The organism is Pleomorphochaeta sp. DL1XJH-081 (assembly GCF_049310885.1).
Taxonomy (GTDB): domain Bacteria; phylum Spirochaetota; class Spirochaetia; order Sphaerochaetales; family Sphaerochaetaceae; genus CAYZJV01.
Genome location: NZ_JBMDYO010000001.1, coordinates 1 through 57,671, shown reverse-complemented (window position 1 = coordinate 57,671; position 57,671 = coordinate 1). Strand labels below are relative to the sequence as shown.

The following is a 57,671-nucleotide window of genomic DNA, read 5'->3' as shown; positions in this document are numbered from 1 at the left end:
CGGCGGCAATAACGGAACCTTTGGCTGTCGCTATGCACGCCGTATCGCTGACACCTATATCCCAAGGCGATACTGTTGCTGTTATAGGCGCTGGTGTAATCGGTCTCATGGTTGTTGCTTCGTTAGTAAAATCGGGTTGTGCGAATATCGTGGTTTCCGACATTTCTGACAAAAGGCTTGAATTAGCCCGCGCTTGTGGTGCAACGCATACAGTCAATCCTACCGAATCGTCGCTCGTCGATGTTTGTTCAGGCCTTACAGATGGCCGAGGAGCTGATGCTATTCTGGAGGCGGTAGGACATGAAAAGACCATTCAGGATGCTATAGCGGCAGTTAGACGCGGTGGTACGGTTACCGTAATCGGAAACCTCTCAAAGCAAGTAAATATTCCGCTTCAAAGAATAGTCGCAGGGCAGATTCGTATCCAGGGTAGCTGTGCCATAAGGGAAGAATTCCCTGCAGCATTGGCATTGTTGGATTCGGGTAAGATTCCTTTGGACCTTATTATTTCCGAAACAGGAACTCTTGAAGAGGCTCCCCAGCTGTTTGCACGACTAATGAAGGGTGATCCGCAACTCATAAAAGTTGTCCTTCACCCATAATGCCCTGAAATAACTCGATTAATGAGGAGTCTTTTATGTCGAACACATATTTTGATCTTAGTGGACAGACCGCAATAGTCACCGGAAGTAGCCGTGGTCTTGGGCAATTCATGGCTTTGGCTTTGGCCAAAGCAGGTGCCGAGTTGATCCTTACGGCGAGAAAGAAAGAAGATTGTGCTGAAACTATTGGTAAGATTGTGGAGGCTGGGGGAGTCCAGCCTACCGCTGTCGATTTGGATGTACGTAGTGAGGCAAGTATAGATAAATTCTCCAAGTTCTTAGCAGATCGAGGTCGTCCGGTGGAAATCCTGGTGAACAATGCTGGATGTAATATCAGAAAGTCGGTCTTGGATGTCTCTTGGGACGATTGGAATACTATAATCGAAACCAATCTGAGAGGACCCTTCTTTGTAACTAAGGCAGTCGTCCCACGGATGATACAGCAGGGATATGGAAGGATCGTCAATATTGGTTCGGTTACCTCTGTTTTCGGATATGCTGGAATTGTTCCGTATACTGCTAGCCGTGGTGGTGTACTTCAGATGACAAAGGCGATGGCAGATGAATTTGGTAAGGATGGTATAACAGTCAACTGTTTGGCTCCAGGATGGTTCAAGACTGCACAGACACAGAAATTATATGATAATCCAGAATGGTTGGCGTATATCGTCGACAGGATTCCTGTCGGACGTCCGGGACAACCGCATGATCTAGATGGCAGTATCGTATTCTTGTCATCCAAGGAGTCGGAGTACATCACCGGTCAGATCCTGTTGGTAGATGGTGGTATCACCACCGGTGCGACGAAAGCGACCGTCTGAAATTTTATAAGCTGACATGAGAAAGCAGCTTAATAGGAAATTAAATACTCGTAGAATGACGAATCTGTAAAAATTTTGGTTGATTTTGTAGGTTCTATCTCCAATACTGGAAAAAAGACAAAAAACTATTATGCATGGTATGACAGTTGCAGTCTTAGCCAGGAAGGGGGATGCGAACTATGAGAAAGAGAGTCGTTGTTTTGTTCCTGGTCCTTGCATTGGGCTTCTCGCTCTTTGCAGGACCATCTGCGAATCTATACGATTTGGTGGTACCCGAAGAGTATACGTACTTGTATTTGGGGTCATTGGGGACAACAAGATTTCCTGACGACATTATCCAGTTGAATATCAATTTTACTCCAACAACATCGTTTGGAATGGCGTTGGGCATGGATGGTGAGTACCGCTGGTACCGTCAGACACTTGATACCGACATGGATCTTCCTGCTGATGCCTATATCCAGATTACAGATACCAGTTTTACTTTTGATCTCGATACAAGCCCCAGCTATCGTAGCTATACCCTTGAATTCAGTGGAATACCTAGTTTTTGGGGTTCAGGAATAGATTTCGATGTAAATGCTAATCTCCCATTCTCCGGAACCTCTACAGCAAGTTTAGACTTATCTGTTTATGGTGAAGTTGGTATTGGGCGTATCTATAGTATTTCAATGTTAAAAACAATCGAAACTATAATGGAGCATTTGAATATTACGCCAACTGAACAGATGGTCCGGGAAGTTGCTGAGATTATGTATAATAAGCAACAGATAACAAATGGGTTTAGCGACGATTATAGCCAGAATTGGCTTTCCTATTACCGATCTATTGCCCAAGCAATGGGTATTCCTGAAAAGACAGATGAGTTGATTCTGATTGATCATAGTCAGAAATATCAATTTGATGTGGCTAGGTATGCTGGTTTGAGGAAAGGTTGGATGGCTGCTCTTCGTTTTGTTCCTGGGTTGATTTACACGAAAGGTTTCATCACGAGTTCAACTGATTTTAATGGTTCCCTTTACCTTTATGGTGAATACGCGGAATTCTTGATTGATGAAACCCTCCATTTGAACGCCGATGCCGGAATACGTGTTGGTTTAGACACTAGTTTGAGTCCTAGTTTCAATGCCACTGTGGGAACTACCGGAACAGTTACCTATTTACCTGAAGATTACCGTTGGTGGGCTAATGGGACTATTAGCGTAAATTTTATCACTACACGAACAGAGAAATTATCATTTGAATTGGACTCAAGATTGAATTACCTCATTAATCCTAATTTCACGGTATACGGTGGTTTAGGTGTGAGCACGATTACAGACAAATTGAGCGTCTTCGCTGGAGGACAGATCAGGATCTGGTGATCACATCTACGGTTATTCCATGATTTTTGTTCTCGATTGTATGGCATGTCCCATGGCGTGAAGCGGGTGGGGCATGTTACCATATACCTCTAGGAGCGTACCAAAATGGCGAAGAACATGGGAAAACAAGGTAACAAACAGACAACTAAGAATGCACCTACACCAAAGAAACCCAAGCGTAAGACTATCAAGGGCAACTTGTCTGTCCATGCTAAGGGATTTGGTTTTGTCGCCGTAAAAAAAGGAGCAGACATTTTCATCCCGGTTGAGAATATGCAGAATGCCATGGATGGAGATATGGTCCAGGTTGAGATAGTCCAACGTTTGCCGAAAAAGAATCCTAAGGGTAGAGTACTCAAGATACTTACCTTGCACCGACGAGAGATTATTGGTGTATATAGAAGTGGTTCTGAAGGAGCGACGGTAATTCCCAGCGATGAACGCTATAACAGCCCGATTATAATCGGAAAAGATTCTTTCTCTACATTGAAGAATGGACGAAGACCTAAGAATGATGATCTTGTGGTAGTGGTCAGGACCCAATGGAATGAATCTGACCATCTCTTCAGGGGCGATGTTATCGACATCTTGGGAAAACCGGATAACAAGGGAATGGATCTCCTTATGGTTGCTCGCAACAACGATCTGACCATCCCTTTCCCCAAGCAGGTAATAAGAGACGTTTCTGGATTGAAAAAGTTTGATCTGCAGACTGAATTAAAGAGACGGGAAGATTTTCGATCAATTCCGTGTTTCACCATCGATCCTGAATCTGCAAAAGATTTTGATGATGCCATTTCCCTCGTCCAATTGGACACTGGGCGGTTTGAGTTGGGAGTTCATATCGCGGATGTCTCCCACTACGTTATCGAAGGATCCTCAATCGATAGAGAAGCTTTTGGGAGAGGGACGTCTGTCTACTTCGTGAATAACGTGATTCCCATGCTTCCCGAAAGATTATCCAACGACCTTTGCAGTATAAAGCCAAAAACCAATCGCCTAGCATTCTCAGTAATCATGGAGATCGACAGTCGAGGTATTGTGCATAATTATAGGATCAGGGAGACGGTAATCAGAAGTGCTTCCCGCTTTTCCTACGAGGAGGTTGAGGAAATTATCGAAGGAAAAGAGCATAAGTATGCGAAAACCATACATCTCATGGTTATGCTCTCCCTTATTCTTCGTAAGGCAAGAGAGGAGATGGGTTCCATAGATTTCGACATATCCGAACCCGCAATCTCTTTAGATGATCAGGGAGTTCCATATGCAATCCGTCCGAGGGAGAGGATAGAGGCGAATCGACTCATTGAAGAGTTCATGCTTATAGCAAATCGCATTGTCGCCAATCATATCGAGTCACAGGTAACAAAGAAGAATGACAAGCCCTTCGTTTATAGAGTACATGAAAAACCAGAGGATCAAGCTATAAAGAGCTTCCTGCAACTTCTGGAAAGGCTAGGTTTGAAGTATCAACTGGGAAAAGAAGTCGAATCGGATGACTATAGGAAGATTCTCGATATTATTGAAAACCTCGACTATAAATATTATGTGGAGAAAGTAGCACTGAGATCGATGACTAAGGCATTCTATACTACGAAGAACAATGGGCACTTTGGGTTGGCGTTCGATGCTTATACCCACTTCACTTCTCCAATCAGAAGGTATCCTGATCTTGTCGTTCATCGTCTACTCAAATATTACGCTCTACAGGAGAAGGATAAGTCGTCCCTGAAGAAAACTGAAACCGATGCATTGGAAAAGAGACTCCAGAAGATATGTGATCAATGTTCAAAACGGGAGATTCGTGCAACCCAAGCTGAACGGGAGTTTATCAAACTCAAGTCCATGGAGTTCCTTTCAACAAAAGTTGGAGAGACGTATGATGGCATTATTTCAGGTATGGCGAGTTTTGGTATGTTCGTAGAGCTATCCCATTATGTCATAGAGGGATTGGTTCATGTCTCCGAGCTCAAAGGAGACCGTTATGAATTTGATAAGGATGAGTTTACCCTTACTGGTAAGAATACCGGCAAGGTCTATCGTGTAGGTGATGCGGTTAAAGTGCAAATCAAAAGTGTTTCCAAAGAGGAGAAGAGGGCTGATTTTACACTCGTGAAGGAATCTTGATTTCCCAAGCGAGTATACCGAGTCTTTTATACAAGGAAGAGCCTTCAAGGAAATGCATGAAATTCACCAATCTTAATGGTGTCACACCTCAGCGTGAGGGATCTCAAGCAAAAAAGAACCCTCACCATGTTATTTCATGATAAGGGTTTAAGTCGTTGCGGCAGACTGGACTTGAACCAGCACAAGCTCTCGCCCACTAGCACCTCAAGCAGTAAGCAAGTAATTATTTAACATTCCTTACTGTTCTCTAATACTACTAAATCCTTATCATGTATATTTAAGACTATATCATAATATTCCTTATTGTTCCATTATATTCCATATTTATTGGTGTCACAAGTGGTGTCATAACTGGTGTCACTCGGTGTGACACCAATTGAAAGTCGGAAAGTTAGTTTTTGATATGTCTGTGAATCTAGAATGATGACTATTTCACAAATAATTACATTAACAGTACTACTTTGATGAATAATAAAGAATTAGAAGTTTTACTATATTGAGAACTTACCTGAGTTATCTGGTATAAGAAGGAGAAATGATGAAGTCAAAGTGCAATGTTGTGGGTCAATAAAGAACAGGTGCTGTTCGTATCAAGTAATCCAGTAAAATATATAATTACGATTCCAATAATTAGAATTAATAAGGGCAACCAAATTGAAAACAAACAGAAAGTAAGAAACCTTGAATGAGAATCTATGTTTTCTTTTAGGAGTTTAACATCTTCTGATATCATTTTAGTTTTTTCACTTTCAAATCTCTCTTCTACCAAAATTTCATTCAATCTCTCATTTTCAGCATCTACAATTTTTCCCAGATTTAGCAAAGATTTCTTGTCAAAATGTATAAGGAATGAATAAATAACTGAAGCGAGAAGTAGTGAAGCAAAGATGATTATGTTTTTCACAATGCTTCCACTCCACTCAAGGTCGAACTGTGATAATGCAAACGCCATTGATACAATCAATATTAGCTCGCCTTTCACATTTTCTACAGAATTTTTAATCTTATCATTGAGTGATATGAAAGATTCGTCTAAATTCTTTTTTAATTGGTTTAGATTATATTTATCATAGTGAATGCTACAACTGACTTTGAATTCTTGAATAATGATATCGAATCGTGAGAAGAATTTTTCAAGTCTATCCTTCTTATCAACTTTAGATAAGTTATCATATAACACTGATTTGAAAATATTCCCTTCGGGAGTTGAGTTGTCATAGTTGGTATTAAGAAACTCACTTGCATTGTCCAATTTATAAACACACTTTTCGTTGAATTTGCTAGGCACTTCTAAAATGGTCTTGCTACACAGGAATGCCATTGTTCCTGAAAACTTATGGTCTGCCAATTTGGATAACTTTTTATAAACAGAGAAACATTCTTGTGCATCAATAAAAACCTGTGGCATTTCATTAATATATTCTTGTCCGATTAGAAATTTCCAGCCGGATAGATTAGCTCGTTCCGAATCAGTTGCCAACCATTTCACGTATTTTCTTGTGGATGTAGCAAAATCATTTGCACTGAATATCTGCGCTTTATTTAAGATTGCCGATGAAGTAAGGATAGTAACTCTATCGCCGTCTGTAGGAAGTTCATTAAAGACTGGCTCATATTCTCTACCATCAATGTTAATGTTATTGTTTTTATCAAAAAGTGTTTCACACTTTGGGAGAGCGTTTCTAATGTCCAAAAAGCTGAACGTTATTAATAGATTATTATCATCGTAATCAATATTAATCACATGTCTGAAGAGAATGGAGAATTGTTCTTGCATCATTTCCATTTCTGTAGGCATTCTTATTCTCCCGGTTCGGCCTCGTAAATGAATCTTTTATACTCTCTAAGTAAGTCTCCTGAGGGGTCACTAATAACTAGCTGGCTTTCCTCTACATCATAGGTTACGGTCTCATCATCTACTTTGCTTGCATCTATATCAATTATTATACCTGATTTTTTATAATAAAATTTCTTCCATGGCTTATACGAAATTTTATTTGGTTTGAAACTCGAAGAGAGTTCTAGCTGTTCCCGAGCAACAAACTCATCAAATTTATCTTGATCATCAGGGTTTGGAAGAACGATATTTTTCATTTCTTGTATAGTTACTTCGAATGGATTACTATCGAAATATTCAACTATACTCCTTCTTGCAACATTCATTTCAGTATCGCTATATCCTCTTTCATGCTTAAGGTAGTTTTCGACTGCATCCAGAGCTGACCGTGTGGCTTTAGCACTGAGCTGGATATTATCACATCCGATGAAATTTGTCTTGTACAAACTGGAGATATTCCTTAATCCAGTCATAAAAGTCAGATGGTTTATGGCATCCTCATTTTGTAATAATCTATCTATCATGACTGTAGTTGCAACATGCATGTGTTGCAAATCCAGAGTCATGCTCTGCGTGAATTTTAATGTTTCCGCATCAATACCACTGTTTGCCTTGTCAGTCATTAAAGCAATTGCAACTACGTGACCTCGTACTTCATCTGAGTAGTCGAATATTATAAGATAACCGCCTGCAGATCGTTTATCGTCTTTCAAGCATTTTTTTAGATGCTTGCCAATTTTTTTCGAAAAAGCAAGAAATGATTCAGAGTTCATACTATTGCAATAATCACGCACAAATTTTTGGACAGGATAAACATTCTGGTCAGCAATGAACACTCCATACTGAACTCCCTGTCGGACGTTATGTGCTTTTTTAAAGCTGTCCACAAAAAGTTCTGAGACAGTATTTATCTCGATGAGTTCTTCTGCAAACTGGTCGTCTATTAGTTCCGAATTCTGTTCTTTAAAAATCTTGTGAGCTATTATGAAATTGATATTCCCTCTTTCCGTATCTGGCATTTTTTACTCCTTTACGGTTGTAGATTACTGCGAACTGCAATTATTACATTGACCACTCTACCTGTAACGTTTTCCCGGTTCCGTGAGGACAGAAGCGGATTGTAATTTAACTAAAGAATTATCTCCAAATCTTTCGGAGGAAAAATAAGATTAGGTTGATAGTATTTAGGCTCTACGAACAAGAACCCAAACCGCCGCATGCCCAATTCCAGTACCACCTTTGCATGGAGGGAATGTTTCACCTCTTGAAAGTGGGATGGTCTGACTTGGATGAATATTACATTTGTATACTCCACTCTGTTGACATTTCTCACCAGTTTTTCCCTGCATAGCTATCTCCTTTATTTATGAAAGGTTACTAGAGGTAGTATGACAAATCATACTTTACAAATAAAGAAAAATTCTCAGAAGTATTGTTTCTATAACCATGAAATTGCTAGTAGTGATACCTATACAGGTTGTGAATGTTTAATTATCAAATTTTCAGCAATAAATTTCAGCAATGGAATTTCCATTATGAGTGCCTTTTCGTGTTTTAATGGATGGTAAACTCCTCTTGGTGTTTGCAAAAAGTCGTTGGATTTGCTATGTACAAGAGCATTTCTTGTTTTATAAATTCTAGATGAAATATTTCTTATAATTTTATCATCTGGGTCATTCATAATTGCAAACTTAGTACCAGATGAAAAGGATACATCATTATTTTGATAGTATTCATCTAAATTATTATTTGATGAAAGAAAAGTTTTTAGATTATCGAGTTCTAAATATTTTGAAAGAGTCAATTTTAATGCTTCTTCTTCAGTTCCCTGAAAATCATTTAGATTAGATTTTACCCTTTTCTTTATTAGGTCGATGATTTTCTGCATATCGCTGTTTCTCTTTGTCGAAAATTTTGGATGTGTTATTTCGTTACGCAGTTGTGTAATAAGATCTTCCTTGAACACTGACTCAAAAAAGAACTCTATAACATGGTAAAATCCCAGATACATAACAAAGGGATTGTCGGATGAAACGGCCATATTATACTTCGCTAATAGTTCTGCGTTATATATTCTCTTTGGAGGATCGAGTTCATCAGTCGAAGAATTATTTTTAAATAATTTGGAAATAAGGTGGTCTTTATCATGATTTTCTGATCGTCTGAATTGTATGGTCGCATTAAAATTATAGGAGAAGTTAAATGAGAATGCGTTCGCAAGATTTTCAAATTTCTCAATACTTATAAGTTGTTCTCGACTCTCGATTTTTAACGTTCTACGAACGGTTATTCTTAGCATTAAATGAAATAATCTTTCAATTGTACTAACCTTAACCTCTTCAGATTCGTCCAAGGAATCATAGGAAATTGGTCTATTATCATAGAGTCTGTGACGTAGATGATAGTGTAGTTCGCTGGGGGGTGCTCTAAATACGTAATTTAGAACGAAGGTTAACGAAGGTTTAGATAAGGAATATGTAAACCCATTTTCGGTATCTTCAAATTGTGCATATCTGTTATGATTCCTTAAATATGAAAGGTGAGGTGTTCTTCCTAAACTTGTTGTAGTTATCGGAACCTCATAAGTATGTTCATCATAGAACAAGTCATGTGGATGCTGGTCATCTAACAGAGGTATCGCTTCAATTTCAGATCTCAATATCTCATAATTATTATTATCGTCGGTATATTGAATCGTCTCATCCTTGATCTGGATTGCTAATTTTGAATGATAATATTCTGGAATAGAGTCTATCCAATTTAAAAATCTTGTAAATTCCATGGTCATTCCTTATAGTTTTTTCGACTTTTTACACACCTCACCTCACCTCACCTCACCCAACCCCTCCACTCGGGAACTTGTAAATTACGCAAGAATCGCTCCCGGACTCATGCCTTCCCCCGGCATCCGATCAATCCTCCAGGTGTCCAGCAAGGAGTTTACGCAATGGAGTTGTTGGGTGTCGCATTTGGTGAGGCGGAAGGCGATATGTTTGATGGTGGGGTTTGATTGGAGGAGGGTTGTTAGAGGGTCGGTGGTTTCTTTGCCGGAGATGAGGTAGTCGAGAGACACTCCAAGTGCTTCTGCAAAAGCGGATGCCAGTTCTAGGTTCGGTATCTTGCCTAAACTTTTCTTGTTAGACCATGTCCCGAAATTGATTTCCCCGTTGGTCTGAGCACAAAACTCGGTTTTAGATAAACCAGTCTTGCTCCACTCTTCTTCGACCCTTTGCCAAAAAGAGATTGCGTCAATTTTCATATCTTTATTATACCACAATCTTAACTGAATAGTTAAAAAATTTTCACAAATCTATTGACATTTAACGAATCAGAAAAGATAATGGGCACATGAACGAACAAACATTAACGAATCAGAAAAATAAACAACTCTGGGTAGGTGCTCTTTCACAACCCGAAAGAAAAATGGTTCTCGATGCAAGTAAGGTTTGTGGTCTCCGCAAATCAGAATTCTACCGCCGAGCAATAATCGAGAAGGCACAATCAGTCCTTTCATCAGTTAACAATGAAACTCAAGAGGCATCGTCTGTCCGTGAACAACCACGGGTGGGTGATGCCTCTTTTTTGTCGGAGGAAAAGCATGAAACTCCTAACAGTTGATGAAGCTGCGAAATATTTGCGATATGCACCTTCCTACATGAGGAAGCTTGTGATGTTGAACAAGGTTCCCTATATCAAGTTCGGAAGGGCGGTCAGGTTCAATAAAGATGATCTGGATAAATTCATCACTGAACATCGTGTGGATGCTAAATCAGCATACTGATTTTTCTGATAAGGGTTAGCCGTAACTGACAACTCTTTCCGGAGAGCCGTCCGGAGACCTTTCAATAGTCCGTATGGGTGAGAAGTCATAACGGACAGCGTCATACACAGAGTCGGACGGGGATTTCGTCAATCCTTCATTGACCGGGGTGGCACACCGGGAGATCCGCAAAACGTGCCAGATTTTCAGGAGGTTCTATGGGAGCATTTTTACAAATCGTAGTGGGATTGCTTTTGGTTCTTATTGTTATCGGCCTGTATATGGTCGTGAAGGTGGGAGCTATGAGCGATAAGGATCGTGAAACAGTTGGTCATGGACCGAAAGGACAAGGCCGATGAGTAATACCAAGGAGGTCACCATGAAGAGTGACGATATGGCAAAAAGCTGGGTGGCACAGATGGCCAGCCAAACGATGGGCATCATTTTACAGACCAGACAGGAAATTGAGGAACAGACAATCCAGCGTATGGAAGAATCGGATTGGCTTCGAATGAGGATCGAGGATCTGGAAGAGGAAGTTTTCGCCCTCCAAGCCGAATTGGAGAACGAGAAAGATGAGAGAGCAAACCTTCAGAGCCACTCAAACGTAATTGAACGAGAACGAAATCAGTTCCGGGATTGCTGGTTTAAAAGCAAGAAGAAGATTGTAGATCTCGAAATGGAACTCAATTCGATAAAAAAGTCGGATGGTGACGCATCCGACATAAAGGAGATTACCACATGACACTTGAAAACACCAAAGCAATCAAAGCCTCTGATAACCTAGTGATGATTGTATACGGGAAAGGGGGAGCTGGCAAGACCACATTCGCAGCATCTGCTCCCAGACCGCTCATTCTCGACTTCGAGAATGGAACCAAGTACTTGGGCGAACGAGGTATCAATGCAGACGTAGTTCGCATGAGAGGTTGGTTCAGTCCACAGGATATCAATGAATTGGCTTTGCTACTTAGAGACCACGATACGGTTGTGATCGATCCCTTGGGTGAAGCTATGGAGAAGCTTATCGATTCACCCAATATCCGGGGAAAACAGTACCGTACCGGAGATGGTGCGCTCACCATGGCCGGGTGGGGTGAAGTGAAAAAACAGATGCGTAACTTCATCAAGTGGCTTCGGGATACGGGAAAACATGTCATCATCGTTTCCCACGTGTCGGAAATCAGCACCGAGCAGGGTTTGGAGAAGCGTATCCAAGTAGCAACAAAGCTCTCTGATGAAATTCCCAACATGGTAGATGTAATCAGCTACCTAGGAATCCAAAAGCAGGGTGATGATTTCGTTCGATCTCTCTTCACTCCTTCCCAAGGAGGTCTATTCGACAGCAAGGATAGGACCGGGCGAATTCCGATGGTCGTGGAGATAGGAGAACATACCGGATGGCAAGATCTTATGAATGCCATGGTTGCTCCGTCGATGCCACAGCCCACATCGTCACCTATACCAAACCAGACTCAACAAGAAGCTCCAAATACCACACAGCCACCTTCCCGGATAACAGTAGCCCAGACAACCGAGATGCGTTCTTTAGCTGAGCGAATGAGCGATCCTGCAGGTAAGTCGTATCTTCTACAGAAAGCAGTGTCAGGCATCACATTCGAAGAAGCCCAAGAGATCATCAATCGGGCCAAAGCAAGTCTGGGGGTGTGAGATGGCATATTTGAATAACGGAGTGGAATACCCTTCAGTAACTACCATTACTGGAATAGTGAATAAACCAGCATTGCTAGGATGGGCTGCCAATTGTGCTGTGGATTATATCCAAGAGCGTTTGGATGTGTTGGGTGGAAATACTTCTTTGATTGATGAATTCATCTCTCTTCTGCATGAAGAGAATTTTGACAAGGATAGGTTGTTGAGTACCTACAATCTGATGAAGTCGAAAGAGGATGTTCACGCTATTGAGGGAATTTTTGAACAGGCCAGAAAAGCATATGTCATAAAACGTGATGGCGCTGCAGATGCAGGAACTCAATGTCACCATGCGATACAGATGTACATCGAAGGTCATGATCCATATCCCTCTTTGACATGTGATGAAGCAAAGAATGGTTTCCAAGCCTTTCTCTCGTGGGAATCCAAGAACAATCTCGAATGGTTGGAATCTGAAGTTGAAGTTGTCTGTACAACGATTGGATACGCTGGACGGTTCGATGCCATCGCAATAGTGAATGGACATAGGTATCTGATCGACTTCAAGACCTCCAAGGGAATCTGGGACGAGATGTACTGGCAGGTCTGTGCTTACAGGCAAGCGTACAACGAGATGTTCCCGGAACGTCCCATCGATAACCTAGCAATCTTGCATCTGGATAAAGAAAAAGCAACACCTACTTTCAAGCCAGTAGAAGATGAGATTGAACGTAAGACCATTTTCTTCAACCATCTCGTGAATGCCTATTACTTCCAATGTAATCGCAAACTGAAGAACAACCCTTTCGTAAAAGCTGCCAAGGGTTGGGGAACCATTCCCTTTTAGGAGATCCTTATGGAAAACAAAGAATTGATACCCGTCATCCAAGTAGTGGATGGGAAGATACAGGATAATCTTGATGTACTCGAGACAAAGGTGAAAGCAATAGCCGAACAGTATAAGGGGTTGGTGGTCACCGATATATCCGATGCAAAGAAAACATTGGCGAATCTGAGAGGACTGTTCAATAAGATCAACGATGAGAAGATAACTGCGAAGAAGATCTTCATGGCTCCCTTCGAAGAAGTCGAAAAGAAGATCAAGGAATTCAAGAATATACTCGACGAACCTATCATTGGTATCGACCAGCAGATCAAGGAAAGTGAGCAACAGGTCCGGGAGGAAAGGGGAGTCGTTATCGATGCATTGCTTGATCAGGCTTCAATTGAGTTCGATGCAGTGATGAAGGAGTTCTTCAACTCTACGAGTTGGAGGAAGGATCCTGCTTGGCTTCAAGAGAAATTCTGGACACCCAAAGGCAATCCCACGACCAAGCTCAAGGAAGAGATTGGTACGAAGGTGAATACCTGCAGGGATGGAATCCTTACGATCCTTTCGGTAGCTGGTGAGTTCACAGACCAGATACTTGATGCATTCAAGACTTCAGGAAATCTCGGTCAGTCGTTGAGTCTACTTGAGGAGAAAAAGAGAGCCAAGGAACAAGCCGAAGCTTTCACGAAATCAGTTGAACAATCAGAGATCCCGGTAGCCGAAGTACCTACGCACGATGAAATCCCTTCTTTCATGAAGGAGGAGGATCTTCCATCATTCATGACCCATTCACCGAGTGTTCCACAGAAGAAAGAAGTCCTCGTCCGTTTTCTTTGCACAGATGCCGAATTCATGAAGGTGCGTTCTGCTTTGTCGATTGCTGGAATCGCATACGAGGTGCTCTAGATGAAGGTTTCTTGGACTGCGAAACGGGATACGGTGGCGCTGGTTGCTCCACGTGATATCAAACCGAAATTGGATCAGATCTTCCAGACTTCGGATGATAAGCACAATGGACACATCACCATTACCATCGAGACGGTTCGCAAACCAAGGACTACCGGACATCGATCCCAATCCCACCATCTGAATGGTCACATCCAGCAGATTGCAGAATACACGGGAATGCCCTTCGAGCTGATCAAGCTGGAAGTGAAACATAGGGCGGTGGAGATGGGATATCCAATGTTGTTGAAGTTGGATGGCACGGTACAGACCGATATCTATGGCCGTGTCATGGGAATATCCGAAGCTGATTCATCAACACAGGAATGCGCAATTCTTATCGAGACTGCGCATATGGTGGCTTCGGAAGTAGGAATCAAATTACAAGAGGAATAGTCATGGATATTACGAAAATCAAAATCGATACCAAGATGGTGCTTGTCGATTATTCGACCGAGGTCGGAGACTTTCGCATCAAGACCGAAGAGGATCCTTCACAGGATCTGACTGCAGCTATTGGAAGACTCAAGGGAATCTTCCTCAGACGGATGGAGTTCGAGACTGTCCAGGACAAGGTCATGGTCAATGGATTCGAATCCGGAAAGGACGATACAGGGTTATGGTATCGCCTTACCGGGATCTATACAGCCAATCTTGTCGGACACAAGATCACTACACCGAAGATACGCCTATCAAATGATCCCGAGTTCTGGGAGGGAAAGGATCCCGACGAATGGCCGGGATTCATGGATGCTGATGAGACTGAGAAGATGTTGGCTGCAGTGGAAGAGACCGAAGAGTTTGTGAAAGGCAAGAGGGCGCAACTTCCTCTGGACGAACAGAGTGAACTGCTCGGGGAGGATGTATGAAGAAGCTGATTGCAATTGATCCAGGTCCTGTACAAAGTGGGATTTGTGTCATCGATGCCGAAACGTATAACCCAATAAAAGCGGTAAAAATTGAAAATGCCATGGTTATGGAGATTCTTGCACCACACATACATGGAAATACTTTGGTGGTGATCGAGATGGTAGCCCACTATGGAACCGGAATGCCAGCTGGAAAGGATGTTTTTGAGACCTGCGTATGGATCGGACGGTTCATCGAACAGTTTACCCAAAAATATTTGGTTGTCGAAACTTTACCAAGGAAGAGCGTGAAGATGAATCTCTGCAATTCAGTCAGGGCTAAGGACAGCAACATCAGACAAGCGCTGGTTGATAGATTCGCACCCGGAAAACGCAACTATGGAAAAGGGACTAAAGCCCAACCTGGATTCTTCTATGGCTTCTCTGCGGATGCATGGCAAGCCTATGCATTGGGCATCACCTACATCGACATGAAAAGGAGCAAAGCAATATGAGTGCGGATATCAACCAAATCATCCTAGTGGGAAGACTCACTCGGGATGCAGAATTGAAATATACGAACAGTGGGACGGCAGTCTCGAACCTGTCCATCGCATGCAACGAATCCATGAAGCAACAGGATGGATCGTGGCAAGACCAAGGTCATTTCTTTGAACTGGCACTTTGGGGAAAGCAAGCGGAAGGTTTGCAGCAATACCTCACCAAAGGCAGACAGATCGCTATCCAAGGCAGATTGAAACAACAGACATGGACAGACCAACAGACCGGACAGAACAGAAGCAAAGTAGTGATCAACGTGCAGAATTTGGAGCTCTTGGCTGCTCCCGCAAATTCACAGAACAACTATCAAGTGAATAACGGTTATCCAAATCATGCTGCGCAACAACATCCTCAGGGATATCCAACGTCACCACCTCCACAACAGGTTCCATCACCACAACAAAGGAATTTCGATGGATTCAACCAACAACCGGGATTCGATCCTCCGGCAGGTCCACAGGGTTTCCCGGGTCCTGAGCATTTCAACGACGACATTCCATTCTGAGGTGCCCCATGAATTATAGAACCAAGGCACTTACTGCCTTCTGTAAGCTTCGTCGCTTGCAGGAGGCCAATGAAGCAGGATATGTGCAGTGCGTCACATGCGGGAAACTAGTGAAGTGGAACGAATGTGATGGAGGTCACTTCATCCATCGTCGTTTCCGTGGGACTGAGGTAGAACACGACAATGTATGGCCTCAATGTGTCTCTTGCAACAGGTTTGGAAGCATCACGCAAAAAGAATATGCAAGAAAACTGATAGAGAAGATTGGGGAAGAACGTGTGAATGATCTAGTCGCATTGAAGTATGAAAGTTTCCCGTGGAGATCCTATAAGGTAATGGCGGAGAAATACGATGCGGAAATCCGGAGATTGAGAAAGGAGAAGGGACTGTGAGCTATTCATTGACACAAGCTGTGATCGACATGCTCAAGGACTGGCCGGAAGGTGAAACTCGAAGCCTGAAGCAGATGAGCAGGTTAACGGAACGTAACCTCAGGAAGCATGGGATTGCTGATGATGCATTGGATTCAGTTGTGAGTGCACGGGTAAGGGAGCGCAAGGCTCTTTTCGGGATTGTCTCTATCAGGGGCATCAGTCGATATCGGAAAGTCTCCAAGGAGAGTAGTCATGGCTAAAGATGACATGCGCCTCAGCCTGAATTTCGTTGACCATCCCAAGGTACGGAAGATTATCCGAAGATGCGGGTATGAAGCTTTTTACGGACTGATCAAGCTCTACTCTATCGCAGGAAGAATGTACACTGACGGTCTTCTCAAAGGATTCGATCTTGAAGATATCGAAGACCTTGCAGACTGGCATGGTGAGACAGGATCATTCGGTTCTACTCTTGTTGATGTAGGGCTTATCGATGAGACAGAGGAAGGATTCTATCTTCACGACTGGGAAGAGCATCAGCCTTGGATAATCGGATCGGAAGAGCGAAGTGAGAAAGCAAAGAAGGCGGCTGAGGCAAGATGGAACAAGGGTGAAGACAGCCAAAACGATGCTCAAAATGCTGACAGCATGCAAGATGCATGCGGCGAGCATGCTAGTGGCAATGCGGTTAGCATGCTAAACCCATGCCCTAGTGCCCCTTCTCCTTCTCCTACTCCTAAGAATAATATACCCCCCCTAGATACTAAAGTATCTATCCCCCCCAAGGGGAAGAATCACACAAAATTCTTCAAACCAACAGTGGAGGAGATCTCAGCCTACTGCCAAGAGCGCAAGAACGAGGTGGATCCTCAGAAGTTCTGGGATTTTTACGAATCGAAGGGCTGGAAGGTCGGAAAGAATCCGATGAAGGACTGGAAGGCAAGCGTCCGTACCTGGGAGAAGAGTGAGCTTCCTCGTGGTCGTGCCAGTCCTGGCAAGACATGGCGACCGGAAGGCTACGAATTCGATTCAGGAGGGTACGATGAGCTTTGAACCATGTCCGAGAGGAAAGAGATTCGATCAACAATCTGCAGAGATCCATGCATCGAGCCGAGTATATGAGATTCTCGTCAAACTGGAGCGGGAAACTGGTAAACAGAGCACTCCCCAGGAGGAGGATGCGCTGATCGATGAGATGGTGCGGTCCGAACGGGAGGCCTATGAGCGAGAGTTGTTCGCATCCCGATTGGAGACGATTCCACTGCGTTATCGTAACCAGACCTTCGCAGACTATGTGTGCCAAAACGATCGTGATAAGGCGATTGTGAAGCATATGGCCTCAGGGAGATCCGGGATTCTCCATGGTTCGAACGGGACAGGCAAAACGATGTTGGCTTTCTGTGCAATCCGGAAGCAATGGGAAGCCGGAAGGTATGCCCAGTACATCCTTGCTGCCGATTACTTCGATCTCATTCGATCCTCGTTCAACGGGGGAGATCCGTTGAAAGTTCTCAGGGATTTTACCGATTACGACTACCTAGTTGTGGACGAGATCGACAAGAAGCATGGGACCCAGACCGAGTTCGTGTACCTGTATCGGCTGATCAATGATCGGTACAACGAGATGAAGCCGACAGTCCTGATTTCGAATTCGAATCGAAAGGATCTGGAGAGTGTCATAGGGATATCTGCTTTCAGCCGGGTAGCCGGGGAGGGCAAGATCATAGAATTCACCGGAGAAGACTACCGGAAGAAGAGAGGCTGATGTGACAATTAGGGAATTACAAAACAAGGCTTTCGGGAATGCGTTGCAGCATGGATTTCACCACAAGGAGCAGAGTCTGGGAGAATTGCTCTGTCTGATACACAGTGAGCTCAGCGAAGCTCTTGAGGCGGACAGGAATGGCAAGCGGGCTGATCTTGAACGGTATCGGAAGGTGATTGAGAAATTCTCCCATAGTCCTAAGAAATGTCATTCGTCCTTTGAGTTCTTTGTGAAGGATACGGTGGAGGATGAGTTGGCCGATGCTATGATCAGGATCGCCGACCTGGCGGGGTATCTGGGAATCGATCTCGAGGCACATGTACTGGAGAAGATGAAATACAACAAGAGGCGACCTCGGTTGCATGGGAAGGCGTATTGATGAAACTGTTGATAATGAAAGACGGAAAGGTGTTTGCTGAAGCAAATGGACAGAAGAAGGCTGCAGAGTTGTTGGGGTGGACCGAAGAGCAGGTATCCGAGGTAATCCGAAAAGGATCAGCCATCGATGGAATTACCTTGGACTATCCTCTCACTCGGGACCGGATTGGGAGTGTCGTTTGTGCTTACACGAGTACAACAGTACATCGTTACAGATCTCTCTCTGAGTGTGCAAGAGCTTACGGGATGGCCAGAAGTAGGATCGAGAAGCTCATAGAGACAGGTGCTACTGCAGATGATGGGATTACCACGTTCGATATCCCCTTGAGTTAACTGCTCGAAGTGAGAACACGCAACTTCTGAAATGTGCAAGGATAAGCTATGGACGCATGGGAGAAGCAAGAAGGCGAGACAGCATTGGCATACGAGTGGTTCTGTCGATATCGGGATATGGGGCGGACTCGTTCTCATGCGGCACTATGTCATGCCTATGGTAGGAAGGAATCCTATAGGTCTCAATTGCAGGTTTGGTCTAAACGGAATAATTGGGTATCTCGGGTTGAAGCCTATGAACTTCATCTCGAAGAGCAAAAGCGTCACGAAATGGAAAGCGAACAGGTCAAGGCAGCACGGGAACATATCCAACTTGCTGACGAGGTGATGGAAGTATTGCTGATGAAACTTGCTTGCCTTCGTGAGTCTGATATCAACGCAACCCAATGGAAGAATCTTGCCGAGTTTGCAGTCAAGACCAAGCGTGATGCGTTGGGAATTGCCGAGAAGCATGATGTGTCCGGATCCATCGATGTGAACGACAAGACTGCATTGCGTATCAGTAAGGAATTCCTAGAACGTACTGAACGCTTGTTGGCGCTACGAGGAGAGGGCGATGGTGACATCTCCTCGTGAGAAGTTCATCCTCCAATGCAAACAGATCATGGAGGATTATGAACAGCAGGGAAAGATGGAGGAGATGCGCCAATGGATGCGTCTCATGGTCAGGAAGGATATCTTCTTCCTGGCTGTCTTTGTATGCGAACGGGAAGATATAAACCGGGATTGGCTGTATAACCGATGTCTGGAGGTGCAGACCAATCCTGACGGGTATCTGGATATCTGGGCTCGTGAGCACTATAAAAGTACCATCATCACATGGCTTAAAACCATCCAAGATATCCTCATCGATGCAGAGGAAAGGATCTGTATCTACAGCTTCAACCAGACGCTGGCGAAGTCCTTCGTATCCCAGGTTAAGACAGAGTTGGAATCCAACTGGCGCTTGAAGTGGTTGTTCCCAGAGATCCTTTGGGAAGATCCCCTGAAAGGTACGTATATCGATGAAGAGGGGAAAAGACAACGAATTCCCTGGACTACCGACTCCATCCGGGTAAAACGCAAGAACAGGGCGAAAGAGGATACCCTCACTGCTTCTGGTCTGGTAACTGGGCAGAAGACAGGTGGACACTACACGATCCTTGTGTACGACGATGTGGTTACCCTTGATTCGGTGACATCCCCTGAGATGATAGAACGGACCACACAAGCTTTCCAAATGTCGCTCAATACGGGTGCGAGTGCTCCTGGAAAGCCTGTGCGTATCAGGATCATCGGTACCCGATACCATTATGCCGATACGTATGCTGAAATCATTAAGACCAAGACTGCAGTTCCCCGGGTGTATCCGTGTGTGGATGAACTCGGCAATCCAGTGTTGTTGTCCAAGGAGATATTGTCCAAGCGAAAAGCTGCGTTAGGTTCATGGGTATTCGCTTCTCAGATGATGTGTGATCCAAGACAGTCCAGCAACATGGGCTTCTTGAAAGAATGGATCAAACCATGGGTTCCGACCATCTACGAGAACTTGAATCGACTAATTCTCATCGATCCTGCCGACAAGGTGAAACGTAAGTCGGACTACACAGTCATGTGGGTGATCGGCCTTGGCGCTGATAGAAATTACTACGTTATTGACGTGGTTAGAGATAAACTTTCACTCACTGGAAGAACCAACGCTCTATTCATGCTCCATCAGAAATACCGTCCCCAACTGGGTACTTTCTACGAGGAAGTGGGAATGCAAGCCGATATCCAACACATCGAGGAGCAGATGGCTCTGAGGAACTATCGGTTCCCCATCTATGCTGTGAAGGCTACCAGTGCCAAAGGTTTACGTATCGAAGCGCTCGAACCGTTGTTCCGTCAGCAACGGATCTATATGCCGGAGGTGGTGTGGCGTAAGAACTGGGAAGGTAATACGGTCAATATCATCGAAGAGTTTGTTATCGATGAGTATCTAGCTTATCCGTATGCCAGTCACGACGATATGCTCGACGCTTTGAGCAAGTTGACCGATGATCAGGTTATTCCGTTCCTGTCGTTCCCGGATCTGATATCAGCTGAAGAGTTGTTGCGTCAGCGATTGTTGGGTAGTCGTGAGCTTGAGGAAACTCTATATGAACCATTCTGAAGAACCCAATTATACTATACGAATTTAAGCTATAAAGCACAAATAAATGATGGTACAATGAAGTATGAAAAAAATATTGACAGTATTTACTTTAATAGTTGCTTTTTCGTTCGTGTGGGCAGCAGATAAGAATATATTAGACTCTCGATACTATTTATTTTACGATTATCAGCTCACTGTAAGGGACAAACCTGTTGATTACCCTTACCATACCAAGAAAGTCTTTAATCTAGATTTTGACACGAATGTTTTCATCCACTATTTCCCATCATATGAAGCTCATCCTATCCAATGCACTCTTACCTTTATGTACACTTACTCTAGTGAAGGAAATAATAAATACTTCGACAGCACGTTAACAATAAAGAATGAGGAGATGGAGATACAATTAACTGATGAAAATCCTCATATTCTTTTTAGTCCATCGAAAAATGGAATGCTAAATTTTACTTTTCATCTCGATGAGATTCCGGAAGCTACATTGAGGAGTATTATTGAGAATGATTCTTTCGAGGTTTATATTGATTATACAAAATTGGATATGAGTGATGCTATCATTCTACAAATCAAGAATTTCCTGAGGGATTTTCTTCTTCCTGAACTAACATATGAAGATTTTGTGTATCTCGATAGAGTTCGTGGAGTCAATGTGATAAAATCAAAAATTGATTGAATTACATTCACGTATGAGTAAATCGAAACGTATTCTGCGCTCGACAAAGTGAGTTTTAATCTTAACGATTAGTTGTCTTCTATTAGATTCAACTAGCCAATGCTGTTCCTCAGTCGGGTTCCCCTGTTCATCTTTGTCGTAAATCGTAGCCATTAAGCCGATAATCTTTCCCATCTAAGTCTCCTGACCTTATAACGTCAGGTGGATTCTTTTTGCTTCACCTAAGAACTTAATGGTGTAAGGATGGCTTCTCCCTCACTATTTTCAGTGACTTTTACCGTACAGCGCTCACCTTCACATTCAGCTTCATAGATATAAGCTTCACTTAGTTGGTTATAATCACCTGAATCCACAGGGAGTTCTTTTATTTTGTTAATCAATTTATACGATTTTCCACCAAATACATACGTTTGTCCTTGTCCAACTATCATTTTTGCCTCCAATGTAATTATTTAAATCATAACACCATTAACAAAAAATGAAAGGATAAAACGAGATGGGATAATAGTTAATATCCTGATCAATCTTATCTGCTCAAAACGACACCATCAAATTTCTACAATGTGATTCACTTGAGTTGTGGATGCAAAAACCAAACGGCTTGAAGAGCTAAAACAGTCATTGTTAAACACATTGTCCGATATGGAGAATGTGCGTAGACCAACCGAAGAGATCCGGTGGGAAGCATGCGCTTTGGTGAAGCATCGAACCACTGCATTCAATCTAGGACATTCTAAGATCAAATCGATTCCATTGCATTCCAATGTACAGGTAGAAGCTACCAATACAGCAGTGAACGGCATCATGGGATACCTCATCAGTCAGAATATCCGGTGGTTCAATTTCACCACCCAAGGAAAGAACTTCCAGAATGCTGACAACATCTTCGGAGCAAAAGATCACTTGGAGCTGGTTGTATCGACATTGCTGAATGTGTTCAGCCAGTGCAATTTCTATTCTTCAACCCATTTGGCTACCAAGGATGCGTTCGTGCAGGGCACCAGTGCAGAGTTCATCGTGGATGACCTGAAACATGGAGCTATGGTGTACGACACCATCGATCCCCAAGAGTTCTATATCAGCGAAAACGACAATCGTCGTGTGGATACGTTCTACCGGGTGTATGAGATCCCAGCGAGGATTGCCTACAAGAAGTGGGGTGAGAAGCTTCCTGAAGAAGTGAAGCGCCTGATCAAGAACAATGCCGGGCATCAGAAAATCAAGTTCCTCCATGCCATCTATCCTCGCAAGGATGCCTTGGCTAGGAATGGCAATGCGATCATTTCCACACGCAAGCAATATGCTTCAGTCCATTACAGCTATACCGGGGACAGGGTGTTCCTGGAAAGTGGCTACGATGAATTCCCCGTTGCTGTGCATCGCTGGTTCCTGAATGGGACGAGTCCTTATGGAAGTTCTCCGGTCATCGAGTTGGCCGAGGAGATCAAGAAGTTGGACAAGATGGCATACCTGTACTTGATGGCAGCAGACAAGAATGCCAACCCTCCGATATTCGCACCCGAGGTCCTCAAGGGTAGGTTGAATCTAAATCCGGGCGGGCGCAACTATGCGAATCTAGCGCAGACAGGAGAGCCGAAGCTCTTTCCGTCCACATTGGATCTGAACCACCTGGCCAATGAGATCCAGATGCAGACTAGGGTGATCCAACAATCGTTGTATTCCGATCTGTTCAATATCCTGATGCGTCAGGATCAACAGAGGACAGCCACGGAAGTCCGAGAAATCAAAGGAGAGGGGTTGGTCCTCTTGTCCTCAATCATAGGCAATATGCAAGAGGAGAAGATCACTCCGCTCATCATGCGCACTTATCATATCCTGCGAAAAGGAGGGATGCTTCCGCCACCTCCTGATGAACTGGTCAATGCTTCCAAAGATGGACAGGTCAAGGTGGAGTTGGATGGGCCTCTTGCCCAGAACATGAAGGCATACCATCAGACGGTAGGGATCACACAAGGTATGCAAGCCTTGGCAGCTGTGATGCAGTTGAATCCCGATTCCCAGGTGAATGTGAACTTCGATGAACTCATAAGACAGGCCATGAGTGCCAATGGTATGCCACAGCCCATTATCCGTGAAAAAGCCGAAGTGAAGAAAATCAAGGAACAGCAACAGAAGATACTCGAACAACAGGCACAAGCCCAACAGATGCAAGCCCAAGCCGATGCGATGGGCAAACTTTCGCATACGAACGGTACAGGTGCACAACAGATGATGCAGGGAGTGGTCGGTAGATGATCAACAGGGAACAGCAGATAGATCGGGAGACCTTGAGCAAACGCAATGCACTGAAGAATGTGTATCGCACCCAAGAGGGCAAGTATGAGTTGGCAAGAACACTTCGTGAATGTGGTGTATTCGATCAAATTTCCTGTGAGCCGGGAGCGGTAGAGTTGAGGAATTTCGGTATCCGGAAGATGGAGGACCTGGGATTGCTCGATGAGGAGTCTTTGGTTGATCTCATCGATTGGATGCTCAGTCATGAATGGAAAAACCCGGTCGATTGACCGGAGAAAGGAGAATAGCGATGGATGTGAACAATGGGACCAACACTGGTGTAGAACCTGATGCCAAGGGGGCGCCTGAAGCTGATGGGATGGAACAGCAGGGGCTTGGGGAACCTGAGGGAAGCCAAAGCGGTGGTGAACATACCCTTGAGGGAAATGAGGGCACGACCAGTCCTGCGTGGATGGCACAGCTTCCGAATGACCTGAAGAATGAGTCCGACCTCCAGCAATACGCATCGCTGGCGGATTTCGTACGCAGTACGAGAGGGGCGAAACCTGATGGGAGCGAGGAAGGTGAAGGCGCTTCAAAGGAAACAGAGCCCATAGAGTATGAAGAATTCGAAAAGAGTCTGGATGCGGATAGTGATCCATTCGGAGTCATCTCCGATTCCCTGAAGACTACGTTGCAGAGTTCGGGAGTACCGAAGGAAGTAGCTGAGAAGGTATTCGATGCGCTCTCCGAGGCTCAGAACGGTTCGATGCAAAAACTGGTGGAGAAAGGGAAGGATTGGTGCGAAGCACAGCTTAAAAAGAGTTGGGCAGACCAGTACGAGAGCAAACGCAAAGCAATGTCACGGGCATACATAGCTCTGGTCCAGAAGGACAAGGACCTTGCTAGTGCATTGGATCGTACCGGAGCGAGTATCAATCCAGCGGTGGCTGAATTGCTCTCGAGGATCGGTGAATCGATAGAGGAAGACGGTTCTATCGGGAGCAATACGACAGGATCAAATGGACGGAACCCACGGGTTCCCGTTCGTTATCCAGACTGATAGGAGGCCAGAATGCCTGATTATTTGACTTTTGCGGATGTAGCGGCCGCAACACACAACGAGGACCTTGTCCCCGTAGTAAATGAGGTGACTCAGCGGGTCACCATGTGGAACGATGCTCCTTGGAAATCCTCCAGCGACATGTTGCGGGATATCGGAGGGCGTGAAGGAGCTCCACCCAGAGGTACATGGGTAGGAGTGGATGAAGGTGCCAAACCCAACAAGGGATCGATGGAGAAGTATACCGAAGAGCTCGGTATGATCGAATCCTGGTCAAGATCCCTTAAGAAGGTGATGGCGCTTTCTCCCCACGATAAGGAACTCAGATGGCGTGAGGACAGTCGTCACCTGAGGGGACTCGGACTGGATCTTGAAGAAGCCTTGCTGTATGGCAACCGCAATCAGGATCCTAGGAAATTCCTTGGATTCATGCCCCGGTTCAGTGAGCTCACCGATATCGACGGTGTATCGTTGACTCGAGAAGCAGAGCTTCCCTTTATCACCATTGGTGCGGGTGGAGACAATGCGAACGGCATGTCCTCCATTCTCATGGTGTATTGGGATACCGACGAAGGTGCCCACCTGATGTACCCGAGCCACAAGAAGGACAACGGTATGGAATTCACTGCATATCCGTATGTAGCGGAAACCCAGCCGGACGGAACCATCATCGAGGTTGCAAAGACCAAGTACGCTTGTACTGCAGGTCTCGGGATCGCCAACCGAAAGAGTGTCATCCGTATCGCCAATATCGACAACGACCCTGCCAACCTTTTGGATAACATGGGCAAGCTCGAAGCGGCGATCTATGACGCATTCGCAGCGATGCCAGTGGACTTCCAAGGAAGGGTGAAGTTGTATGCGAACAACCGCACACTCGCTTCCATGCGCAAGGCCTTCGCCAAGCGGATCGTTCCGGCAAAGTATGTTGACAGCGTCCCGAAGAATGCGATCGGGGATGTGATGTTCGACTCGTTCATCATTCGCAGATGTGACTCGATGCTTGCGACCGAGTCCAAGATTGCTTGAGGAGGTGATCCAATGCTGATTGAGAAAACTCGGGCTGCATTCGACCCGATCGTGCTCCCACTGACCAATGTGGGAGCGAATTCCACCCAGAACGGGGTGGAGATTGACTTCGATGCCAAGAACCAGATGGTAGAGACCAATGAGGTTCTGGAGGTGTATTTAACGGAGAAGGCGACATCTGCAGGTTCTCCCACTTTGCAGGTCATCGTGGAGACCAAGAATCCCGAAGGAGTGTATCGCCAAGTCGCATCCGGAGAGGTTGTTCCTCTTTCTGCCTTGGTCGAGGGAGCGGTGGTGTACAAGGTCGCACTTCCAGACGGATGTGACCAGATTGTACGGGTAAGTCTGAAGAACGACACTGCTGACACCTTCACCGGAGGATCCGTCAGTGGGTTTGTGAGGCCTTTGTGATGGATACATATATCGCTAAACGGGATTGCTACTACAACGGCATGTTCCTCAAGAAGGGACAGACGTTGAAGGTGGCGAAGGGAACGGACATCACATTCAAGTTGCTTGAAAAGGTGTCCACGGATGAGCCTGTCGAGAAAAAGACAGCCTCGAAGAAATGATAGTGGGGGCTTCGGCCCCCTGTTCTCCAGGAGCATGGCATGACCGAATTGGAGTTGTTCAACATCACGCTCTCACTGTTCGATAGGGAAATCACGCAATCCGATTTGGATAGTGCAACCCCATCCAGAGAGATCCGGCTGTGCAGGTTGTATCTCCCCTTTGCGAAAGTCAGGGCGATGCGTGAATTCGATTGGTCATTCTTGGTCGTTCAACTTCCTTTGGATACGTCGGATGATGATGGTGGTTCCAGAGGGTATTTACATGGATACAGGCTACCTGAAGGTTATCTGAAGGTGGTGCATGCGTTCACCGATTTTCCCTATGAGGTAGCCGGAGGTAGGATCTATACCGATCTGGAGGATCCTATGGTGTATGGAATCATGGAGGAGTTGCCCAGTGAGCACGTGCCGAAGGATTTCTACGAATTGGTCGCCTATGCATTGGCATATGAAATTGCGCAATTACTGGTTCCCGATGGAAAGATGGACAATGTGGTCCTCCAAAGATACACATGGGCTTCCAGTGGGTTGATTTCTGCCGAATGCCACAACAACAGCAGGGAGGCCTGATATGGCCGACGTGTTGGTCAACAACTTCACTTCTGGTGAGGTTTCTCCGAAATTGGGAGGAAGACCTGATCTGGGTATCTACCATAGTGGAGTTTCAAAGTTGGAGAATTTCCTGATCATGATCCAAGGAGGAGTAACCCGTAGACCGGGTACGGTCCTGCTTGAAACATTGGAAGGGGAGTGTCGAATCATTCCCTTCACAATCAGTGTCCATCTTTCGTTCTTGGTTGAGCTTTCCAATCAGAAATTGAGCATCCGATACTCGGACGGTTCGTTGTATCCGCTCATGTATGAGGGAAATCCTGTGGAGGGATTCCCTGTACCGTACCTTGCGGACGAGCTACCTGAAGTGCAGTTCACCCAAGATTACCAGACTCTGTATCTTGCTCATCGGAACCATCCACCCAAGATGCTTACCTATATCGGCGGTTCTTTCATGTGGTCCACCTTGGAACCTACCACCGATTCGAAGTATGCAGGAATGTTCCAGAGTGCGGGCAACTACCCGGGATGCGTGGCATATTGTTCGAACAGATTATGGTTTGCCTCCAGTGAGAACCATCCATATCGACTATGGGCTTCAAGACCATTTGTCACACACGATTTTAGGACATTCGATATCGTGACTTCGGTTGATAAGGTGATCAAGGATGCGCCATGGCCGGAAGGATGGGAAGAAGACCAAAGTTTAATATACGAGGATCAGACTATCATTCGAGAAGTGACCAGTGCAGACAATGCCATGGTACTCGAGGTCGGTTCGAACCGAAACGACAGGATAGAATGGCTGACCGTGGGGCAGAACCTTCTGGTGGGGACTTCGAGTGGGGAATGGATCATGCCGGGTAATATCGATGCGCTGAATCAGTCGATCATGCAGGTCTCGGCATACGGTAGTGCTTCCTTGCAAGCAATGAATGTCAATGAGGATGTCCTGTTCATCCAGTCGGGAAAGAAACGATGCCGTGGGTATGTGATGTCCAATGGTGGATACTCTTCTCCGGATATCAGTTACACAGCCGACCATATCCTCTCAAGTGGTGTGCGGGAATGGGCATTCCAAAGGGTTCCCGAACCCCGGGCGTACATGGTGCTCAATGACGGGACCATGGCGGTCCTGTCCTACAACAAGCTTTATCAGATCCAAGGGTGGTCCCAATGGACCTTCTCTGGCTTGGTGGAGTCTGTTGCAGTCCTGGATACTCCGACAGGACAAAGTGTCTGCATCGTAATCAATCGAAATGGTACTCGAGCGATAGAACGGTTCGATGAGGATTCGAACGTCCATAGCGACCAACACAATACCGATACACCAGATCCTTTCGATTCGATACTTGTCTCCAACAGGTTCGAGACGCAGTTGGAGAGTGGTTCCTCCATTGGTAAAAGCAAGAAGGTCTCGAAAGTCGTGTTGCGTCTGCTGGAGAGTGGGGCTTTCATGGCTGGTTACAACGGGTTGGAGACTTATAGCAAGCATATACAAGAAGGGGATGTGGCCATTCGTTTAGGTGGTGGTTATGACAAGGAATTGAAGATGGAGGTCCGGTCGATTGGAGACGAACCCCTCACCATCCTTGCGATGGTGTACGCCTTGGAGGTGGCCTGATGAGTTTGCTTTTGATAGGAGCTATCGCAGGAGGTGCTCTCGGACTTGCAAGCGGTGTGTCCAAATCCAAACAGCGTGAGGCTGAATACCGTGACAAATTGGAAGATCTGAATCGACAGAAACAGGTTCTGGACACGCAATTCAACCAAGCTAAAGAGAGCCATCAACTGGCGACCACCCAAGCAAAAGAGCAGGTATCCGAAGCCAATGCGGAGCTGGACCTTCTTGGACAGGAGACTATCGACAACCGGGATATGGCGTTGGAACAGACTTCCAAGGCGGGTTCGATGCAAAGCGAGGTCAACGCCATGCAGTTGGCGACCTTGGCTGTCCAGAATACCCAACAGGCTGGTGATGCACGACAACAAGCTGCGACCAGTGGATTTCGTGGAACTGGATCAGCGCTGAATCTGGTGGACAATGCTAAAAGGTCAGCCCAGTCCGCTACTTCCCAAGCCAAGATGCAAAGCAAGCTGTCTAATTACCAAACCTATGCCTCTGCGGTGAGCAATTATACATCCGCCAACCAACAAGCTGCAGCATACGCCCGAAAAATTGATCAGAACAAAAATGAATTGGACCGTCAACTGACCAAATTAGACCAGAACCTGTCCCATACACAGGATATGTATCAATTGCAGGGAGGGTATCTGGCTTCGGATATCGAGTACTTGAAGAGTGAAGGCAAGGATGCTTTGAAGGATGCCCAGTTATGGGATATCGCAGGTGGAACTTTAGGTGGAGCCCTCAATGGTGCGGGCATGTTCGCATAGGAGAATAGGATGGGCATCAGATCGTATGTAGAAGGAATGAAGGCGGATAGTGTACAGAATGCCACTAATCTCGGTTGGAGTGCGTTGGGGATAGCCGCCGACATGCACAATCAAAAAAAGGCCTTGGATCAAGCAAAGGAAAAGACCGATATCACCCGGGAATACAAGGGAGCCCAAACGGCTGTGGACGAATTCCTCAACGACTTGCAGTACGATAGGGATTACCAGAACTACAACCAACGGGTCGAGGAGAAATTCTCCGAAATCGCATCCACCATCCAGGACAATCAACTCTTGAGCGACGGAGCCCGACGTGAGCTGATGGAGAGTTTTCTTCCGCAACTCAAACAGGAGACTTTGGGCAAGACATCGATTCTCAGCACCAATGCACAAATGGCGGAAATTGAAGTGGAGATCGAAGGATTCGGAGATACGGTTGCCAGTGATCCCAACAAGGGTTTCTCTGATGCGGTCTCCGACTACCGTTCCCACATCGAAGATTTGGGAATCTTCAATGATTATACTGTAGGCAAGATGGTCGAGGAATTCTCATACTCGACCGCACCACTTAAAGCCTTGCAAACACTTCAGAGTGAATACCAAGAGTATTATCTTGATGACAGTTATTCCTTGGATTCCCGGGTAAAAGAGATCGGTAGCGAAATGGAGCTCGATGCCCCACAGGAACGGGCGTTGAGGAAAAGTGTCACCGAGTTCCAGACCAATTACGATAAGAACATCGATATGCAATTCGCTCAGCAGAAGGACATCCTTCTTGGAGAGATTGCGGGAGCGAGAGACGCTGGGGAGTTGTTCGATATCGAATCGATCGATGCTTTGATAGAGCAAGTACCCGCACGACATAAACTGGAATTGTACAAGACAAAGAACACTGCGCTGGCGAACAATGACGATGTGTTGTATCAAGGTCTCAATAAGGTAATCAACGAGGGACGTGTACTTACCCAAGATGAATGGCAGCTTGTAGACATGTTCCATGATCCAAAGAAACGAGATAAGGTCTCGGAAGAAATACTTGTCAATCAAGGTAACGCTTTGCTCTCATCGGGAAAGTCTCTTGCACAGGCGAGGATGGCGATCGATCAGCAAGAAGGTCCCATATCATTGAAGAACCGTACAGAGGCTAAGGCGAGGTTAACAAAAGCATACCTTGAGCAAGAGTCGGAAGTGTCCAAGGTGGCTCAAGATTTGTTGGGCTCGGTTGGCCATACACCGATGTTCAGTCAGATTCCCCAGGGAGATTATGACCAAATGGTCAAAGCTGGCACCCGGGAAGCTCCTCCTATCGATGTGGATGAGCTACAAGTACGGGGAGAAACGTATGTGGACGAACAAGAACGTCTAGTGACGAGCTTCCTCTCAAAGAGTCCCTCGTTCAAGCTTCCGAATGCCCCTCTGACATTCGATCCTGCTATCAATACAGAACCCATTGGGAATCCTTCAGACGAAGAATCGGTTGAATCGGATCCGATCATCCAAGAAATAGCACAAGAAATCGTGGCTCGTCAAATCGAAGAGGCGATACCCGAGGGTGGAGTGGATGACGAATCTACTGGAATACCTAGCAGCCCTACTGGTTCCTCGTGGTTGGGTGCCTATGAAGAAAAGGTCGCTCAGCGTCGCAAAGAGGTTGCGCAGGAAAGACTTGCATACCAAGAGGAGTTGGATAGGCAAGCAGAGTATGTCCAGAGGCAAGCTGGTGCTCCTAAGGATGAAACACCTCAAGCGGTTAGGACCAAGTTGCATGGCGGGATGTCTCAGGTCGAGTTGGTGACCACTGCTCTCCAGAGCATCAAGGATGGTGAAGGACGATATATCGCAACAGAAGAATTGGCATTGATCAAGGACGATTCGCTTAGACAAGAGCTCACGACTCTTTCTGGAATCCGGGATTCTTTCAGTATCGACAGTCCTTTGGCTTTGGATTTCATTGACCAACTCAGACGGGATCCTACGGTCAGCGATAGCCAACTCGGAACGGCAATCAGGGATTTTGTCGAACGGGGGTTCATGAAAGCCGAGACGGGTGATCGCCTGACAAAGAAATACAGCTTCGCTCAGACCGATAGACGGGATGTGCTCACCAGAGATATCGATGAAGCGGTATCTGCTGTTTTCCCAAGAGGTGCTGGAGAATATCTTGGTAACGAAAGAAGCAGATTGAAGGAGCGTGTTTCAGAGGCTGTGGATGCGGCTATCGCCATGAATCCAGATTTGCTTGGCAAGGATTTCGCCCAACTGCAACAACAGATAGGGATCTTTGTGACTGGAGAAGCCTCTAGGGAAGTTCTGGGCAATCTCGAAAAGGTGTCAAAACTCATGTCCGAGGGGAATATTTCCCGTCGAATCGACAATCTTGAGCACAGTGATGTTTCCACTTTCCTTCAGGATGTGGAAGAAGGGCGATATGATCTGTTGATAAATTATGACTTCGTGCAACAACCAGAGATGCGCTCTAGTCGGCATGACAGTAGGGAAGTCCTTTTGGACAAGGTTGCCCAAGGGATGTCTCCATATAGGGATTTTTCCGATCTCTCTGAGAACGGAACTATGTTCGAGCGGTTCAGGGTTATTGCGAATACCAACTTCATCCTTGCAGGAGGAACGCTCGAGAAGGCTCTGACTGGATCTTTCGGTATCAAACCCTCAGACATGAAGATCGTAGGAAAGCAATGGGCATTCACAGATCCTGAAGCTGATGGATTATATTTCATCGCCACCGATACCGATGTCGAGAAACGGGGAACTCTCGGGTGGGGCATGGCTACCACAGACTATGATGGGACGAAAGGATTCATCATGTTCCGTGACTACGTGGATCCTCAGCTTGCCTATGATATCGAGAATCTTCAAGCACAGATGAGTGATCCTCTGTTCGAGCGAAAGAAAGTAGCTGCGGATCAGAACAGGAGCCAATCTCCCTTAGGTACCGGAGGGTTGGGGTATTCCCCAGTCAGAGTCCAAGAATCCTTAGACGACCGCTATTACGGGATAATCGAGGCACACGAGACGAAAACGAAAGAACTACAGGTACTCATGCATGACATCATGACCTATCGACACAACCTATTGGGTACAAGATCTGGATCGCTTCCCAAGCGTCTGTAGGAGAGTGTATGACGAATATTGAACAACTGATGCAGGACAGCGAAGTGATGCGGATGCTCAAGATAGGAAATCCCGAACGGTCCAAGGATTTTCATGGGGATGAGTTGGAAATAGGACTGTTCGACATAGAGCGCCAATTGAGGCAACCTTTTGAACAGGCGATATACAGTTCTGAAGATCCCAACGGGGCAATAGAACGGTTCGACACCTCTCTTATGCTAAACAACCTAGGCATAGATATGGAGTCGGCTCAAAGGATGTCGGAAAGTGGTTTCGCCTCTTCTGCAACTGGCATAGATACGAGAGACAAGAACTACTGGGAAGCCCTTAAGACTACTGCACAGCATTCACATTGGCAGGACATGAAAGGTATCACCACTTCGCTGTATAGGATCACGGGTAATACCGATTTCCTAGATGTGGCCAGAGAGTATGACGGGAAAATCCATACGAATCCAGTTTTCAACACTTATGGGAAATTTGGAGACTTGGTACTGGATTCCGTACAACCGACGATGTCATCACTCAAGTTTATCACTACCACGGCATTGCTCTCGTGGATTCCCGGAGGGATTGCGAACAAAGTGTGGGGACCTGCAGTCGCACGAACGGTAGCCAAGGGTGGTGGTATGGCAGCTGCCGGAGTCAACTGGTTCTCCACCGGATACTCTCAGGCAGGAGATGTACTGTACAACGTGATGCAGACAGAGGATGCCGAAGGGAATACACTGCCATGGGATTCTCCCGTCGGAGGGGTGTTGTTTCATAGTCTAGCTGGACTGATGGGGCTGGTCGAATTGGGGAGCATGGAGATGTTCCCTTGGTACAAGCAACTGAAGACTCGTTTCACCAATAGGGAATTGGCGAAACATATCGAGCGAGGACTTTCTTCAGCGATCAAATCAACCGTAGTAAAAGGAACAGTCGGAACAGGTACAGAAGGTGGCGAGGAAGGGATCCAGACCGGATTGGGTATTGGCTTCGAGAATGCCTTGAAGGCTATGGCAAACAAGGATGGAGCTGAATTCGATATCACTTCTCTAGGGGATACGGTCTCTGAGGCTGCCAAGGCAACATATGAAGCTGGCAAAAGCATGTTCCTCACCAGTTTCCTGACTGCAGGAATTGGACAAGGAGCATATTCTGCGAGGCTCAGGGCTTCTTCCAGAAAGAACTTCACACCATCAAAGAATTCCATCCCAATCGATTCCTCATTTGTCGGTGTGCCGAAAGGGAAGTTGGAAGAGAGAGACGAGAATGCCGTTTCCGGTCCGATCGAGCCTATCAGGGTAGTCAATGTCGGTACTCACCTTGCGCCAGTAAATGAAGTGGAATTGGAAAAGGCTACGAGGGCAGCTAATAATGGTGCCGAGGCTATGGAAGTCATTGTCGAAGACCTTTCTCCTATGGAATCAGGAGACCAGCTATCTATCCTCAATCGGGCTGCAGTGGCAACGGAAGCGAAGATTATCGAAAATGAGAAGCTCGGATTCAACTCCGAAGAAGAGATGGATCGTGCTGTCTATCTCCTCGCTTCCAACACGGAAGCGATTCAACGAACAGATTCTGGTGTAGAAATCACAATTCGAAGCGAGGATGGAAAACTCTCGAAATTGGCATTGACTCTCATTGAAGAGGGACAAGAGACAGCCGATCCAGATATCTCATATGTAGATGATCCTGAAGCTCCCTATTCGCTTTCCCGAATGACAGGGGACAGGGCTCTTGAGTGGCAGGAGCGTCAAATTATCAAGCAAGCCATAGGTGACATCGTTTCCCATACTGGGGGGAGAATCTCTACCGCAGACCTAGAAGCGAACGTCGATGCAGTGAAATTGGCAGCAGAAACTCTTGGAATTCCAACAGATCGGATGCTTGAAGATAATCTAGTGTTCAAGCTGGAAAAAGCTTCCCCAAAAGGAGAGAGAGGAGCGATCGAGAATATTACGATTGATGGGAGAAAACAGTACACCATTCACCTTTCCGAAAAGGCTGATGCAACGACTCTGCTTCACGAAATCGGTCACTTTATTAGAGGCACAGCTTCAAAGGAGCAGTTGGCCGACTTCACTGAAATCTATGGTAGAGGACAGCAAGCAGTCTGGCTTGAGGATATAAACAAGATCGGTGACAAGTATGAAGTCAATGGTAAGCAATTCGAAACCTTTGATGAGGCCAAGCAGCTTGTTGAATCTAACGAAGAAGCTTTCGCAGATGATTTTGTTGCGTATCTGAGAACTGGAGAGGCTCCCTCGGAGGGATTACAAAATATCTTTCATAGGATGAAGGCGGTTCTCCAAAGATTCATGAAGGAGTTCGGATATCAACTGAATCCTGAGGTAAAACAGGCCTTTGACAGGTTGTTGACACGGGATGGACAGGGTGTCCAAGGATCTTATGGGACAATCCCAGCGGATGCTCAAGGGAATGTCCTGTTCCAAACTCCGGAATATGAGGCAGTTGTCCAACGGTATAAAAACACTAGGCAATGGATGCGAGCTCCTAATGGAAATCCGACGAATCTTACAGAACAGAAATGGGTACAAGTACGAACACCATCATTTAAGAAATGGTTCGGTGATTGGGAATCTGCTTCACATAAAAAATATCTAGAAGGGCTCCCGATTGGGATTGCTCCTGGCAACCAGTTCGAGGCTGACGGTGTCTCGTTGTCCAAAAAAGTTTCCTCTTGGTACGAGGGCGAAGGATATTCAGTCGTAGATGTTGCCCAAATCGGGAAAGTGTCGCTTGATAAGCGGGCGGTTAAGAATTCCATATCACACGGTCTTACACGAGCTAAAGCTGAAGCGTTTGCCATAGTTCCAGAAATTTTGAGATTTGGAAGGCTCATCGACCAGCATACATCCGATCGTGATGAAAATTTGTCCATATATGTTCTTGCAGCTCCAGTACGGATAGCGAAACAAGATTACGTGGGCGTGGTTTTGGTAAAAGCAGATAAGGGCACCAAACGAATGTATGTCCATGAGGTGGTGCTTAAAGAAAAACTCCAGCAATCTGCCTTCAAGACCGAAGCATCGACCACTGATACCAGTGCGCTTAACGGAGCAGGTACTGGAGCTATTAAAAGAGTAATACAGAATATCTACGCTGTCAATGAAGCACCCAAGGTAGTGGACGAAAACGGTGAACCGAAGGTTCTCTATCACGGTAGTCCTGCCGAAGGAATTACACAGTTTGATCGTCAAGGTGCGAATGGGGGAGAGCATGGATTGATCTACGCAACCGATAGCGAAAGGGGAGCGGATGATTTCTCTTATGAACAACTTCCCGGGAACTCAAACCTTTCGTTCCGCCCAGGTAGGAGAGGACACGTATATCCACTATACATGAAGATCCAGAATCCGTTGGATTTCCGTTCTCTGACTACAACCGACTATGACAACATCAGGTCTGCCATAGAAACTTATGGTATTGATCGAGAATCAAAGCTACAAGCTCTCGATGAAATGATGCTCAAGGAAAGGGTAGGACATCAGTATGCGAAATTTGTCGCCTCAGATTTGCTTTCGCATCTATCTGATTATGATTACGATGGATTAATCGCAGAGATGAGAAATGGAGGGCCACTCGAATATGCTGTCGTTTCTCCCATGCACGTGAAGTCTATCGACAACCAGGGAACTTGGGACTTTAACAATCCAAATATCTTGTTTCAACCTTCACCTCCACCTGAGTCTACGGAGTTTAAGGTATGGTTCGGGGACTGGGAGCTCAACCCAGAAAATGCATCCAAAGTAGTAAAGGATGCCAAGCCACTAATCGTGTACAACGGCGTACGTACTGATCCCGGGGATGTATATACTTCATATTCCAACGTTCGTCCTGAAGGTGGTAAGTTTGGGTTTTTCTTCACGCCATATTATGATGTCGCTAAAACCTACGCTTTCAACAAGTGGGAGGACAACGAGCGAGTATATGGTCCTGTAAAGGAAGTATATCTGAATATTCGCAATCCCTTGATGCTTGATCGGTGGATGTATACGTGGGATGCGTTTAAGAAAGAACTTGCAGAGAAACATGTTGAGGTCGATCAAGAAGTCGGGTGGAAGAGATCGTTCAGCACATGGAATTACTTCGTGAGCGCCCCTGCGAGCAAAGAAGCATGGGTAAATTCCGAAGACTTGAAATCCTCTATTCAGAAAGCTGGCTATGACGGAGTCATCTTTAAGGATGATTCTGCCGTGGGAGAGCAATTCGGTGGCAATAAGAGAATGTACCATGAAGATTTGAAGAAACTCCCCGATGATGCAGGAATTGTATATGTCGCCTTCTCCCCCAGCCAGATTAAATCAGTCAACAACCAGGGAACATGGAATCCTGATAATCCAAACATTCTCTTTCAGGAGTCACCACCGAAATCATCTGAAGAATACCAAGCACTCCTTGAAAAGACTCATGCAATCCTAAAAGAGAATGGAGTACTGAAAACTTTCTATCATGGTGGAGAATCTATCATAGAAGATTTTATTCCAGAGAGACGTGGATCCAATTCTGGTGCGCAGGATGCTGAAGCTGGGTTCTTCTTCACCTCTGAGAGGGAGGTAGCTGAAGGATATGCCAACAGAGCATATCCAGTGGCACAGGTCGAACGACACAACAGGGAGATCGAGCGATTGCGTGATCTAGAGCTACAAGCTCTCGATTTGGGTGATGATAGCTTGTCAGAACAATATGGAATGCAGGCTGAGGCTCTAGAGAACCGAATCAATGAGATAGACACCCAAATGGCCACCGGAGAATTCTTTGGTGACGGAAAAGTCACACAGGTCCATATTACCTTGGAGAATCCTCTTATTGTTGACATGGGAGGCGAAGAAAAGGAATCGTTTACAGATTTGATTGACCAAGCACAATCCAATGGGAATGATGGGTTGTTCGTCCAGAATGTGATCGACAGTGTTGATTCCGATATTCCCTCGAATATCGTTATTGTTTTTGATGCAGACAATATATTTCAAGCTCAGGATGCATTGAATAACCAAGGTGCGTGGGATCCCGATAATCCGAATGTTCTGTACCAGAGAGCTCACAATCCCTACCGCAACTGGGAGCCAGAGATCACCGAGACTGGCAAGATCAAGGGAGCTCCGGAATGGGTTAAGAGCAGAAGGGATCTTAACCATTTGAGACATCTGCTCAGAAAATTGGTGAAAGAAGGGGAATCCGGACGATTCTGGTATGAAGAAAGTGCAACTGAGGTTTGGAGAATTACCCAGGGTGATCACGGTAAAGCTAAGAAATTCATCCAGCTACTTTCCATCTATAGTCCCAATAACAATGTACCGAACAATACGCTCATGGCAATTCGAGCTTACAATCATTGGGCTGCAGGGTTGCCGGAGCAAGAACTCCATTCTGGGATGGGGGAGTTGGATAACAAAGCAAAACGTGCTTTGTATCATGACGAAGATTGGATAGGACGGAAGACAGGGTCCTTTTACGAAAATCTCATGTATGAGCTGGTGAGAAAGTATCCTGAGTCCTTTCCTGATATAGACATTTCTGATGTTGCTACCATGGACCTTTGGATGGCTCGTGCATTTGGGTATCTTGTTGAAGCCTATTCAGACGATAAGGGCTCCGGTAAATATTCCTTCAGTGAGAATTCAACCCGAAGGCTTGCCGCCGAGCTGAATGAGAAACTTAATGCTGGAGACGTAGCATGGACTCCCCATCAGATCCAGGCAGCAATCTGGTCTTCAATGAAAACCAGGTATGAGCTTCCAGAGATTAAAGCTAGGACAAACAAAGAGAGTGTAAAGAAAGGATTCTCTTGGCTTGAAAATGGAAAGATCAAGAATCCTACTTCAGGTGAAGCAGAGAAACTTCACAAACAACTATGGCGAAAATATGCGCTTGCAGAGGCAGGGACCTCGGCAGAAGTGAAGAAACTTGTTGAGCAGTCTGGATTCTCTTTCAAGGAGGCGATCTATGATTCATCCCAGATTGTCACTTGGGAAGCGATTCCTTCATCTACCTTGGGTCATGGTATTACATCAGCTTCTACCGAGACCAAGAAGCGATTCACCGAAGAAGCAAAAGCATTGATTTCTGATGTGGAGGGAAATGATCTGCTGGCAGAGAAACTCGGAGTTCCATTGGCCTTTGCTGCCAAAGGTGACGGGGCATATGATGGAACAGTTACGCCGAACGTATTGTCTAATCTTTTCCCTACCAGAGTTCAGGGTCAGAGGATCTCTTTCGATACAGTTCGCATGTATGCACGTGCGATACAATACATATATAAACAGGATGCGGTACCGTTCTTCAAACCGGATTCTACCCCGATCTCATCCAAGGCCGACCAAGAAGAACTCTACTTCAAAGTGGTGAAATATTCCCGTGATGAGAAAGGTGAGATCACAAAGGTTTCGACCATACCAAGAAGTAAAGTTGAAACCCAGGCTGAAGCTGAAGTGTTTCGAGAAGAATACTTGAAAAACAAAAAGAATCTCACTTCCGAGGATGTGCAAGTTCACGGTGGAAAGTTTGCTCGAGCGATGGTATATACCTTCAAAAATGCCTTGGATGATGGTATACTGAAAGAGGTTCTGAGTGAGCTTCAACAGTATCTTGGAGATGAAGTTGGCTATACGAGGACCGGGAGCGAGGAAATCACACTGATCAACTTCAGGGATGATTTCACCCATGCTCCTTGGGTTCATGATGAGGATTTTGTTAGAACCTTGGATCTTTTCTTTGAAGACAATGCTGATAGATTTGGCATCATCAAAGATACGAGGATATTCACGGAGGGGGAATATGGTCCGGTATACGATTGGTCCGAAAGCGAAAGGGAGAACACCGAAACATCACTCGAGAGAAGCTTCTCCGGACGATCCGATCTACACTCGTGGATTCGCAGTCGGCGGGCATTATTCGAGGAAATCCTCCAGCGATACTCAGGAGAAGAACTCCGAAGACTCGAAGAAGGACTAACCTCCCGACAGAGAACTACTGAAGATTCACTACAAACAGAAAAAAATACTCTCTATCAACTATCAGACGAAGCTAAGCAAGGTTTGTTGGAAACCCGAAAGAGCGAAGTCCGGCAGGCTATCGAGAATTTCTACTGGATTCCAGAGAATGTACTACAAGAATATTCGGGAGATGAATGGGCTGATAAGGAGTTAAGTTTTCGAAGACATCTCCGTGAGTATCCTTGGATATTGGAAGAGGCGAGAAAATTTTCTGATACCGACGATTTCCTAGTCCATTTACAAACCAATACTGAGATGGGTGAATATCACTGGGTTCTTGAGGACGAACTCTGGTTCAAGAGAGTGCATGCCTATTCAAGAATGATGTCCCCTAAAGACAAGGATGCGCAGTTTGTCCGGATGTATACCGGGACCGACAAGGCTTTGGTTGGACTTGGACGAAGACTGCGTGGTTATGAGGATGTGGAGAGTGTTGGCAATGCTGGAACCAGACGGCGGGGAAGTTCTCAACGGATTGTATATCGGTGGGGAGCTTTCAAAGGTGTCTCTCCCGTTGTGAAACGACTTGATGCCAATTCCACCGAGGAAGAGCTCCAACGTGCAAGAAAAGCCATCCAAGATAACCCCAGACCCTACAGGAAGGCTCTACAAGTCATAGATCAAGCACAGGATAGGGTATTGGAGATGCGGGGACTTGCCCCTGATTCTGAGGCTACTAGGGATGCCTACTACGATATGTTGGGAGAGCAAATGGAAGAGGCTCTCAACGAACCTCTCCTTCTTAACCAGATGACAGACCGTCAGGCTGCCGAATACCTGCGAAACACCAAAGACAAGCGGGAACGGTATAACGCCAGGGAGAAGTTGGCTACCCATGACGGTGTGATTGCCATGGAACAACAGGCCAATGCCGAATTGAAAAAACTTGGTGCCGAGAAAGATCAGGATATCAGCAAAGCTAAGAAGCAACTTTCTAAAGTTCAATCAGAATTGAAGGAAGTATCTGATAGTCTCCGAGATGAAAAGAAGGCTTTGAAATCCACCCAATCGGCATTGGACAAAGAACGTGCCCGTGCTTGGAAACTAGTTGAAAAGCTTGACGAGAAGTCCAAACAGGCTTCGAAGGTGGGCCAGTTGGAACGAGAACTTGCCGATCGTCGGAACCGTGTTGGCGAATTGCGTCGGGCTTTGTCTGCTAGAAACCTTGAGATGCGAAAGATTGCAAGGAAGGTTGAATTACTACAGGCCAAGTTGGAGAACCAAAAGCTACTTGAAGCATTGGAAGGAGTGCACAAGAAAATACTCGCCACAGTGAAATTCAATCCCGATACCATCGATGCTTCATTTGAAGAATCATTCAACGCAATCTATCGACTACTCGACCAGAACCAGAAGCCCGGTAGATGGGAGCTTCTTCCCCAGCAGATGAGCCAGTATATCTCCGAGGCAAACCTCCATTGGATTCAGCAAGGAAGAAAGATTAACCAATGGAATCTGGGTGAGTTGGAGAAACTATTGGAAGCGGCCTCCTTGATGCGCATGGATGCCAAAGTCATGCTGGAGCGTAAGAATCTCCAACGGATGGACCGACTCCAGAATATCGCATCCCAGATGTATCGCCAAACCTATGGGGAATTACCTGAAGTAGGTCCCGGTTATGGATCTCTAATGAATGACATCATAGATGATCTGACGCAAAAACGAGACACATACGATGAGAATATCTTTGATGCGATGTTCAATACTATCCGGGCTTCGATCGGAAAAATGCAACGGATTGCCCGTATGCTGGATGGGAATAAAGAGGGTGTGGCATACCAACTGCTTGTACGGGAAGCCTACGAAAGGATGACTGAAGAACTCAGGGAATCTTATCGCAGACTTCAGGATGCCGATGCGAAGATGAAGGAGCTGAAGATTACCAGCGATTATCTGGCGAAGAAATCTTATACCTATACAACGCCTTCCGGCCAAGAGAAGACGTTACATAAGGGAGAGGTTATCGGTTTGTATGTGTACTCCCAAAACCCCATGGGAGCGCAAAAGCTGATTCACAATCGGGGAAACAATATTCCACCTGATCAGCTCGCCGAAGCAATCGGGACTCTTACCGACAAGGATAAGCAATGGGGTGATTACATGATCGATTCCCTTGGAGGGGATGAAGTCTGGGAGCGGATGAGAGATACCTATTACGAGGTATACAACCGAAACCTTGGAAGACGACAAAGATATTTTACTTTCGTAGCTGATGGGAAAGTCGATGAAGGTAAGACCGATCTCCTTGTCGGTCCTCAAGGATCAAAGATCCGTTACGTTGATAAGGACTTCACAAAAATTGTGAATCCCCATGCGATATATCCGTTGAAATTGAATGTGACACATACCTTTACCAGCCAAGTGAAAAAGCAGGAACATTTCATCAAGTGGGCTGACTGGACCCGTGATATGAACTACCTGCTTACAAGAGGCGCAGTAGGACGTATCATCGATATGAATTTCGGACCAAAGTTCCTGAATGTGGTTCAGGAGTATGTGAACGATGTGGGTTCTCCCCAAGTCATCTTGGATGATATCGAGCGAATCGGTAGCAAGATCATCTCGAATGCTGCGGTTGCAGCATTGTCATTGAATTTTCTGACGATGTTAAAGCAGCTTCCTTCTTTCAGTGCTGCACTTCGGGGCGACATCGGCGCCATGGAACTCTTCAATGTGGCCTTGAGGTTGTCGAATCCGAAAACACATGAAGAGGCGGTGAAATTCATCCATGAGATGAGTCCTTATATGCTCAAGCGTTCGATATCTGTCGAGGTGGAGAAGTACAACGCATCCGATTTCGATTCTTTTCTTGGAAGAAAGATACAAGCTTTCAATGAAAATATCGGCATGAAAGGCATCCAGATCATGGACCAAGTTGCAGTAAACACACTCTGGTTGGCTGCTTATGACACTTACGTACGAAGGAATCCCAATGGTTTGGATGAAGAAGCTTTGAAACAAGAAGCGACTTATAGAGCCACGCAACTGATCAGTGAGACCCAGCCGACATCGATCGTAAATGATTTATCATCGATCCAACGCAAGAAGAGTCCTTTCACTAGGGCGTTCCTTTTATTCTCCAACCAGATTTTCCAGTACATCAACATGATCTGGTACGACCTTCCAACAAGTGCAAAGGCATATATCGCAACCAAGAATCCCAAGGAATTGAGAAAGATGTTCGGGATAGTCATGAATATGGCTATCTCCGGAGGCATGATCATGCTCGTCTCAGGAGTTGCCTTCAGGGGAGATGACGATGATGAGAAGTATTGGGACAGGATAAAAAGAGAAATCTTGAAGATGATTGCAAGTTATACGCTTCCAATCGTGGGTAATACCGTCTCCCAAGGAGTAAGTGGTTTCTATGGCGGGGACTTGGTGGATTTACCGACTGCCTTCGGAAGAATGATGGGAACCGCAGTTACGGATTGGGACAAGATGAATAAGCGGGTATGGGATCTACTGGATGGTATTGGATCGGTTGGCGGTTTGCCGACTGCTTTCATCAACCGGGCAATAAAGAGTCTGCAAAACGAGAATCCGTTTGAATTGCTGGGATCGACATATGGTGATCTATGGGAGGCTAGATGAGCAAACAGTACAACAACGCAGGAAGATCCCTGATTGTAGATGAAGTGGTTGAACTGAAGGGATTGAAAAAGGATTCGGTTTCAACCTTAAGACAACAACTCGATGCTCAACTAATCAAGCGTGATACGGCGGAGATTAAAGCTCAAGTTTCTCTTATAGGTGCGGACAATCATGTGACTGTTTCAGAAAAGCTCATTCTAGAAAGGGAATACAAGATCATTGAATCCAACCATGGAATCTTGGTCTCGAAGGCTGAAGAATGGGGTGTGACCGAACAGGAAGGATATCAAGAATATCTTGTAGCCTACCAAAATCTCTCTTCATTTCTGGATGTGCTTTTGAGCGATATGACACTTGGATCTGATATAGACTCACACCTTTATATGAGCGGTTTGTTCGACGAGCTGTATAGGACATCCTCATTATTGGAGGAGCAGTTTTTTCGATTTACGACGGGGATGCTTGGGGGATTGGACTGGCGAATAAAGTTCGAAGTAGTGGTGAATAGCTCCACAGGGATAACTGTCCCACTCGACAACACGCCTACGACACTTTCAGTTATGCTCTTGCGTGAAGGTGAGGATGTAACAAATGAATACGATAGTTCAGCATTCGAATGGGCGCGTGTCTCAGAGGATAGGGTGGCTGATTCCTCTTGGCGTGATGGTGTGGATTTGTCTGGGAAGACCATCACTGTATCGCATGACGATCTGATTTATGGATCTGCTTCTTTTCTGTGTAGGTTCCGGTATCAGTACAGCGATACCATGTATTATTCAAAGAGTGGCTTTGTAACGTTGTCCGAAGAAGTTCCAGGACCCCCAGGAGAACAAGGTATACAAGGACCTCCTGGAGCAGATGGACAACCTTCTTATTTCCACCTGAAATATTCCAACGACAATGGAGCCACATTCACAGATTTTCTTGGAGAAGTCCCAGGGAAATACATGGGGACCTATGTTGATTCCAGTTCGGATGACAGTGAAGATCCTGCTGACTATACGTGGGTACTTGTTAAAGGCGAGAATGGAGAACAGGGAATCCAAGGTCCTATGGGACCGGACGGTGTCTCATCTTATCTGCATATTAAATACTCCAATGATGGTGGAACTACTTTCACAGCAAACAACGGTGAGGATGTCGGGGACTACCTCGGTCAATACGTAGATCATACAGAAGCCGACAGTTCAGATCCATCCGTATATGTTTGGAAAAAGATAAAAGGCGAACAAGGGGAGCAAGGACCACAAGGAATCCAAGGGCCTCAAGGAGACCAAGGAACGCAAGGTCCCGCTGGGGCAGACGGACAGCCTTCATACTTCCACGTAAAGTATTCAGACTATTCAGATGGTACTGGCATGAATGATGTTGGTGGAGCTTATATCGGTACATATGTAGACAATGACCCCACGGACAGCACTGATAAAACCCTTTACACATGGGTTCTCATAGAAGGCGCACAAGGGCCACAAGGGAATCAAGGTATTCCCGGTGTGGATGGTGAAAACGGTGAAACATCATACCTTCACTTAAAGTACTCGGATGATGGTGGGGTAACATTCACAGCGAATGATGGGGAAACTGTAGGCGATTATCTAGGGCAATACGTGGATTTCACAGAAGGAGATAGTCCATACCCTGCCGATTACACATGGAAGAAAATCAAAGGGGAAACCGGAGAACAGGGACCACAAGGGTTACAGGGTATTCAAGGTCCTCAAGGAGACCAAGGAATTGAAGGACCCAAAGGTGACGATGGAGTATCCAGTTACACTCATATAGCCTACGCCACTGGCTCTAATGGAGAAAACTTCTCCGTGTCACACTTCTCCACAGCAACCTATATCGGCATGTACGTGGATCAGACCCCGGCCGACAGTGGCGTCTGGTCGGTCTACAAATGGACGTTGATAAAAGGTGCAGACGGGGCGCAGGGCATTCCAGGACAAACTGGTGCTGATGGTCTTACCGCATACTTCCATACGGCTTGGGCAAACAACGACACTGGAACAAGTGGTTTTAGCACAACAGTCTCTTCCGGGAAGCTCTATATAGGAACGTACACCGACCACACCGAAGGTGATAGTTCTGATCCTACAAGGTATAAATGGGTTAAGGTAAAAGGTGAGACAGGGGATACAGGTCCTACTGGTACTTCAATAACCTCTGTAGATGTTGAATATGCAATCAGCACTTCCAGTACCACGGCACCAACTACAGGGTGGACTACTAATTCTCCAGCGTGGGAAGATGGAAAGTATATCTGGTCACGTACAAAAACTACGTACAGTGTGGGAGACCCAACCTATACTAATCCTGCTTGCATCACTGGAGGTAAGGGGGAAGCTGGTAGTACAGGTCCAATTGGACAGGGTGTGGAAAGCATAACGGAAGAGTATTATTTGTCCACTTCAAAGACAACTCAGACTGGAGGAATCTGGGCTACTTCTCCTCCTACGTGGTCCACTGGTAAATACCTTTGGACACGGAGCAAGATTGTCTATAAAAATCCTGCCGACACTAAATATACCACTCCGGTTTGTGATAACTCTTGGGAAGCGGTGAATGTTGTACAAGACGATTTGAATGCAAGGGATAGTCAATATGGGTATAAATATAAAGCAGACATAATAATATACGGAGATAGTGATAAATTATATCCAGTCGTAATAAAGTCTGGAGACCAAACCGTGATGAGAGATATCATGGTTAAAAGGTCTTATTCTGAATTAGCTCCACCAGATTGGAATACTTCTACACACAAAGGAAATCTTACTCTAAAAGTAAAAGCAAATTTTGGAGGTTGGGGAGGGGCAGAATACTTTTGGACAATTCATGAATTGTCTGAAATGTATTCAAGAATGTTTGGCGGATGTCTCCATACAATGTCTAGTATGGGATTTGCAATTTATTTAAGAGGTGGTGGAACAACAGGAGCCGCCTATCATCTTTATAGCGATCAGTCACTTACAACCACACTATATGGTGGAGTATCACCACAAATATGTTATAACAACGAACTCATGGGAGAAACAGGGCCATATACATGGTACGCCCCGAGCCTTAAAACATTCGCAACTCTAAAGCCTGATACTCTACATGAAGCAGATGAAAAACTTTTAGAATCCAAAACAGTTATAATTGGTCCTACTATTAGACCTTCACTCCAATCCTCCGGCACTACGCTATCGGTTGTCGGTGGAAAGCTAGATATCAATGGAGAAGAGTACCGTGTACCTACATACTCTCAAGACCTTGTAAGTAGCGAAGGGCAGGGGTATATAAGTTTCGATGGAAGTGATGTTCAATTCGTGAGAATGTTCCCCAATGCTACGGCGAAGATAATCGAGTGGAAGACTTATGTTGGTTACAATTCAACCTCAGTACAATGGATTATCGGTCGGTTCAAAAAAGATGGAGCTACTATTCAACAAGAGACTTTGATAACTCCTATTCCTAGCGATATATTCACCAAAGACAAATTCATGGACATCTTGGCAGAAGAAGACTTGGGCGAAATGAGTTTGTGGGCGCAAGCTTTGGGTGTGCAACAGTTCTTTGAAAGCCTAGCTACAGTTGATTTCTTTGCGAACAATATTACTACTAGACGGCTGGAGATAATTAGAGGCCTTTATAGGTTTCTGATAGACTATAATGATGGTGCTACGAACCCGATAATTCAATCTTCCTACGATGGTACTATTGGCTTTGAAATCAATCCGACAAGTGGATTGGTTAGAATTGTTGGTACTGGTGAATTTGAAGGTAGTGTAAAACATGAGGCTTTTGAGACGGTTAAAGGTCAGAATGGAGCAACTATAACTATCCCCACAACCAAAGAGTTGTGGAGTACGGATGAGTTATATGGTGAATTATCTACTGTGTCAACAAATGGAACAATAAATAGTGCTAGTGGTTCTTATAAAGGTGTTGCTTTTAATGGAATTTCAAGATTGCCAAGTAGCACTTCTAGAGGGTTAATTTCAACCAGTTCACGCTTGGATCAAAGTTCATATAGAAATGAAAATTATTATCTTTTACACTCGGCTTTTACTGTGCCAGCAGGATGTTATTACATAACTATAAAGTTTGATGCGGCGATGCAAAGCACAATTTATGATGGACTTGTTTCAATAGTAAAAAATCCAATTCATACGAATGTTAACAGTGCCGCTTCAAATCCAGGGACTGTTGTTAGGGATGCAAGCAATAATTCAATGACTACCTACCCAGAATTTAACACCTTCACATATTCCTTTTATTGCACACCCGGTGAAACATATTCCATATGGTTGCGGGGTGAAGAGTCGAGAGATAAAAATTATTACACATATGTAAAAAATGCGTATTACTACTTCTATACCGTAGCTGGTCCCGGTGTTCTCTTGCGTTACACAAACAACACGTATGGAGTAATTTCTCCGGGGCAATATCGTAATGAAGCCTTCTCACTATCATCTCCACAGTCTTGGGTGCATACCTCAAATCTAAACTTTATGAAGGGTGATGTCGCCTTTAACAATGCTGTTATCCAAACACTCACAGAGGGTATAAGACAACCAGCAACTGGAAGTATAACCATAGAAGAAGTTGGAGGTTCACCCGAAACCTTCACCGTCCAGTCAGTTGTTCTGAATGCGAACAGTGTATCGTTTGGGACTTCGGAAGCTGGGGATAAGACCATAACCAAATGGGGAGAAGACGGCTCAACCCAAGGCGTGTATGAGAGTTTTAATACAGCTGGAATAACCTTATCCGTTGCACAACGGAGCATAAGAGTTTCTTCCATTCTGCCGAAGACACACCCTGATAGCCCGGAAATGGATTTCCATTTAATTGGTAGTGCCAACGAGCCTTTTGTTGGAGGATATTTCAACAACTTAGACCTTGATGGCAAACCAATGTATGGGTGTCGAGCGTGGGTGAATTTTAATGGGGTTGGGGTAGTTTCTCCTCGTGCAAGTAGAAATGTCAGCACCGTTGTCGATGCGGGGGAAGGCCGGTATCGGATAAATTTTGCCGTCCCCATGAAGTCTACCAACTATGCTGTCACTACAGGGTCAAGACAAGACGCTGATGCAAACGAAAACGCATATGATTTAAGAATTTCTAAATTGGAGGCAATTACCCTTGGGTCGGTGTTAGTATCACACGGATATTATACTACTTCAAATGTTTATAGGGACTGCTCCTATGGGTATGTTGCAATTTTTGAGTGAGGTGAATATGAAGGCAGTGTATAAAAATGATGACAATTCTGTTTGTGTGGTAATTCCCACAAAAGAAGCTTTGTCGAACCATTCGATTGAGACTATTGCGTTAAAGGATGTGCCTACAGGACTCCCCTTCTGGCTGGTAGAAAACTCTGAAATCCCATCAGACAGAACCTTTCGTGATGCATGGGAGATTCCGGAAGAGTGGGGTGAACCAGATGGCTATGGTTCACAGTACAACACCTTTGAAGAGTTGGAAGAACTGGAATCAGAAGTGGAGGTACCCGATGCTGAAAATTAACCCAGAGAAAGCCCTCGTTATCACTCAGGAGCGAATCAGGGCATGGCGTGAAGAAGAGTTCAAGAAGAATGATATAAACCTCCAGAACGCATTGGTTGATGGAACAGACACCACACAGTTTGTTGAGAGGCGTAACTGGCTTCGTGACCTTCCTCAAATGTGCGAAGGGAAAACAGTCGAAGAGTTGAAAGCCTTCATTTTGGAACTCGGTGTGGTTGGAGGCTGAGCATGAGCGATATGGTCCAAGTAGCAATCATTACTGGAGTCATTACTCTGGTAAACGGTCCACTGGTAATAACTCTCATATCCAAGAATTCAAAGAAGAATGATGAGATCAAAGAGTTGAGAGAGGATGTCGGAAAGTTGTTCAAATTAGTGGATCGGATTGCTGCGGGACTAACTATCGGACTAAAGAACGACAAGGTAATATTTGAAGCTTTCCGGAAGAACTCGATCAATGGGGATTCAGAGATCCAAGACAAAGTCATGGATGACTATTTCACCGAATGTACGGTTGAAGGATTTAAAAGCGGGAGGGAGGAGTAATATGGCGAAGAAGATAACGTTGATAATCTTGATTATTTCATTTGCAATTGGGTGTATCGGGTCATGGTTCGAAGTGTTCAATATGGATGCTTTCACCAAGTTCCTAATTCACTTCAGTCCGTTCTATCTCGGGTTGATTGCTTCGATCGGAACCAATTCGGCCATCGAGAAAGTGAAGAAACTCAACAGTACTCAATAAGTACTCAAACTGGAGGACAGCATGGAAATAGTCATGGGAGTAATTGGAGCTGTGTTTGCAATTCTTCTAACTCTGCTTGGGATTGAGAAACGGAAGAACAAGAAAAAGGATGTAAAGATCCTTGAACAAGAACAACAGATTGTTCAACAGAAAAAGCAGACTGAAATCTACAAGATCAACCAAGAGCACTTTACAGAAGCTTCAGAAGCCATGGAAGAGATTGAGGAAGATCATAAGCAGTTTGAAAAGGGAATTGAGGAGGCGGAGACAGATGAAGAGATTATCAGTATTGCTAATGATATCGTTGCTGATTTTAACAGGGTGTCAGACCGTTCCTCCGAGTGAGCCTTTGGAAATACCACTGTTCTCCGTACAAGCACCAGAACGCCCAACACTACAGCCGATACCAGCCGATTCGTCGGGTGCTATAAAAACTTTGACGATGAATACGAGCAGTTTAGTAAGGCACGTTGAGAAGTGGGAGTTGTACGATACTATGAAAGAGTCATACTATCGTACAATACTTACTATCCTGATTAACCAATGAAAAGCATTCCTTTGTTTTGTTTCTAACCTGAACAAAAATTGTGTTATAGTGATTAGTGATCAATCACGCAATGACGAAATTTCAGGTGGTTAGTTATATGTTTTTCCAGTATCAGTCAGATGAAGTAAAAAGCGCATACATATCATATCTTAGAGGAATAGCGAGCCTCTCCAGATTGTTTTCAGATAGTTCAAGCCCATATATACCATACAGAGCTTCCGAAAATATATTCTGTCTAGCATTTGGAGCTAAAAATGTCTCTAGAACGGACTGTTCAGCTGATGCGATGAAGATTATAGAGGAGAATATTAATCTCGGTTTTGGCATTAAGACATTCTTAGAGAAGAACAATCAAAGTTTTGAGAAAGTTGCTGAGTTCAATAAAGATCTAACTGAGGAAAAAAGAAAGACCATGTCTCCCGAGGCCCTTGTTCGGCACATTGCTTTCTTAAGGAATCGACGGATAGAATCAACATGCGACTTGCTCGGTTTGAACAAATTGATTTACCATTGCGTTGTTAGAAACAATGGTGTCATAAAAATTTATGAACAGAACATGGACATGATCGATCTTGATCAGATTGTACTTGAATTGGGTTCAAGGCATCTACATTTTGCTGATGGCCAGAATGAATATCAACTAAACTTAACCAAGAGTACTCTGCTTAAACGTTTCTCCTCAATGGGAAGAGAATTGTTTTCATTCGAAGCCAAGATCTTAAGAAATCCATATGATCTCATCAGATCTTTAGGCACCGAAACGTATGTTCCCGAGATTACTATTCCTCCGGTCATGAAGAGACAGATTAAGCGAAAGGCTACCGTGTACCTTCCACTTTATTCTCCACGGGACGTTGATAATCCAAAAGTATTTCCAAGGAGTGGTCTCAATCAGTGGAATGCACGAGGGCGTTCACGACATCAGGATGAATTGTACATACCAATTCCTCTATGGGTGCACCGAGAATTCCCAGAATTTTTTCCAGACAGAGATACTCCTTTTGAGTTGACTCTCCCGAACCAGAATGTTCTGAAAGCAAAAGTTTGCCAGTCTGACGGAAAGGCGCTTATGAGTGATCCAAACCAAGCTCTTGGGCATTGGCTTCTTCGGGATGTCCTACGTGTGAAAGAGGGTGAGTTGGTAACTTACGAGGATCTTATAGAGATCGGCATTGATACTGTTGAAATTGTGAAGCACAGCGATCTTTCATTTGAGATAAATTTTAAAAAAATCGGGACATATGCAATGTTCGCTAAAAAATTCGAATAGGTGCTGCATTTTCTATCTACAGCGGATATACTAAAAAAAAAGAAGATTCTGGAGAACATATGTATACGGTTGGAAGTTTGTTTGCGGGTATCGGCGGTATTGAAAAAGGCTTCGAGGAAGCAGGTGCAAAACTATCCTGGGCTAATGAGATCGACTCAGCAGCATGCATCACCTATAGAAAGAATTACAACCATACACTATTCGAGGGCGATCTTAACGTTTTGATTTCCAAAGCAAAGAGTGGTGAATTTGAATTTCCAAAGGTTGATATTCTCACTGCTGGATTTCCATGTCAGGCGTTTTCAATCGCCGGATACCGAAAAGGGTTCAACGACGAACGGGGGAACCTTTTTTTCTCTATCATGAAGATGGTTGAGTTGATTAGGCCAAAGGCATTATTTCTTGAGAATGTAAAAAATCTAAGAACTCATGATAACGGACGTACTTATAAGATTATCAGGGATGCTCTGGACGATGCAGAATATACGTTCACCGATTTTGTGTTGAACACAATGGAATACGGAGGTGTCCCCCAGAATCGCGAGAGGATATATATTCTTTGCTTTGACAAAAATCTAGATTCGCTAGACCAAGATACTCACGAAAATCTTGAATCAATATTACTTCCTGACAAAGTATTATTAAAAACGAAAGTACGAGACCTTCTAGAAGATAGAGATCTTGAGGATAGGTACTATTACAATGAAGAGCACCAATACTATGATAAACTGAATCAAGCGATGAAAAATCCAGATACGGTTTACCAATGGAGAAGAGTATATGTCAGAGAAAATCAGAGTAATGTTTGTCCTACATTGACTGCTAATATGGGAACTGGTGGCCATAACGTTCCTCTCATTCGAGATTCAAAGGGCATTAGAAAACTGACACCCCGTGAGTGTTTCAGGTTGCAAGGGTTTACAGATGATTATAAGTTGCCCGATGCCCTTGCGGTTAGTCATCTGTACAAGCAAGCAGGTAATTCTGTGAGCGTGCCTGTAGTAAGGGCGCTGGCTGATAAGATGCTCAATTTGATGAGTAGCCGAAGAATTTAAGAAAATGTAGTAATGTCTGATAAAAACATTGCGATATTTCTCTCTCGATGCTAAACTATTCATGACTGATTTATATCTATGCACCTTCTCTTATTATAACTATTAGCCTCAAGGATAGTTAGGAGGGGGTGCATTTTTTTACTATATTATGTTTGTGCAGTTGTAAAGAATCGCAATAGGAATATTCTGTTTCGTCACAGAAATAAAATTTCATGATACATTCAGCCATGAGTGTTAAGCCGGAAATTTCGTCTGGTGCAACTGTGACAAGGTGAGTCTTCTCTCAGTGGTTACTAACATTGAATAATTTTATCAGAATTTCGAAACTAGGAAGTTTAGGCGGAAAAGTGGCTCGTATGTATTCTTACCCGAAATGAAGATTTACGTTTATCTAGGACATTATCTCCGAACAGGACGAAATGATACTATTTCTGATAATCTTGATGAGGTCCTTGAATTGGAGGCTTAGATATATTGGGTAAGATCTAAGCCAGCAATTGTCTCTGAACTTCCATTACACTCTTCATGTCAGCAGTTTTAAGGTGGAGATAGTGATTTGTCATTTCCTTGCTCTCATGGCCTACAACCGATCTCGTGATTTCTCCACTCACTCCGGCAACTACAAGTTGTGTATTGAAGAAATGTCTCCAACTGTGGAAGGATAATCCTCGTTCAATACGATCTACTTCGGTGATTCCTATTTCTCGCATCTTTCTGTACAACGAATTTGCAAATACTCTCCCAGACATAGGCGTTTCTCCATTATTCAGCGAGAATACAAAACCATCGGTCCTATCTGGAGCGAGTTTCATCAAAGTCGAATAAAGTTCCTTGGTAATTGGGACCGTTCGGATATTCCCACTCTTTGTAGATTTGAGCCCATATTTCTCATCCCAGGAATGCTCAACAGTAATATGGTCTCTATGAATATCCTGGACTCGTAATGCTCGAATCTCTCCAGCTCTGAGGCCTGTACAAGCACAGAGTAGAGACGCTGTATAGCTGAGTTCATTACCCCAATGTTCCGGATCGTTCAGCAATTTAATTGCTTCTTCCTTCGTGAAAGCGTCACGGGCGTTTGGTTTTTCAAGAAGTGGTTTAACCAAAGTTGCTGGGTTTGATTTTATAATATTCTGTCGAACCGCCTCATCCAACATGATGCGTAGTAGGCTCAACATCTTGTTTGCTGTGGATCGAGACACTTTTGCTTTCTTGGGAAGATCCAATAACCAAGTGTTGATCATAGCGACTGTTAGCTTGGTAATTCTTTTCTTACCAAACGTAGGGAGAATATGTTTCTCCATAGATTTTTTATTGAAATCACAGAAGGATCTCGAGTAAGACCCTCCACGATTGATTTTATCCATAACATAAGGACATTCCCCCCAAACCCAGAACGGCTTAGAAAACTGGTTGAGTGTGGTGGCCTGTTTTATGGATGTAGGAATCAATCGATCTTGCTTCACAAGCTGAAGAACATAATCTCTTGCCTTCGATTTTTTGGTATGTCCAGTGGAGATAGAAATACGATTTCCATCCTCATCATATGCGTGGTAGTACCACACTACTTTTCCACTCTTCAGTGTCCTTTTATACAAGGAAAAATCTTCACGAAAACGCATAAAATCCCCCATTCTTATTGGTGTCACAACTGGTGTCACACATAGGGGTGATGATTCTCTGATAAAAAAGAACCCTCACCATGTTGTTACATGATAAGGGATTAACGTGTGCGGCAAAGAGGACTTGAACCTCCACAACCTCTCGGTCACTAGCACCTCAAGCTAGCGTGTCTACCAAATTCCACCACTGCCGCGAACTGACAGAAGAAAACCTACACTATTGAGGTGTTTTGGTCAATACCAATCCCATAAAAACCCTTATTCCAGACCCTTATCAAAGCATCAACGCCTCAAATTTATCCAACAAACCGGTAAATGCGTCAAGAGCTTTTTCCACCGGTTCAGGAGTGGACATATCCACTCCAGCCAATCGCAAAGAATCCATCGGATAACGTGATCCTCCCGACTTCAAGAATTCTAGATAACGATTCTTATCTTCTTCATTCCCTTTGAGAACCTTCTCAGCCAATGTTATCGCTGCGCTGATTCCTGTTGCATACTTGTATACATAGAATGCACGGTAGAAATGCGGAATCCTTAAGCCCTCGAGGTCACTGAGGGAGAACAACTTCACATTCGGCCCAAAGTACTGTTCCATCAATTTCCTGTATGTTGAACGAAGCGATGCAACGGTATTCGGTTCACCCTGTTCGGCCTGCTGGTGCACAAGCATCTCGAATTCTGCGAACATGGTCTGTCTGAAAAGAGTCGCCACGACATCGTCTATCTGCTTACCGAGAACATAGGCGACCATCTCCTTGCTCTCCGCGTGCGATACTAAATAGTCAGCTAGAAGCTGTTCATTGAATGTCGAAGCTACCTCTGCCTCGAAAATCGTGTAATCATACGAAGGGAAAGGATTGTTTCGTGCACTGTAGTATGAGTGCATAGAGTGTCCCCCCTCATGTGCTAAGGTAAAGACATCTCTCAGGACATCCTCTTTGTAGTTCATCATGATATAGGGATATCCGCTATAGATACCGGAAGAGAATGCTCCACTTCGTTTGCCTTTGTTTTCATACCGATCTACCCAACGAGCAACGGTGAGTCCCTCCTGCAGAGTCTTCACATAATCCTTTCCCAAAGGTGAGAGTGCCTTCCCAATAACATCGACAGCCTCTTCATATGAATGTTTCACCGTTATGCCTTTTACGATAGGCACGTAAACATCGTAATGGGTAAGCTTATCCACACTGAGAAGTTTTTTTCGTATTTCATAGTATCTATGAAGTTGGGGTAGGGCATGGTGAACAGCACTAACCAAATTATCGTACACGGAAAGATCTACTTTGTCCGGGAACAGGAACATGGATCGTGAATCGGGATAGGAGCGAACTTTCGCTCTGAAAAGATCCTGTTTAATACTCGCATCGTAAAGGGTGGCAATTGTATTCTTATGTTTATCGAATACACGGTAGAATTTCCTATAGGCTCTTTCACGGACTCTCCTATCGTGATGTTGCATAAGATATCCGTAAGTGCTTTGTGTAAGAGGAATTTTTCCCTCCTCAGTAACGATATGCCCGAAATCGAGATCAACATTGGTCAATGCGCTGAATACTTCCTGCGCTTTGCCGCCAATTTCTCCCTGTAAAGCCATTATCTTCTCTTCTTCAGGGCTCAACACATGGGGTTTGAAGCGAAGCATCTTGCGTACCATGATACGATAGTCTTCATATTCAGGTTTATCCAGCCAAGAATCTATTTTTTTCGTCTCAATGGCAAGGATTTCTGGTTCAATAAAACTGGTCGCTGCAGAAAAACGGGTCATCAATTGATGGGCAAGACTCTGACGCCTTTGGTTGATAGGATCACCACCATCAGTTGCATGGTTCAAGAATGCATATTGCATAATTCTTTCGGCTACCTTACCAATATCAGAGAGCCACTGGAGTACTCCTAGCAATGTCTCGGATGATTTTCCTATCTCTCCTTTGAATTTAGTACTTCCATCTATGGCTGATTCAATTCTTTCACAATCTTTTTCCCATTGTGTATCATCTACATACAGAGCAGTAAGATCCCAAGTATTCTCAAGCGATACGTCCTTTCGCTCTAATATGATATTTTTTTTAGCGTCAGCAGACATGCAGTACCTCCGATTGTTCCAATTGTTGAATTATTCCTAGCATTCGACGAGCAGCGATTGCACGATGACTTATGGTATTTTTCTCCCGCTCACTCATCTCAGCCATCGTTTTATTTCCATCCCCTACAAGAAATATTGGGTCGTAGCCGAAGCCACCTTCTCCGTATGGTTTGGCTGCAACGTATCCCTCAACAGTTTCCTGTACAACAAAGCGACGGTAGCGATCCAATACCAACGCCATTGAACAGACAAATCGTGCAGTCCTTTTATCTTTGGGGACATCTTTGAGTTGGTCAAGCACATAGCGGTTCTTTTCGATCGCATCCAGTGGACGTCCAAAAATGTCGGTTCCATACCTTGCACTGAAAACTCCCGGAGCACCATCAAGCGCATCGATCACAATCCCTGAGTCGTCCGCAAGCGATATTTTTCCGGTACTATTGTAGAGATGGTCGGCCTTTCCGAGAGCATTTCCGACAAAGGTTTTCTCGGTTTCCTCAAATTCGAATCCAATGCCTATATCAGCAGGAAGGATGATTACATGAGGAATCATAAGTGCGGCCATTTCACCCAATTTGTGTCTATTTTGTGAGGCGAATAAAAGTTCCATGTCCTGAAAATACCCGATTTAAGACGCTCCGTCTATCAGATTGGTTAAATAACGTTTAATAGCAGAGATACCTGAATCGACCGTTCCCTTAGGTACTTTAGTTAGTTCGGCTACCACTTCATGGGTTATTGATCTGGCTCGATTTTGCATTTGTTGTCTACGTTCTAGAAATAATTTGTCTTCTCTTTCATAACGACTTTTCATTTTCTCTATTACGAATGGCTTAGCATTGTTATATTTGAGCATACCTATTTCTCTCTCACAAAAACACTTTTCAAGGAAATGGTAATCCCTGATGTTTGCGATGTGAATAGTCCTCTCTTTTCTTTCATAGCTCTTCTCAAATGCATGACTGATGCTTCTAGCTAACTCGGTCTCTTCCATATTCATAAATGCGGCAAGGAACCTGATTTGATTGGCATCCAGTTGCTCTGAACACAACAAGACTAATTGCAGGAACCGACGGCGGAAACTTTTTGATGAATCGATCTTCCTTTTAACACGACGGCAGACTTCAGTTTCTGTGCTCCATGTGAAGGAAGGTTCACCTTCTGTCTTCGATTTCAACGCACTATAGGAAGTTTGATAGTCGGAAGCAATGAGGTGATCGAAACTATCAGTCGGGTAGGGGATTAGTGTATGTTTCCTATTGCTTCGCTTCAATCGTTTGATATATACATGAGCTTGCATGTAGGCTATTCGACGTATGAAATTCTCAAATGGGAAACCTTCATAGGAGAAGGAGTCTATCATATGTTTCAATCGTGGTTTTAAAGAGAGCAGAAGATCTGCTGCAGCCTCCTCTTCCAATACATGGACGCTTACAGGATAGCTATAGATTATGAGAAGGCAACGCTCTTCAATTTTTTGGTATAGTAGATCGGCCTCCTTCCTTTCCTGATGATGAGCCGATGTGAGCAGCTGTTGATAGCGCAATACAAGCTTGGTGAGTCCAGTGCCCATTCGTATACCTCCTTTATACAGGAATACTCTTAGCACAGACTATACCAAGTTACATTTGCATGACATTATAAGTATTTTTATTGAAAAAAGAAAGTCATGACCACCGGCATAGCCGGTGGCTTGCTGTCAGCCCTGTAAGGGCCTGATACCGGCAGCAGCTAAAGCTGCG

At 44.8% G+C, this 57,671-nt stretch carries 53 protein-coding genes and 1 tRNA gene (1 of these 54 running past the window's edge); 43 read left to right on the top strand and 11 right to left on the bottom strand.

Annotated features, from left to right (window positions below; translation table 11 throughout):
• From ACODJP_RS00270 to rnr, 4 genes are all read left to right on the top strand, one after another.
• On the top strand, positions 1–602 hold the 3' portion of the coding sequence (locus tag ACODJP_RS00270; RefSeq protein WP_422477271.1) for a zinc-dependent alcohol dehydrogenase. The gene continues 430 nt to the left of window position 1, outside the view; 602 of the gene's 1,032 nt are visible here — the last part of the coding sequence; its start codon lies beyond the left edge, outside the window; it ends in the stop codon at positions 600–602.
• A gap of 35 nt (positions 603–637) precedes the next feature.
• On the top strand, positions 638–1,423 hold the full coding sequence (locus tag ACODJP_RS00265) for an SDR family NAD(P)-dependent oxidoreductase (RefSeq protein ID WP_422477269.1): 786 nt from the start codon (positions 638–640) through the stop codon (positions 1,421–1,423).
• 179 nt (positions 1,424–1,602) lie between these two features.
• Positions 1,603–2,787 (top strand): hypothetical protein, encoded by a 1,185-nt coding sequence (locus ACODJP_RS00260; RefSeq protein ID WP_422477267.1) that lies wholly within the window; start codon positions 1,603–1,605, stop codon positions 2,785–2,787.
• 105 nt (positions 2,788–2,892) lie between these two features.
• On the top strand, positions 2,893–4,914 hold the full coding sequence (gene rnr / locus ACODJP_RS00255; RefSeq protein ID WP_422477265.1) for a ribonuclease R: 2,022 nt from the start codon (positions 2,893–2,895) through the stop codon (positions 4,912–4,914).
• A gap of 544 nt (positions 4,915–5,458) precedes the next feature.
• Here the strand turns inward: rnr and ACODJP_RS00250 are convergent.
• From ACODJP_RS00250 to ACODJP_RS00235, 4 genes are all read right to left on the bottom strand, one after another.
• Positions 5,459–6,712: a hypothetical protein gene (locus tag ACODJP_RS00250; RefSeq protein WP_422477263.1), complete on the bottom strand. Its 1,254-nt coding sequence runs from the start codon at positions 6,710–6,712 to the stop codon at positions 5,459–5,461.
• A 2-nt stretch (positions 6,713–6,714) separates the two neighbouring features.
• Positions 6,715–7,770: a nucleoid-associated protein gene (locus ACODJP_RS00245; RefSeq protein WP_422477261.1), complete on the bottom strand. Its 1,056-nt coding sequence runs from the start codon at positions 7,768–7,770 to the stop codon at positions 6,715–6,717.
• Between the two features lie 449 nt (positions 7,771–8,219).
• Positions 8,220–9,533, bottom strand: coding sequence for a hypothetical protein (locus tag ACODJP_RS00240; protein WP_422477259.1), 1,314 nt, complete (start codon positions 9,531–9,533; stop codon positions 8,220–8,222).
• 84 nt (positions 9,534–9,617) lie between these two features.
• On the bottom strand, positions 9,618–10,010 hold the full coding sequence (locus tag ACODJP_RS00235) for a hypothetical protein (RefSeq protein ID WP_422477257.1): 393 nt from the start codon (positions 10,008–10,010) through the stop codon (positions 9,618–9,620).
• Between the two features lie 89 nt (positions 10,011–10,099).
• Here ACODJP_RS00235 and ACODJP_RS00230 point away from each other — a divergent pair, with 89 nt between their 5' ends.
• From ACODJP_RS00230 to ACODJP_RS00135, 20 genes are all read left to right on the top strand, one after another.
• Entirely contained in the window at positions 10,100–10,369 is a 270-nt protein-coding gene (locus tag ACODJP_RS00230) for a hypothetical protein (protein WP_422477255.1), read from the top strand.
• A complete protein-coding gene (locus ACODJP_RS00225; RefSeq protein WP_422477253.1) occupies positions 10,350–10,532 on the top strand; it encodes a helix-turn-helix domain-containing protein in 183 nt (60 codons plus the stop codon). The genes ACODJP_RS00230 and ACODJP_RS00225 overlap by 20 nt, the downstream gene beginning before the upstream one ends.
• A 197-nt stretch (positions 10,533–10,729) precedes the next feature.
• Positions 10,730–10,870, top strand: coding sequence for a hypothetical protein (locus ACODJP_RS00220; RefSeq protein ID WP_422477251.1), 141 nt, complete (start codon positions 10,730–10,732; stop codon positions 10,868–10,870).
• A gap of 20 nt (positions 10,871–10,890) precedes the next feature.
• Positions 10,891–11,256 (top strand): hypothetical protein, encoded by a 366-nt coding sequence (locus ACODJP_RS00215; protein WP_422477249.1) that lies wholly within the window; start codon positions 10,891–10,893, stop codon positions 11,254–11,256.
• Positions 11,253–12,182, top strand: coding sequence for an ATP-binding protein (locus ACODJP_RS00210; protein ID WP_422477247.1), 930 nt, complete (start codon positions 11,253–11,255; stop codon positions 12,180–12,182). The genes ACODJP_RS00215 and ACODJP_RS00210 overlap by 4 nt, the downstream gene beginning before the upstream one ends.
• A gap of 1 nt (position 12,183) precedes the next feature.
• Positions 12,184–13,011, top strand: a complete 828-nt coding sequence (locus tag ACODJP_RS00205) for a hypothetical protein (RefSeq protein WP_422477245.1) — start codon at positions 12,184–12,186, stop codon at positions 13,009–13,011.
• Positions 13,012–13,020: 9 nt separating this feature from the next.
• Positions 13,021–13,902, top strand: a complete 882-nt coding sequence (locus ACODJP_RS00200) for a DUF1351 domain-containing protein (protein ID WP_422477243.1) — start codon at positions 13,021–13,023, stop codon at positions 13,900–13,902.
• Entirely contained in the window at positions 13,903–14,337 is a 435-nt protein-coding gene (locus tag ACODJP_RS00195; RefSeq protein ID WP_422477241.1) for a hypothetical protein, read from the top strand.
• Between the two features lie 2 nt (positions 14,338–14,339).
• A complete protein-coding gene (locus ACODJP_RS00190; protein WP_422477239.1) occupies positions 14,340–14,810 on the top strand; it encodes a hypothetical protein in 471 nt (156 codons plus the stop codon).
• A complete protein-coding gene (locus ACODJP_RS00185; protein ID WP_422477237.1) occupies positions 14,807–15,304 on the top strand; it encodes a hypothetical protein in 498 nt (165 codons plus the stop codon). Before ACODJP_RS00190 ends, ACODJP_RS00185 begins: the two co-directional genes overlap by 4 nt.
• A complete protein-coding gene (locus ACODJP_RS00180; RefSeq protein WP_422477235.1) occupies positions 15,301–15,855 on the top strand; it encodes a single-stranded DNA-binding protein in 555 nt (184 codons plus the stop codon). Before ACODJP_RS00185 ends, ACODJP_RS00180 begins: the two co-directional genes overlap by 4 nt.
• An 8-nt stretch (positions 15,856–15,863) precedes the next feature.
• Complete coding sequence (locus tag ACODJP_RS00175; protein WP_422477233.1) at positions 15,864–16,247, top strand: recombination protein NinG; 384 nt, start codon at positions 15,864–15,866, stop codon at positions 16,245–16,247.
• Positions 16,244–16,489 (top strand): hypothetical protein, encoded by a 246-nt coding sequence (locus tag ACODJP_RS00170; protein WP_422477231.1) that lies wholly within the window; start codon positions 16,244–16,246, stop codon positions 16,487–16,489. The genes ACODJP_RS00175 and ACODJP_RS00170 overlap by 4 nt, the downstream gene beginning before the upstream one ends.
• On the top strand, positions 16,482–17,282 hold the full coding sequence (locus tag ACODJP_RS00165) for a hypothetical protein (RefSeq protein ID WP_422477229.1): 801 nt from the start codon (positions 16,482–16,484) through the stop codon (positions 17,280–17,282). Before ACODJP_RS00170 ends, ACODJP_RS00165 begins: the two co-directional genes overlap by 8 nt.
• Positions 17,272–17,994, top strand: coding sequence for an ATP-binding protein (locus tag ACODJP_RS00160; RefSeq protein ID WP_422477227.1), 723 nt, complete (start codon positions 17,272–17,274; stop codon positions 17,992–17,994). The genes ACODJP_RS00165 and ACODJP_RS00160 overlap by 11 nt, the downstream gene beginning before the upstream one ends.
• Before the next feature lies 1 nt (position 17,995).
• Positions 17,996–18,373 carry a hypothetical protein gene (locus ACODJP_RS00155; RefSeq protein WP_422477225.1) on the top strand — a complete coding sequence of 126 codons (378 nt, stop codon included), beginning with the start codon at positions 17,996–17,998 and terminating at the stop codon, positions 18,371–18,373.
• Positions 18,373–18,705 carry a hypothetical protein gene (locus ACODJP_RS00150; RefSeq protein ID WP_422477223.1) on the top strand — a complete coding sequence of 111 codons (333 nt, stop codon included), beginning with the start codon at positions 18,373–18,375 and terminating at the stop codon, positions 18,703–18,705. The genes ACODJP_RS00155 and ACODJP_RS00150 overlap by 1 nt, the downstream gene beginning before the upstream one ends.
• A gap of 48 nt (positions 18,706–18,753) precedes the next feature.
• Positions 18,754–19,281 (top strand): hypothetical protein, encoded by a 528-nt coding sequence (locus ACODJP_RS00145; protein ID WP_422477221.1) that lies wholly within the window; start codon positions 18,754–18,756, stop codon positions 19,279–19,281.
• Positions 19,262–20,839 carry a phage terminase large subunit gene (terL, locus tag ACODJP_RS00140; RefSeq protein WP_422477219.1) on the top strand — a complete coding sequence of 526 codons (1,578 nt, stop codon included), beginning with the start codon at positions 19,262–19,264 and terminating at the stop codon, positions 20,837–20,839. The genes ACODJP_RS00145 and terL overlap by 20 nt, the downstream gene beginning before the upstream one ends.
• A 64-nt stretch (positions 20,840–20,903) precedes the next feature.
• Complete coding sequence (locus tag ACODJP_RS00135; RefSeq protein ID WP_422477217.1) at positions 20,904–21,512, top strand: hypothetical protein; 609 nt, start codon at positions 20,904–20,906, stop codon at positions 21,510–21,512.
• Here the strand turns inward: ACODJP_RS00135 and ACODJP_RS00130 are convergent.
• Both ACODJP_RS00130 and ACODJP_RS00125 read right to left on the bottom strand, forming a co-directional pair.
• Positions 21,498–21,686, bottom strand: a complete 189-nt coding sequence (locus ACODJP_RS00130; protein WP_422477215.1) for a hypothetical protein — start codon at positions 21,684–21,686, stop codon at positions 21,498–21,500. The two genes, ACODJP_RS00135 and ACODJP_RS00130, sit on opposite strands and share 15 nt — an antisense overlap.
• A 47-nt stretch (positions 21,687–21,733) precedes the next feature.
• Positions 21,734–21,943 (bottom strand): hypothetical protein, encoded by a 210-nt coding sequence (locus ACODJP_RS00125; protein WP_422477213.1) that lies wholly within the window; start codon positions 21,941–21,943, stop codon positions 21,734–21,736.
• Between the two features lie 148 nt (positions 21,944–22,091).
• On the opposite strand from ACODJP_RS00125, the gene ACODJP_RS00120 reads away from it, so the two are divergent.
• From ACODJP_RS00120 to dcm, 19 genes are all read left to right on the top strand, one after another.
• Positions 22,092–23,768, top strand: coding sequence for a portal protein (locus ACODJP_RS00120; RefSeq protein ID WP_422477211.1), 1,677 nt, complete (start codon positions 22,092–22,094; stop codon positions 23,766–23,768).
• Positions 23,765–24,037: a hypothetical protein gene (locus ACODJP_RS00115; protein WP_422477209.1), complete on the top strand. Its 273-nt coding sequence runs from the start codon at positions 23,765–23,767 to the stop codon at positions 24,035–24,037. Before ACODJP_RS00120 ends, ACODJP_RS00115 begins: the two co-directional genes overlap by 4 nt.
• A gap of 20 nt (positions 24,038–24,057) precedes the next feature.
• Positions 24,058–24,810 carry a hypothetical protein gene (locus tag ACODJP_RS00110; protein WP_422477207.1) on the top strand — a complete coding sequence of 251 codons (753 nt, stop codon included), beginning with the start codon at positions 24,058–24,060 and terminating at the stop codon, positions 24,808–24,810.
• Between the two features lie 12 nt (positions 24,811–24,822).
• Positions 24,823–25,839 (top strand): major capsid protein, encoded by a 1,017-nt coding sequence (locus tag ACODJP_RS00105; protein ID WP_422477205.1) that lies wholly within the window; start codon positions 24,823–24,825, stop codon positions 25,837–25,839.
• 12 nt (positions 25,840–25,851) lie between these two features.
• Positions 25,852–26,250, top strand: a complete 399-nt coding sequence (locus ACODJP_RS00100) for a hypothetical protein (protein WP_422477203.1) — start codon at positions 25,852–25,854, stop codon at positions 26,248–26,250.
• Positions 26,250–26,411, top strand: coding sequence for a hypothetical protein (locus ACODJP_RS00095; protein WP_422477201.1), 162 nt, complete (start codon positions 26,250–26,252; stop codon positions 26,409–26,411). Before ACODJP_RS00100 ends, ACODJP_RS00095 begins: the two co-directional genes overlap by 1 nt.
• Positions 26,412–26,450: 39 nt before the next feature.
• On the top strand, positions 26,451–26,981 hold the full coding sequence (locus ACODJP_RS00090; protein ID WP_422477199.1) for a hypothetical protein: 531 nt from the start codon (positions 26,451–26,453) through the stop codon (positions 26,979–26,981).
• Position 26,982: 1 nt separating this feature from the next.
• The gene (locus tag ACODJP_RS00085) at positions 26,983–28,587 is read left to right on the top strand and encodes a hypothetical protein (RefSeq protein WP_422477197.1); all 1,605 of its coding nucleotides are present in this window, start codon (positions 26,983–26,985) and stop codon (positions 28,585–28,587) included.
• Complete coding sequence (locus tag ACODJP_RS00080; protein ID WP_422477195.1) at positions 28,587–29,360, top strand: hypothetical protein; 774 nt, start codon at positions 28,587–28,589, stop codon at positions 29,358–29,360. Before ACODJP_RS00085 ends, ACODJP_RS00080 begins: the two co-directional genes overlap by 1 nt.
• A 9-nt stretch (positions 29,361–29,369) precedes the next feature.
• Positions 29,370–32,489, top strand: coding sequence for a hypothetical protein (locus ACODJP_RS00075; RefSeq protein ID WP_422477193.1), 3,120 nt, complete (start codon positions 29,370–29,372; stop codon positions 32,487–32,489).
• Between the two features lie 8 nt (positions 32,490–32,497).
• Positions 32,498–43,087, top strand: a complete 10,590-nt coding sequence (locus tag ACODJP_RS00070) for a hypothetical protein (protein WP_422477191.1) — start codon at positions 32,498–32,500, stop codon at positions 43,085–43,087.
• Positions 43,084–48,306, top strand: a complete 5,223-nt coding sequence (locus ACODJP_RS00065; RefSeq protein WP_422477189.1) for a hypothetical protein — start codon at positions 43,084–43,086, stop codon at positions 48,304–48,306. Before ACODJP_RS00070 ends, ACODJP_RS00065 begins: the two co-directional genes overlap by 4 nt.
• 7 nt (positions 48,307–48,313) lie before the next feature.
• Positions 48,314–48,601, top strand: a complete 288-nt coding sequence (locus ACODJP_RS00060) for a hypothetical protein (RefSeq protein WP_422477187.1) — start codon at positions 48,314–48,316, stop codon at positions 48,599–48,601.
• Positions 48,588–48,827, top strand: coding sequence for a hypothetical protein (locus tag ACODJP_RS00055; RefSeq protein WP_422477185.1), 240 nt, complete (start codon positions 48,588–48,590; stop codon positions 48,825–48,827). The genes ACODJP_RS00060 and ACODJP_RS00055 overlap by 14 nt, the downstream gene beginning before the upstream one ends.
• A 2-nt stretch (positions 48,828–48,829) precedes the next feature.
• A complete protein-coding gene (locus ACODJP_RS00050) occupies positions 48,830–49,147 on the top strand; it encodes a hypothetical protein (RefSeq protein ID WP_422477183.1) in 318 nt (105 codons plus the stop codon).
• 1 nt (position 49,148) lies between these two features.
• The gene (locus ACODJP_RS00045; protein WP_422477181.1) at positions 49,149–49,346 is read left to right on the top strand and encodes a hypothetical protein; all 198 of its coding nucleotides are present in this window, start codon (positions 49,149–49,151) and stop codon (positions 49,344–49,346) included.
• Between the two features lie 21 nt (positions 49,347–49,367).
• Complete coding sequence (locus tag ACODJP_RS00040) at positions 49,368–49,691, top strand: hypothetical protein (RefSeq protein ID WP_422477179.1); 324 nt, start codon at positions 49,368–49,370, stop codon at positions 49,689–49,691.
• A gap of 299 nt (positions 49,692–49,990) precedes the next feature.
• The gene (locus ACODJP_RS00035; protein ID WP_422477177.1) at positions 49,991–51,163 is read left to right on the top strand and encodes a hypothetical protein; all 1,173 of its coding nucleotides are present in this window, start codon (positions 49,991–49,993) and stop codon (positions 51,161–51,163) included.
• Positions 51,164–51,222: 59 nt separating this feature from the next.
• Positions 51,223–52,218 (top strand): DNA (cytosine-5-)-methyltransferase, encoded by a 996-nt coding sequence (gene dcm, locus ACODJP_RS00030; protein ID WP_422477175.1) that lies wholly within the window; start codon positions 51,223–51,225, stop codon positions 52,216–52,218.
• A 485-nt stretch (positions 52,219–52,703) separates the two neighbouring features.
• Here dcm and ACODJP_RS00025 read toward each other — a convergent pair whose 3' ends face one another.
• The 5 genes from ACODJP_RS00025 to ACODJP_RS00005 all read right to left on the bottom strand — a co-directional run bounded on the left by ACODJP_RS00025 (position 52,704) and on the right by ACODJP_RS00005 (position 57,502).
• Positions 52,704–53,840, bottom strand: coding sequence for a tyrosine-type recombinase/integrase (locus tag ACODJP_RS00025; protein WP_422477173.1), 1,137 nt, complete (start codon positions 53,838–53,840; stop codon positions 52,704–52,706).
• 109 nt (positions 53,841–53,949) lie between these two features.
• A tRNA-Leu gene (locus tag ACODJP_RS00020) sits at positions 53,950–54,034 on the bottom strand.
• An 80-nt stretch (positions 54,035–54,114) separates the two neighbouring features.
• Positions 54,115–55,929 carry an oligoendopeptidase F gene (gene pepF / locus ACODJP_RS00015; protein WP_422477171.1) on the bottom strand — a complete coding sequence of 605 codons (1,815 nt, stop codon included), beginning with the start codon at positions 55,927–55,929 and terminating at the stop codon, positions 54,115–54,117.
• Positions 55,919–56,539, bottom strand: a complete 621-nt coding sequence (gene rdgB / locus ACODJP_RS00010; protein ID WP_422477169.1) for an RdgB/HAM1 family non-canonical purine NTP pyrophosphatase — start codon at positions 56,537–56,539, stop codon at positions 55,919–55,921. The genes pepF and rdgB overlap by 11 nt, the downstream gene beginning before the upstream one ends.
• Before the next feature lie 18 nt (positions 56,540–56,557).
• Positions 56,558–57,502, bottom strand: coding sequence for a hypothetical protein (locus tag ACODJP_RS00005; protein WP_422477167.1), 945 nt, complete (start codon positions 57,500–57,502; stop codon positions 56,558–56,560).
• Between the last annotated feature and the right edge of the window lie 169 nt (positions 57,503–57,671).

Excerpts from the sequence above, each read along its gene's own strand:
- ACODJP_RS00265 (WP_422477269.1), top strand. The coding sequence starts at position 638 with ATGTCGAACACATATTTTGATCTTAGTGGACAGACCGCAATAGTCACC.
- ACODJP_RS00260 (WP_422477267.1), top strand. The coding sequence starts at position 1,603 with ATGAGAAAGAGAGTCGTTGTTTTGTTCCTGGTCCTTGCATTGGGCTTC.
- rnr (WP_422477265.1), top strand. The coding sequence starts at position 2,893 with ATGGCGAAGAACATGGGAAAACAAGGTAACAAACAGACAACTAAGAAT.
- ACODJP_RS00250 (WP_422477263.1), bottom strand. The coding sequence starts at position 6,712 with ATGCCTACAGAAATGGAAATGATGCAAGAACAATTCTCCATTCTCTTC.
- ACODJP_RS00245 (WP_422477261.1), bottom strand. The coding sequence starts at position 7,770 with ATGCCAGATACGGAAAGAGGGAATATCAATTTCATAATAGCTCACAAG.
- ACODJP_RS00240 (WP_422477259.1), bottom strand. The coding sequence starts at position 9,533 with ATGGAATTTACAAGATTTTTAAATTGGATAGACTCTATTCCAGAATAT.
- ACODJP_RS00235 (WP_422477257.1), bottom strand. The coding sequence starts at position 10,010 with ATGAAAATTGACGCAATCTCTTTTTGGCAAAGGGTCGAAGAAGAGTGG.
- ACODJP_RS00230 (WP_422477255.1), top strand. The coding sequence starts at position 10,100 with ATGAACGAACAAACATTAACGAATCAGAAAAATAAACAACTCTGGGTA.
- ACODJP_RS00225 (WP_422477253.1), top strand. The coding sequence starts at position 10,350 with ATGAAACTCCTAACAGTTGATGAAGCTGCGAAATATTTGCGATATGCA.
- ACODJP_RS00220 (WP_422477251.1), top strand. The coding sequence starts at position 10,730 with ATGGGAGCATTTTTACAAATCGTAGTGGGATTGCTTTTGGTTCTTATT.
- ACODJP_RS00215 (WP_422477249.1), top strand. The coding sequence starts at position 10,891 with ATGAAGAGTGACGATATGGCAAAAAGCTGGGTGGCACAGATGGCCAGC.
- ACODJP_RS00210 (WP_422477247.1), top strand. The coding sequence starts at position 11,253 with ATGACACTTGAAAACACCAAAGCAATCAAAGCCTCTGATAACCTAGTG.
- ACODJP_RS00205 (WP_422477245.1), top strand. The coding sequence starts at position 12,184 with ATGGCATATTTGAATAACGGAGTGGAATACCCTTCAGTAACTACCATT.
- ACODJP_RS00200 (WP_422477243.1), top strand. The coding sequence starts at position 13,021 with ATGGAAAACAAAGAATTGATACCCGTCATCCAAGTAGTGGATGGGAAG.
- ACODJP_RS00195 (WP_422477241.1), top strand. The coding sequence starts at position 13,903 with ATGAAGGTTTCTTGGACTGCGAAACGGGATACGGTGGCGCTGGTTGCT.
- ACODJP_RS00190 (WP_422477239.1), top strand. The coding sequence starts at position 14,340 with ATGGATATTACGAAAATCAAAATCGATACCAAGATGGTGCTTGTCGAT.
- ACODJP_RS00185 (WP_422477237.1), top strand. The coding sequence starts at position 14,807 with ATGAAGAAGCTGATTGCAATTGATCCAGGTCCTGTACAAAGTGGGATT.
- ACODJP_RS00180 (WP_422477235.1), top strand. The coding sequence starts at position 15,301 with ATGAGTGCGGATATCAACCAAATCATCCTAGTGGGAAGACTCACTCGG.
- ACODJP_RS00175 (WP_422477233.1), top strand. The coding sequence starts at position 15,864 with ATGAATTATAGAACCAAGGCACTTACTGCCTTCTGTAAGCTTCGTCGC.
- ACODJP_RS00165 (WP_422477229.1), top strand. The coding sequence starts at position 16,482 with ATGGCTAAAGATGACATGCGCCTCAGCCTGAATTTCGTTGACCATCCC.
- ACODJP_RS00160 (WP_422477227.1), top strand. The coding sequence starts at position 17,272 with ATGAGCTTTGAACCATGTCCGAGAGGAAAGAGATTCGATCAACAATCT.
- ACODJP_RS00150 (WP_422477223.1), top strand. The coding sequence starts at position 18,373 with ATGAAACTGTTGATAATGAAAGACGGAAAGGTGTTTGCTGAAGCAAAT.
- ACODJP_RS00145 (WP_422477221.1), top strand. The coding sequence starts at position 18,754 with ATGGACGCATGGGAGAAGCAAGAAGGCGAGACAGCATTGGCATACGAG.
- terL (WP_422477219.1), top strand. The coding sequence starts at position 19,262 with ATGGTGACATCTCCTCGTGAGAAGTTCATCCTCCAATGCAAACAGATC.
- ACODJP_RS00135 (WP_422477217.1), top strand. The coding sequence starts at position 20,904 with ATGAAAAAAATATTGACAGTATTTACTTTAATAGTTGCTTTTTCGTTC.
- ACODJP_RS00130 (WP_422477215.1), bottom strand. The coding sequence starts at position 21,686 with ATGGGAAAGATTATCGGCTTAATGGCTACGATTTACGACAAAGATGAA.
- ACODJP_RS00125 (WP_422477213.1), bottom strand. The coding sequence starts at position 21,943 with ATGATAGTTGGACAAGGACAAACGTATGTATTTGGTGGAAAATCGTAT.
- ACODJP_RS00115 (WP_422477209.1), top strand. The coding sequence starts at position 23,765 with ATGATCAACAGGGAACAGCAGATAGATCGGGAGACCTTGAGCAAACGC.
- ACODJP_RS00110 (WP_422477207.1), top strand. The coding sequence starts at position 24,058 with ATGGATGTGAACAATGGGACCAACACTGGTGTAGAACCTGATGCCAAG.
- ACODJP_RS00105 (WP_422477205.1), top strand. The coding sequence starts at position 24,823 with ATGCCTGATTATTTGACTTTTGCGGATGTAGCGGCCGCAACACACAAC.
- ACODJP_RS00100 (WP_422477203.1), top strand. The coding sequence starts at position 25,852 with ATGCTGATTGAGAAAACTCGGGCTGCATTCGACCCGATCGTGCTCCCA.
- ACODJP_RS00095 (WP_422477201.1), top strand. The coding sequence starts at position 26,250 with ATGGATACATATATCGCTAAACGGGATTGCTACTACAACGGCATGTTC.
- ACODJP_RS00090 (WP_422477199.1), top strand. The coding sequence starts at position 26,451 with ATGACCGAATTGGAGTTGTTCAACATCACGCTCTCACTGTTCGATAGG.
- ACODJP_RS00085 (WP_422477197.1), top strand. The coding sequence starts at position 26,983 with ATGGCCGACGTGTTGGTCAACAACTTCACTTCTGGTGAGGTTTCTCCG.
- ACODJP_RS00080 (WP_422477195.1), top strand. The coding sequence starts at position 28,587 with ATGAGTTTGCTTTTGATAGGAGCTATCGCAGGAGGTGCTCTCGGACTT.
- ACODJP_RS00075 (WP_422477193.1), top strand. The coding sequence starts at position 29,370 with ATGGGCATCAGATCGTATGTAGAAGGAATGAAGGCGGATAGTGTACAG.
- ACODJP_RS00070 (WP_422477191.1), top strand. The coding sequence starts at position 32,498 with ATGACGAATATTGAACAACTGATGCAGGACAGCGAAGTGATGCGGATG.
- ACODJP_RS00065 (WP_422477189.1), top strand. The coding sequence starts at position 43,084 with ATGAGCAAACAGTACAACAACGCAGGAAGATCCCTGATTGTAGATGAA.
- ACODJP_RS00060 (WP_422477187.1), top strand. The coding sequence starts at position 48,314 with ATGAAGGCAGTGTATAAAAATGATGACAATTCTGTTTGTGTGGTAATT.
- ACODJP_RS00055 (WP_422477185.1), top strand. The coding sequence starts at position 48,588 with ATGCTGAAAATTAACCCAGAGAAAGCCCTCGTTATCACTCAGGAGCGA.
- ACODJP_RS00050 (WP_422477183.1), top strand. The coding sequence starts at position 48,830 with ATGAGCGATATGGTCCAAGTAGCAATCATTACTGGAGTCATTACTCTG.
- ACODJP_RS00045 (WP_422477181.1), top strand. The coding sequence starts at position 49,149 with ATGGCGAAGAAGATAACGTTGATAATCTTGATTATTTCATTTGCAATT.
- ACODJP_RS00040 (WP_422477179.1), top strand. The coding sequence starts at position 49,368 with ATGGAAATAGTCATGGGAGTAATTGGAGCTGTGTTTGCAATTCTTCTA.
- ACODJP_RS00035 (WP_422477177.1), top strand. The coding sequence starts at position 49,991 with ATGTTTTTCCAGTATCAGTCAGATGAAGTAAAAAGCGCATACATATCA.
- dcm (WP_422477175.1), top strand. The coding sequence starts at position 51,223 with ATGTATACGGTTGGAAGTTTGTTTGCGGGTATCGGCGGTATTGAAAAA.
- ACODJP_RS00025 (WP_422477173.1), bottom strand. The coding sequence starts at position 53,840 with ATGCGTTTTCGTGAAGATTTTTCCTTGTATAAAAGGACACTGAAGAGT.
- pepF (WP_422477171.1), bottom strand. The coding sequence starts at position 55,929 with ATGTCTGCTGACGCTAAAAAAAATATCATATTAGAGCGAAAGGACGTA.
- rdgB (WP_422477169.1), bottom strand. The coding sequence starts at position 56,539 with ATGGAACTTTTATTCGCCTCACAAAATAGACACAAATTGGGTGAAATG.
- ACODJP_RS00005 (WP_422477167.1), bottom strand. The coding sequence starts at position 57,502 with ATGGGCACTGGACTCACCAAGCTTGTATTGCGCTATCAACAGCTGCTC.